This window comes from Mycobacterium dioxanotrophicus (genome assembly GCF_002157835.1).
Classification (GTDB): Bacteria; Actinomycetota; Actinomycetes; order Mycobacteriales; family Mycobacteriaceae; genus Mycobacterium; species Mycobacterium dioxanotrophicus.
Genome location: NZ_CP020809.1, coordinates 288,358 through 345,132, shown reverse-complemented (window position 1 = coordinate 345,132; position 56,775 = coordinate 288,358). Strand labels below are relative to the sequence as shown.

55 protein-coding genes (1 of these 55 only partly in view) are annotated in these 56,775 nt (G+C 67.1%); 35 read left to right on the top strand and 20 right to left on the bottom strand.

Annotated features, from left to right (window positions below; all coding sequences use genetic code 11):
- The first annotated feature begins 63 nt into the window (after positions 1-63).
- The 4 genes from BTO20_RS01540 (at position 64) to BTO20_RS01525 (ending at position 4,919) form a co-directional block, all read left to right on the top strand.
- Positions 64-1,218, top strand: coding sequence for an esterase family protein (locus BTO20_RS01540; RefSeq protein WP_087072792.1), 1,155 nt, complete (start codon positions 64-66; stop codon positions 1,216-1,218).
- A 21-nt stretch (positions 1,219-1,239) separates the two neighbouring features.
- Positions 1,240-2,727: an FAD-binding oxidoreductase gene (locus BTO20_RS01535; protein ID WP_087072790.1), complete on the top strand. Its 1,488-nt coding sequence runs from the start codon at positions 1,240-1,242 to the stop codon at positions 2,725-2,727.
- Between the two features lie 30 nt (positions 2,728-2,757).
- Positions 2,758-3,663 (top strand): fumarylacetoacetate hydrolase family protein, encoded by a 906-nt coding sequence (locus BTO20_RS01530; protein WP_087072788.1) that lies wholly within the window; start codon positions 2,758-2,760, stop codon positions 3,661-3,663.
- A 146-nt stretch (positions 3,664-3,809) separates the two neighbouring features.
- Positions 3,810-4,919, top strand: a complete 1,110-nt coding sequence (locus BTO20_RS01525; RefSeq protein ID WP_232491009.1) for a GGDEF domain-containing protein — start codon at positions 3,810-3,812, stop codon at positions 4,917-4,919.
- Between the two features lie 3 nt (positions 4,920-4,922).
- Here the strand turns inward: BTO20_RS01525 and hrpA are convergent, their stop codons facing one another.
- The gene (hrpA, locus tag BTO20_RS01520) at positions 4,923-8,807 is read right to left on the bottom strand and encodes an ATP-dependent RNA helicase HrpA (protein WP_198344219.1); all 3,885 of its coding nucleotides are present in this window, start codon (positions 8,805-8,807) and stop codon (positions 4,923-4,925) included.
- A 138-nt stretch (positions 8,808-8,945) separates the two neighbouring features.
- Here hrpA and BTO20_RS01515 point away from each other — a divergent pair, with 138 nt between their 5' ends.
- The 3 genes from BTO20_RS01515 (at position 8,946) to BTO20_RS01505 (ending at position 12,294) form a co-directional block, all read left to right on the top strand.
- A complete protein-coding gene (locus tag BTO20_RS01515) occupies positions 8,946-10,775 on the top strand; it encodes an acyl-CoA dehydrogenase (protein WP_087072784.1) in 1,830 nt (609 codons plus the stop codon).
- A 23-nt stretch (positions 10,776-10,798) separates the two neighbouring features.
- A complete protein-coding gene (locus BTO20_RS01510) occupies positions 10,799-11,503 on the top strand; it encodes a fumarylacetoacetate hydrolase family protein (protein ID WP_087072782.1) in 705 nt (234 codons plus the stop codon).
- 65 nt (positions 11,504-11,568) lie between these two features.
- Positions 11,569-12,294 carry a type 1 glutamine amidotransferase gene (locus BTO20_RS01505; RefSeq protein WP_087072780.1) on the top strand — a complete coding sequence of 242 codons (726 nt, stop codon included), beginning with the start codon at positions 11,569-11,571 and terminating at the stop codon, positions 12,292-12,294.
- A 5-nt stretch (positions 12,295-12,299) separates the two neighbouring features.
- Here BTO20_RS01505 and BTO20_RS01500 read toward each other — a convergent pair whose 3' ends face one another.
- Positions 12,300-13,145, bottom strand: coding sequence for a helix-turn-helix domain-containing protein (locus BTO20_RS01500; RefSeq protein WP_087072778.1), 846 nt, complete (start codon positions 13,143-13,145; stop codon positions 12,300-12,302).
- 85 nt (positions 13,146-13,230) lie between these two features.
- Between BTO20_RS01500 and BTO20_RS01495 the strand changes: the two genes are divergently transcribed.
- Positions 13,231-14,283: a zinc-binding dehydrogenase gene (locus BTO20_RS01495; RefSeq protein ID WP_087072776.1), complete on the top strand. Its 1,053-nt coding sequence runs from the start codon at positions 13,231-13,233 to the stop codon at positions 14,281-14,283.
- Positions 14,280-14,702: a nuclear transport factor 2 family protein gene (locus BTO20_RS01490; protein ID WP_087072774.1), complete on the top strand. Its 423-nt coding sequence runs from the start codon at positions 14,280-14,282 to the stop codon at positions 14,700-14,702. The genes BTO20_RS01495 and BTO20_RS01490 overlap by 4 nt, the downstream gene beginning before the upstream one ends.
- A gap of 3 nt (positions 14,703-14,705) precedes the next feature.
- On the opposite strand, the gene BTO20_RS01485 is transcribed toward BTO20_RS01490, so the two are convergent.
- Positions 14,706-15,614: a mycobacterial-type methylenetetrahydrofolate reductase gene (locus BTO20_RS01485; RefSeq protein WP_087072772.1), complete on the bottom strand. Its 909-nt coding sequence runs from the start codon at positions 15,612-15,614 to the stop codon at positions 14,706-14,708.
- Positions 15,615-15,771: 157 nt separating this feature from the next.
- On the opposite strand from BTO20_RS01485, the gene BTO20_RS01480 reads away from it, so the two are divergent.
- The 3 genes from BTO20_RS01480 to BTO20_RS01470 all read left to right on the top strand — a co-directional run bounded on the left by BTO20_RS01480 (position 15,772) and on the right by BTO20_RS01470 (position 17,763).
- Complete coding sequence (locus BTO20_RS01480) at positions 15,772-16,533, top strand: alpha/beta hydrolase family protein (RefSeq protein ID WP_087072770.1); 762 nt, start codon at positions 15,772-15,774, stop codon at positions 16,531-16,533.
- Positions 16,534-16,586: 53 nt separating this feature from the next.
- Positions 16,587-17,039 (top strand): 6,7-dimethyl-8-ribityllumazine synthase, encoded by a 453-nt coding sequence (locus tag BTO20_RS01475; RefSeq protein ID WP_087072768.1) that lies wholly within the window; start codon positions 16,587-16,589, stop codon positions 17,037-17,039.
- Positions 17,040-17,142: 103 nt separating this feature from the next.
- Complete coding sequence (locus BTO20_RS01470; RefSeq protein WP_232491008.1) at positions 17,143-17,763, top strand: TetR/AcrR family transcriptional regulator; 621 nt, start codon at positions 17,143-17,145, stop codon at positions 17,761-17,763.
- A 6-nt stretch (positions 17,764-17,769) separates the two neighbouring features.
- On the opposite strand, the gene BTO20_RS01465 is transcribed toward BTO20_RS01470, so the two are convergent.
- The 10 genes from BTO20_RS01465 to BTO20_RS01425 form a co-directional block, all read right to left on the bottom strand.
- The gene (locus BTO20_RS01465) at positions 17,770-18,927 is read right to left on the bottom strand and encodes an acyl-CoA dehydrogenase family protein (protein ID WP_087072764.1); all 1,158 of its coding nucleotides are present in this window, start codon (positions 18,925-18,927) and stop codon (positions 17,770-17,772) included.
- Positions 18,928-18,971: 44 nt separating this feature from the next.
- A complete protein-coding gene (locus tag BTO20_RS01460; protein WP_408632147.1) occupies positions 18,972-19,529 on the bottom strand; it encodes a hypothetical protein in 558 nt (185 codons plus the stop codon).
- An 81-nt stretch (positions 19,530-19,610) separates the two neighbouring features.
- Positions 19,611-20,243, bottom strand: a complete 633-nt coding sequence (locus BTO20_RS01455) for a cutinase family protein (protein ID WP_087081439.1) — start codon at positions 20,241-20,243, stop codon at positions 19,611-19,613.
- A gap of 76 nt (positions 20,244-20,319) precedes the next feature.
- Positions 20,320-20,733 carry a hypothetical protein gene (locus tag BTO20_RS01450; protein ID WP_087072760.1) on the bottom strand — a complete coding sequence of 138 codons (414 nt, stop codon included), beginning with the start codon at positions 20,731-20,733 and terminating at the stop codon, positions 20,320-20,322.
- 21 nt (positions 20,734-20,754) lie between these two features.
- Positions 20,755-21,360 (bottom strand): hypothetical protein, encoded by a 606-nt coding sequence (locus BTO20_RS01445; RefSeq protein WP_408632223.1) that lies wholly within the window; start codon positions 21,358-21,360, stop codon positions 20,755-20,757.
- A gap of 86 nt (positions 21,361-21,446) precedes the next feature.
- The gene (locus BTO20_RS41040) at positions 21,447-21,575 is read right to left on the bottom strand and encodes a hypothetical protein (RefSeq protein WP_269770319.1); all 129 of its coding nucleotides are present in this window, start codon (positions 21,573-21,575) and stop codon (positions 21,447-21,449) included.
- On the bottom strand, positions 21,572-22,369 hold the full coding sequence (locus BTO20_RS01440) for a CbbQ/NirQ/NorQ/GpvN family protein (RefSeq protein ID WP_087072755.1): 798 nt from the start codon (positions 22,367-22,369) through the stop codon (positions 21,572-21,574). The genes BTO20_RS41040 and BTO20_RS01440 overlap by 4 nt, the downstream gene beginning before the upstream one ends.
- Before the next feature lie 21 nt (positions 22,370-22,390).
- Positions 22,391-23,923, bottom strand: a complete 1,533-nt coding sequence (locus BTO20_RS01435) for a nitric oxide reductase activation protein NorD (RefSeq protein WP_087072753.1) — start codon at positions 23,921-23,923, stop codon at positions 22,391-22,393.
- Positions 23,924-24,083: 160 nt separating this feature from the next.
- Positions 24,084-24,806: a hypothetical protein gene (locus BTO20_RS01430; RefSeq protein ID WP_408632146.1), complete on the bottom strand. Its 723-nt coding sequence runs from the start codon at positions 24,804-24,806 to the stop codon at positions 24,084-24,086.
- An 85-nt stretch (positions 24,807-24,891) separates the two neighbouring features.
- Complete coding sequence (locus BTO20_RS01425; RefSeq protein WP_087072751.1) at positions 24,892-25,485, bottom strand: TetR family transcriptional regulator; 594 nt, start codon at positions 25,483-25,485, stop codon at positions 24,892-24,894.
- A 107-nt stretch (positions 25,486-25,592) separates the two neighbouring features.
- Between BTO20_RS01425 and BTO20_RS01420 the strand changes: the two genes are divergently transcribed.
- From BTO20_RS01420 to BTO20_RS01405, 4 genes are all read left to right on the top strand, one after another.
- Positions 25,593-28,394, top strand: coding sequence for an FAD-binding and (Fe-S)-binding domain-containing protein (locus BTO20_RS01420; RefSeq protein WP_408632145.1), 2,802 nt, complete (start codon positions 25,593-25,595; stop codon positions 28,392-28,394).
- A gap of 148 nt (positions 28,395-28,542) precedes the next feature.
- Positions 28,543-29,613 (top strand): LLM class flavin-dependent oxidoreductase, encoded by a 1,071-nt coding sequence (locus BTO20_RS01415; RefSeq protein ID WP_087072746.1) that lies wholly within the window; start codon positions 28,543-28,545, stop codon positions 29,611-29,613.
- Complete coding sequence (locus BTO20_RS01410) at positions 29,610-30,374, top strand: DUF1684 domain-containing protein (RefSeq protein WP_087072744.1); 765 nt, start codon at positions 29,610-29,612, stop codon at positions 30,372-30,374. The genes BTO20_RS01415 and BTO20_RS01410 overlap by 4 nt, the downstream gene beginning before the upstream one ends.
- A gap of 170 nt (positions 30,375-30,544) precedes the next feature.
- The gene (locus BTO20_RS01405; protein WP_087072742.1) at positions 30,545-31,162 is read left to right on the top strand and encodes a cutinase family protein; all 618 of its coding nucleotides are present in this window, start codon (positions 30,545-30,547) and stop codon (positions 31,160-31,162) included.
- Between the two features lie 2 nt (positions 31,163-31,164).
- Here the strand turns inward: BTO20_RS01405 and BTO20_RS01400 are convergent, their stop codons facing one another.
- Entirely contained in the window at positions 31,165-32,661 is a 1,497-nt protein-coding gene (locus tag BTO20_RS01400; protein ID WP_087072740.1) for a potassium/proton antiporter, read from the bottom strand.
- Between the two features lie 80 nt (positions 32,662-32,741).
- Here BTO20_RS01400 and BTO20_RS01395 point away from each other — a divergent pair, with 80 nt between their 5' ends.
- The 4 genes from BTO20_RS01395 (at position 32,742) to BTO20_RS01380 (ending at position 37,637) form a co-directional block, all read left to right on the top strand.
- Positions 32,742-33,431, top strand: coding sequence for a potassium channel family protein (locus tag BTO20_RS01395; protein ID WP_198344441.1), 690 nt, complete (start codon positions 32,742-32,744; stop codon positions 33,429-33,431).
- A 76-nt stretch (positions 33,432-33,507) separates the two neighbouring features.
- Positions 33,508-36,042 (top strand): DEAD/DEAH box helicase, encoded by a 2,535-nt coding sequence (locus BTO20_RS01390; protein WP_087072738.1) that lies wholly within the window; start codon positions 33,508-33,510, stop codon positions 36,040-36,042.
- A 128-nt stretch (positions 36,043-36,170) separates the two neighbouring features.
- Complete coding sequence (locus tag BTO20_RS01385) at positions 36,171-36,902, top strand: cutinase family protein (protein ID WP_087072736.1); 732 nt, start codon at positions 36,171-36,173, stop codon at positions 36,900-36,902.
- Between the two features lie 117 nt (positions 36,903-37,019).
- A complete protein-coding gene (locus tag BTO20_RS01380) occupies positions 37,020-37,637 on the top strand; it encodes a TetR/AcrR family transcriptional regulator (protein ID WP_087072734.1) in 618 nt (205 codons plus the stop codon).
- A 9-nt stretch (positions 37,638-37,646) separates the two neighbouring features.
- Here BTO20_RS01380 and BTO20_RS01375 read toward each other — a convergent pair whose 3' ends face one another.
- Both BTO20_RS01375 and BTO20_RS01370 read right to left on the bottom strand, forming a co-directional pair.
- Positions 37,647-38,654, bottom strand: coding sequence for an LLM class flavin-dependent oxidoreductase (locus BTO20_RS01375; RefSeq protein ID WP_087072732.1), 1,008 nt, complete (start codon positions 38,652-38,654; stop codon positions 37,647-37,649).
- 24 nt (positions 38,655-38,678) lie between these two features.
- Entirely contained in the window at positions 38,679-39,479 is an 801-nt protein-coding gene (locus BTO20_RS01370; protein WP_087072730.1) for an enoyl-CoA hydratase/isomerase family protein, read from the bottom strand.
- A gap of 157 nt (positions 39,480-39,636) precedes the next feature.
- Between BTO20_RS01370 and BTO20_RS01365 the strand changes: the two genes are divergently transcribed.
- Positions 39,637-40,377, top strand: coding sequence for an SDR family NAD(P)-dependent oxidoreductase (locus tag BTO20_RS01365; protein WP_087072728.1), 741 nt, complete (start codon positions 39,637-39,639; stop codon positions 40,375-40,377).
- Between the two features lie 10 nt (positions 40,378-40,387).
- Here BTO20_RS01365 and BTO20_RS01360 read toward each other — a convergent pair whose 3' ends face one another.
- Positions 40,388-40,681: a hypothetical protein gene (locus tag BTO20_RS01360; protein ID WP_157680111.1), complete on the bottom strand. Its 294-nt coding sequence runs from the start codon at positions 40,679-40,681 to the stop codon at positions 40,388-40,390.
- Positions 40,682-40,894: 213 nt separating this feature from the next.
- Here BTO20_RS01360 and BTO20_RS01355 point away from each other — a divergent pair, with 213 nt between their 5' ends.
- The 4 genes from BTO20_RS01355 to BTO20_RS01340 all read left to right on the top strand — a co-directional run bounded on the left by BTO20_RS01355 (position 40,895) and on the right by BTO20_RS01340 (position 44,375).
- Positions 40,895-41,335, top strand: coding sequence for a nitroreductase family deazaflavin-dependent oxidoreductase (locus tag BTO20_RS01355; protein WP_087072726.1), 441 nt, complete (start codon positions 40,895-40,897; stop codon positions 41,333-41,335).
- Positions 41,336-41,564: 229 nt separating this feature from the next.
- Positions 41,565-42,818 carry an amidohydrolase gene (locus BTO20_RS01350; RefSeq protein ID WP_087072724.1) on the top strand — a complete coding sequence of 418 codons (1,254 nt, stop codon included), beginning with the start codon at positions 41,565-41,567 and terminating at the stop codon, positions 42,816-42,818.
- Between the two features lie 111 nt (positions 42,819-42,929).
- Positions 42,930-43,538, top strand: a complete 609-nt coding sequence (locus BTO20_RS01345) for a UbiX family flavin prenyltransferase (RefSeq protein ID WP_198344216.1) — start codon at positions 42,930-42,932, stop codon at positions 43,536-43,538.
- A gap of 93 nt (positions 43,539-43,631) precedes the next feature.
- Positions 43,632-44,375 (top strand): class I SAM-dependent methyltransferase, encoded by a 744-nt coding sequence (locus tag BTO20_RS01340; protein WP_087081432.1) that lies wholly within the window; start codon positions 43,632-43,634, stop codon positions 44,373-44,375.
- Between the two features lie 11 nt (positions 44,376-44,386).
- On the opposite strand, the gene BTO20_RS01335 is transcribed toward BTO20_RS01340, so the two are convergent.
- The 3 genes from BTO20_RS01335 to BTO20_RS01325 form a co-directional block, all read right to left on the bottom strand.
- Positions 44,387-44,935, bottom strand: a complete 549-nt coding sequence (locus tag BTO20_RS01335) for an NADPH-dependent FMN reductase (protein ID WP_087072720.1) — start codon at positions 44,933-44,935, stop codon at positions 44,387-44,389.
- Positions 44,936-45,011: 76 nt separating this feature from the next.
- Complete coding sequence (locus BTO20_RS01330; protein WP_087072718.1) at positions 45,012-45,401, bottom strand: hypothetical protein; 390 nt, start codon at positions 45,399-45,401, stop codon at positions 45,012-45,014.
- Between the two features lie 10 nt (positions 45,402-45,411).
- Entirely contained in the window at positions 45,412-47,043 is a 1,632-nt protein-coding gene (locus BTO20_RS01325; RefSeq protein ID WP_232491314.1) for a metallophosphoesterase, read from the bottom strand.
- Positions 47,044-47,332: 289 nt separating this feature from the next.
- Here BTO20_RS01325 and BTO20_RS01320 point away from each other — a divergent pair, with 289 nt between their 5' ends.
- The 10 genes in view from BTO20_RS01320 to BTO20_RS01275 are tightly spaced (at most 55 nt apart) and all read left to right on the top strand, a layout consistent with a single transcriptional unit that may run on beyond the window.
- A complete protein-coding gene (locus BTO20_RS01320) occupies positions 47,333-48,589 on the top strand; it encodes a flavin-containing monooxygenase (RefSeq protein WP_087072714.1) in 1,257 nt (418 codons plus the stop codon).
- Positions 48,590-48,610: 21 nt separating this feature from the next.
- Complete coding sequence (locus tag BTO20_RS01315; RefSeq protein WP_198344215.1) at positions 48,611-49,048, top strand: RidA family protein; 438 nt, start codon at positions 48,611-48,613, stop codon at positions 49,046-49,048.
- Positions 49,045-49,719 (top strand): DUF1028 domain-containing protein, encoded by a 675-nt coding sequence (locus BTO20_RS01310; protein WP_087072710.1) that lies wholly within the window; start codon positions 49,045-49,047, stop codon positions 49,717-49,719. Before BTO20_RS01315 ends, BTO20_RS01310 begins: the two co-directional genes overlap by 4 nt.
- Positions 49,716-50,873 carry a M20 family metallopeptidase gene (locus BTO20_RS01305; protein WP_087072708.1) on the top strand — a complete coding sequence of 386 codons (1,158 nt, stop codon included), beginning with the start codon at positions 49,716-49,718 and terminating at the stop codon, positions 50,871-50,873. The genes BTO20_RS01310 and BTO20_RS01305 overlap by 4 nt, the downstream gene beginning before the upstream one ends.
- Before the next feature lie 3 nt (positions 50,874-50,876).
- Complete coding sequence (locus BTO20_RS01300; protein WP_087072706.1) at positions 50,877-52,298, top strand: aspartate ammonia-lyase; 1,422 nt, start codon at positions 50,877-50,879, stop codon at positions 52,296-52,298.
- 55 nt (positions 52,299-52,353) lie between these two features.
- Complete coding sequence (locus BTO20_RS01295; RefSeq protein WP_087072704.1) at positions 52,354-53,691, top strand: NAD(P)/FAD-dependent oxidoreductase; 1,338 nt, start codon at positions 52,354-52,356, stop codon at positions 53,689-53,691.
- Positions 53,688-54,404: a DUF1365 domain-containing protein gene (locus BTO20_RS01290; RefSeq protein ID WP_087072702.1), complete on the top strand. Its 717-nt coding sequence runs from the start codon at positions 53,688-53,690 to the stop codon at positions 54,402-54,404. Before BTO20_RS01295 ends, BTO20_RS01290 begins: the two co-directional genes overlap by 4 nt.
- Positions 54,404-55,696: an SAM-dependent methyltransferase gene (locus tag BTO20_RS01285; RefSeq protein ID WP_087072700.1), complete on the top strand. Its 1,293-nt coding sequence runs from the start codon at positions 54,404-54,406 to the stop codon at positions 55,694-55,696. The genes BTO20_RS01290 and BTO20_RS01285 overlap by 1 nt, the downstream gene beginning before the upstream one ends.
- A 45-nt stretch (positions 55,697-55,741) precedes the next feature.
- The gene (gene sigK, locus BTO20_RS01280) at positions 55,742-56,374 is read left to right on the top strand and encodes an ECF RNA polymerase sigma factor SigK (protein WP_083167084.1); all 633 of its coding nucleotides are present in this window, start codon (positions 55,742-55,744) and stop codon (positions 56,372-56,374) included.
- A protein-coding gene (locus BTO20_RS01275; RefSeq protein ID WP_083167082.1) for an anti-sigma factor crosses the window boundary here: on the top strand, positions 56,367-56,775 show its 5' portion. 332 nt of this gene lie beyond the right edge of the window; only the first 409 of its 741 coding nucleotides appear in the window; the start codon lies at positions 56,367-56,369; the stop codon falls past the right edge of the window. The genes sigK and BTO20_RS01275 overlap by 8 nt, the downstream gene beginning before the upstream one ends.

Below are 56,775 nucleotides of genomic sequence, written 5' to 3'. Positions count from 1 at the left end.
CCGCGCGGGGATCACAGGCTGCATTGTTAGCTTGCCGATGTGACGGGGAGGTATTTGGGCCGAATGGTACGGCGGCTGGCGGCCACCGCAAGCGCGACGTTGTTGGTGTCGGCACTGCTGAGTGTGGCCGTGGCGCAGCCTGCGTCGGCCTACTCACGCAAGGGCCTGCCGGTCGAACAACTCGAGGTCCCGTCGCCGTCGATGGGACGCAACATCAAGGTCTCGTTCCAGCCCGGCGGCGGTCCGGCCAGTGCCGGCGGCACGCCCGCGCTGTATCTGTTGGACGGCCTGCGCGCCCAGGACGACGAGAGCGGCTGGGACATCAACACCGCGGCGTTCGAGTGGTATTACGAATCGGGTCTGGCCGTCGTGATGCCGGTGGGCGGGCAGTCCAGCTTCTACACCGACTGGTACCGACCCGCGGCGGGAAACTCGGGCACCACCACCTACAAATGGGAAACGTTCCTCACCCAGGAGCTCCCGGCCTGGCTGGCCGCCAACCGCGGCATCCGGCCGACCGCCAACGCCGTCGTCGGGCTCTCGATGTCCGGCGGTGCGGCGCTGACACTGGCCATCTGGCACCCGGCGCAGTTCATCTTCGCCGGCGCCCTGTCCGGTTTCCTGAACCCGTCGCAGGGATTGTGGCCCACCATGATCGGCTTCGCGATGAAGGATGCCGGCGGCTACAACTCCACCGACATGTGGGGTACCGCCAATGATCCGGCTTGGCGACGCAACGACCCGATGGTCAACGTCGGGCAGCTGGTCGCCAACAACACCGCGGTGTGGGTGTATTGCGGCAACGGCATCTCCTCTGACCTCGACTCGGCCGGGGGCGGCTTCGGCCAGATGTACAGCGCGCAGTTCCTGGAGAACATCACCGTGGATTCCAACAAGGAGTTCCAGAAGCGCTACCAGGCCGCCGGAGGCCACAACGCGATCTTCAACTTCCCGCCCAACGGCACCCACAGCTGGGGCTACTGGGGCGCTCAGTTGCAGCAGATGAAGCCCGACCTGCTGCGGGTGCTCGGTGTCGGCGTCCCGCCTCCGGCACCGGCTCCAGCGCCCGATGCTGCGCAGGTACCGGGTGCGGCACCCGTCCCCGGTGCGGCTCAGGTGCCCGGTGCGGCTCAGGTGCCCGGTGCGGTGGCGCAGGTACCTCAGGCCGCTCAGGTGCCGGCAGCGGTGGCGCCCGTACCCGCGGCGTATCCCCGGTAACCGGCTCCCACCGGCCCGGGCATGACACCCGAGATCTCGCGCCAGCATTTCCTGCGGGGCGCGCTGGGTCTCGCGACTGCCGCGGCGCTGGGAGCGTGCCGTGACGGGAGCCCATCCGCGCCCGGCGGCTCCACGACGACCGCCGGAACCACGACAACAGCGGGCCCGCCGGATTGGAGCGCTCTGGCGGGCACGCTCGACGGACACGTCATCCTGCCGGCCGACCCGCAGTTCGGTTCTGCCAAAGGCGTTTTCAACACCCGATTCGCCGATTCCGCTCCGGTGGCGGTGGTCGCCGCAGGCTCGCCGGGCGACGTGTCGAAAGCGGTCGCCTTCGCCGCTGCCCACACCATCAAGATTGCGCCCCGTAGCGGTGGGCACTCGTACATCGGCGCCTCGGCAACGTCGGGTGCGATGGTCATCGACCTGCGCGGGCTCCCCCGCACCATCGACTACGACGCCGGCTCAGGTCTGGTCACGGTCGCGGCCGCCGTCGATCTCGACGCGGTGCAGAGCGCGCTCGCCGAGCACGGCCAGTCCATACCGACCGGCAGCTGCCCAAGCGTGGGGGTCGCGGGTCTGACGCTGGGTGGCGGGCTCGGAGCGGACGCCCGGCGTTACGGACTGACGTGCGACAGCCTGGTGTCGGCGACCGTTGTCGTTCCCGGCGGCGACACCATCACCGCGTCATCCGATGAGCACGATGACCTGTTGTGGGCGCTGCGCGGCGGTGGCGGCGGGTGCGGCGTCGTCACCTCGTTCACGTTCCGCACCTTCGCCACCGTCGAACGTGACGTCGTCACGCTTGTGTTCCCCGAAACTGCTGCGGCACAAGTGATCTACGGATGGCACGAGTGGCTGGGCACGGCGCAGCGGGAGACCTGGGGCATGCTCAACCTCACCTCCGGTCCGGGCCCCGAGCTGCAGTGCACCATCGTGTTGGCGACTGCGGCCCACACCGGCGACCAAGCGGCCTCGGCCCTGGCGGCCTCGATCGGCATGGCACCGGTGAGCACCAGAACCCAGACCCTCGGGCATCTGGACTTGGTTCACTATTTCGAAGGTGGCAGCGACGCTACCCGGCCTCGATCCTTCGTCGCGGGTTCGGACGTCATCGCGGAAATGACCCACCCCGCTGCAGAATCCATCGTCGCCGCAATGTCGGCCTGGCCGAAAGACGCGGGTGCCGCTACCGCCGTCATCGAATCCCTCGACGGCGCGATCACCGACACGGCACCCGACGCCACCGCATTTCCGTGGCGGCGGCAAGCCGCGTGTGTGCAGTGGTACACGGAACCGCCGTCACCCGCCGCGGTCGAATCCGCCGCCGGCTGGCTGCGCGACGCCCACCAAGCGGTGCAGGCGGCCTCAGTCGGCGGATACGTCAACTACGTCGAAGCCGGTATGCCCGCGGCGCGCTACTTCGAACACAACCTGGATCGGCTCAACACCATTCGTTCGCACTACGACCCCTCCGGCCTGATCTACTCTGCGTTGGGCGCGCAATGACCAGGCACCCGCCGAGACCGACGGAGCACGATGAAACTACGACGGATCCGTACCGAGACCGGGCTGCAGCTCGAAGCTGCTGATGCCGAAGGCAATTGGACCGCGCAGGCGGACTGTACCGCGCTCGGCGGCAGGGTGTTCGACGCCGCGTGGGAACAGGCCGCCGCCGAACGCCAGCTGCGGCACAGCCGGCATCTGCTGCCGTTTCAACCGCTGTCGTTCCGCGACTTCATGCTCTACGAGCAGCACAACATCGACGCGGCCCGCGGTCTGATCCAGCGGTTCCACCCCGGCCTGCACCGCGTCACCGCGCTCTACGAGCGGGTGACCGGCCGCCCGGTGCCGCAGTTCAGACCCAAGCCGCTGTTCTACCGGCAGCCGATCTACTACATGTCCAATGCACAGACCTTCGTGCCGAGCGGTACGCCGATGCCCATGCCGAGCTATTCGCGGGCGCTGGACTTCGAGCTCGAGCTCGGATTCGTACTGGCCGCACCGCTGCTCGATGCGACTCCGGCCGAGGCCACGGCCGCGATCGGGGCATTCGTGGTGCTCAACGACTTCAGCGCCCGCGATGTGCAACGAGCGGAGATGGCGAGCGGGCTCGGGCCGCAGAAGTCCAAGCACTTCGCCAGTTCGATGTCGGACACCGCTGTCACCGCCGACGAGATCCTGCCCCGTATCGACGCGATCACCGGATCGGTCGCGATCAACGGGTCTGCGATCGGCACCGTCTGCAGCGCCGGGATGCAGCACACGCTCGGCGAGGTCCTCGCGCACGCGTCGCGCAGCGAGCAACTCCTGCCGGGCGAGCTTTTCGGCACGGGGACGTTACCCGGGGGCAGCGGCATGGAGACCGGGAACTGGCTACGTGAAGGCGACACCCTCACACTGAGGCTCGACGGCATCGGCGAGATCGAGCACGTCATCGGCTAGCGTCACGACGGCGTAGCCAACGACGCCCGCCGATCGACTCAGCCACGATAAACACCCAAAAGGACGGTAGCTGGCGAACCTCGTGTATCGCCAGCTACGGTACTTGAAATGTCGTACATTCCGCACATGCGGAGGTGTGAGGAATCATGGCTCGTGGGGTGATCGGGGCGCCGCAACAGCTTCATCAGTTCGACTGGCTCAGCACGTACATCCAGGACCGGGGTCTGCGGCGCCGTTGGCAGTGGGTGACCGCGCTGTACACCGCGGTGCTCGCCGCGCTTCCGCTGTTGATGCTCTGGAGCCCGAACGGTCCCGATCATCCGCTCTCCAGGGCTATCGCGGTGGGTACCGCGGCAGTCGGATTTCTCGGTGCGTTGGTGTGGCTCGTGCACTGGCCGACCAGAGGACAGTCGTCGCTGTTCCTGCTGGCGGCAAGCGGGATGACGGGTCTGGGCTGCGCGACGCTGTCCAATCCGTACTCGGCACTGATGGGGTGTGTGGTCTTCGCGGTGCTCGGCGGATTCATCGCGTACTTCCACACCCTGCGCTATGTCATCGGCAATTTCGCGGTGTGCGCGCTGTGCGCGGCCGTCTTCGCGTTTCGGCTCATCAAAGACACCGGCGACATCGCCCTGGCCGTCGCCGCCACGCTGACGGTCGCGGCGCTCAACGTCGGTGTGCCGTTCGGGATCCGGTCGCTGGTGCACACGCTGCGTTCGGATCTCACTGTGTCCGATCATGATCCACTCACCGGACTGCACACCCGACGCGCCTTCTACCGCACCGTGCAGGGCTTGGTGCGCCAGCAGGCCGCAGGGGCGCATCTGGTGGTCCTCGTGATCGACCTGGACAACTTCAAACTGCTCAACGACACATGGGGACATGCGCGCGGGGACCGCGCGCTGGCCCGGGTCGGCGCTGCGCTGCGGGACAACTGCCCGTCGGCATCGGTGATCGGGCGGCTGGGGGGCGAGGAGTTCGTCGTCGCCGACCTTCATCGCACACCGCGACCCAACGAACTCGCCGAGCGAATCTGCCGCGCGATCGCGGCCATCCCCTTCCCGACCACTGCCAGTGTCGGTAGCGCCAGCGCTCCGCTCGACGCCGCCGCAGCGGCGCGCGCACCGCAATTCCTCGACGACGTCATCGACGCCGCCGACCTGGCGATGTACGCGGCCAAACACGCGGGCGGCAACCAGGTTTGCCACTACGTCGATCTGCAACCCGCGGCCGCGGCCGAACCAGACGGGTCGTGACGATCAGTTCTGGATCGCGTTGATCGCCTTGTAGATCCGCTGCTCGCTGACCGGGCGCGGCGTGCCGAGCTGTTGAGCCCACAGGCTCACCCGGAATTCCTCGATCTGCCAGGCGATCTCCTCCACCTTCGGATCAGCCGCGCGGGCCGCCGAAAGTGCTTGGACCACATCGTCGTAGGCATCCTCGACGGCGTGAACCCGGGCCATGCGCTCCCGATCGGCCGCTACACCCTGGGGTAGCCGCTCGAGCCTGCGGGCGATCGCGGTGACGTAGCGGGCCAGGTCGGCCAACCGTGTGGCACCCGCAGCAGTCACAAAACCCTTGGGCAACAACCGATCCAGTTGGGCCCTGATATCGGCGACCGCGTCGGCTTGCTGCGGCGTCGGCTTGTCCGGCAGGGCCACCTGCACCTCGTGAGCTGCGGTCAGCACGGCCTGCACCCGGTTGACCACCGCGGTGGTGGTCGGTCCGAGTTCCTTGGCCGCTTGCTGCACCAGCGCGGTGAACTCGGCCTTCGTCCACACTGCCCGCTTGAGCAGAACACCGGCCGCCGCGTCGGCGCAGTCGTCGAGCAGGGCGGCGAGCGTGCCGTCGGGATTGGCGTTGAGGGTAAGGCGCACGCGGGGACTCAGCCCGCGTTCGATCGCCTTGACCGGCGACGGCACCGTGAGCCGCAACAGTCTGCGCAACCCAGGCCGCATCGCCGCGGCTTGCTCGGCCTGAGTCGCAAAGACCCGGATATCCACGGCGTTACCGGTATCCACGAATGCCGGATACCCGCGAACAGTGTGGCCTGCCGAGGCTGTCTCGACAGTGCGGGGCAGCTCGTCGAGGTCCTCGGGCCAGCCTCGCAGACCGGTCCGTTCCAGGTCACCTCCGACGGCGTCGGCCACCGCCTGGGCGACCGGCACGGCCAATTGCTCGCGCAGCGCATCGATGTCCTTGCCGCGCGCCACCTCTTTGCCGTCGGCGGTTTCCACGGCGAACGTCATCCGCAGATGGTCGGGGACCTTGCTCAGGTCGAACGCGTCGATCGGTACCAAAATGCCGCTGCGCCTGCGTAGTTCACGCTGCACCTCGTCCAAAAGGGACGCCGCGGAAGCGTCGATGTCGCCGAGGATGGCGCGGGCGGTGTCCGGGGCGGGCACGAAGTTGCGTCGCAGATCCTTGGGCAGGGATTTGATCAACGCTGTGACCAGTTCTTCCCGCAAAGCCGGTACCTGCCAGGCGAAGCCGTCTCCGCCGAGCCGGGCCAGCACTCCCACCGGCACGTGCACGGTGACGCCGTCGTCGGCGGCTCCAGGCTCGAACCGATAGGTCAGCGGGAGCTGCAGATCGCCCGCCTGCCAGGTGTCGGGATTGTCCGCCCCGTCCTCGGACCGCAACAGATCGTCGCGACTGAATGTGAGCAGATCCGGTGTGCGGTGCCGTTGCTTCTTCCACCACGCGTCGAAATGACGCGCCGACACGATGTCAGCTGGGATCCGCGCGTCGTACAGCGCGTAGATGTCGTCGTCGCCGACCAGTAGGTCACGCCGACGGGCCCGTTCCTCGATCTCCTCGAGTTCCGCACGCAGCCGGGCATTGTCGCGGAAAAAGTGGTGTCGGGTCTGCCAATCGCCTTCCACCAGCGCGTGCCGGATGAACAACTCACGGGCGAGGTCGGGTTCGATCGAGGAGTATCCGACCTTGCGGCGCGGAACGAGCGGCAGCCCATAGAGCGTTACCCGCTCGAAGGCCATCACCTCGCCCCGCCGGGCCTCCCAGTGCGGCTCACTGTAATTGCGGTGCACGAGATGTCCCGCGACCCGCTCGATGGCCTCCGGTTCGGCCCTCGCGGCGATCCGGCCGAACAGCCGGCTGGTCTCCACCAGGTCGGCCACCACGATCCAGCGTGGCGGCCTCTTGGTCAGCACGGAACCGGGAGCCAGCACGAACTTCGAATTGCGGGCGCCCGCGTAGTCCCTGGTCTCGCCCTCGCGCAACCCGACATGGGACAGCAGGCCCGCGGTCAGCGCGGCGTGGATGCTCGCAGGCTCGGCCGGCTCGTCGCTCTCCCTGATCCCGATGTCGCGCGCAATACTGCGCAGCTGCCCCACCAGGTCCTGCCATTCCCTGATCCGCAGGTAGTGCAGGAACTCATCCCGGCACATCCGCCGGAACGCGTTGCCGGAGCGCTCGTTTCGCTGCTCGCGCAGGTAGTTCCACAGATTGAGGTAGGAGATGAAATCGGAGTGGTCGTCGGCGAACCGGGCGTGCTTCTGCCGGGCGGCGTCTTCCTTGTCGGCCGGACGCTCGCGCGGGTCGGGGATCGACAGCGCGGCGGCCAGCACCAGTACCTCGCGCACACAGCCCTCGGTGTCGGCCTGCAGAATCATCCGGCCGACCCGCGGGTCGAGTGGCAGCCGGGCCAGGCGGCGTCCGACGTCGGTCAGTGCCCCCACCGAATCGAACGCGCCGAGCTCCTGCAGCAGTTGCACACCGTCGCGGATGCTGCGCTGATCGGGCGGATCGAGGAACGGGAACTGCTCGATATCGCCGAGTCCCAGCGCCGCCATCTGCAGGATGACCGCGCCCAGATTGGTGCGCAGGATCTCCGGATCGGTGTAGCGGGGCCGGGATTCGAAGTCCTCCTCGGAGTACAACCGGATGCAGATACCGGGTGCGGTACGACCCGATCGACCGGCCCGCTGCGCCGCCGACGCCTGCGAGATGGGTTCGATGGGCAAGCGCTGCACCTTGGTCCGGCGGCTGTAGCGGGAGATGCGCGCAGTCCCGGGGTCGACGACGTAGCGGATGCCCGGAACCGTGAGCGAGGTCTCGGCGACGTTGGTGGCCAGCACGATTCGCCGTCCGGTGTGACTGGGCTGGAACACCTTCTGCTGATCGGCGGTGGGCAGCCGCGCGTACAGCGGCAACACCTCGGTGTTGCGCAGATCCTTCAGAGCCTCAGCGGTATCCCGGATTTCGCGCTCACCGGACAGGAACACCAGCACGTCGCCGGGTGGTTCGGATTCCAGCTCGCGCACAGCGTCGACGATGGCCTCTGTCGGGTCCCTGATCTCGGTGCGCACGATCTCGTGATCGGGGTCGTCAGGATCATCGTCATCGTCGGACACCACCGGCACTTCCAGTGGCCGGTAGCGGATCTCGACGGGGTACGTGCGGCCGGACACCTCGACGATGGGAGCGTTGTTGAAGTGGCGTGAAAACCGCTCCGGCTCGATCGTCGCCGAGGTGACGATCACCTTGAGATCGGGGCGCCGCGGCAGCAACTCACGCAGATACCCGAGCAGGAAGTCGATGTTGAGGCTGCGCTCGTGGGCCTCGTCGAGGATCAGCGTGTCGTAGCGCAGCAGACGCCGGTCGCGTTGGATCTCGGCGAGCAGGATGCCGTCGGTCATCAATTTGACCAGGGTGGAATCACTGGCCTGATCGGTGAACCGCACGGTGTAGCCGACCGCCTCGCCCAGCGGGGTACCCAGCTCGTCGGCGACGCGCTGGGCGACCGTCCGCGCCGCCAGCCGACGGGGCTGGGTGTGGCCGATGGTGCCGCGGATACCGCGCCCCAGTTCCAGGCAGATCTTGGGGAGCTGGGTGGTTTTACCCGAACCCGTGGCGCCGGCGACGATCACCACCTGGTTCTCGCTGATGGCCTTGGCGATCTCGTCGCGTCGCGCAGTGACCGGCAGATCCGGGTAGGTGATGGTCGGGACGGCGGCCTGCCGGGTGAGCACAAGAGCCTCGGCCGCGGCGAGCTGTTCGACGAGATTCGCGGGCACATTGCCGCCCCGCAGATTCTTCAGCCGGCGGCCGAGCCGGGCGGCGTCACGGATGGTCAGGTCGTCGAGACGGGAACGCAGCTCAGCGACTGACGGTTGGGACACTCGACCAAGGATAGGTGTATGACCAAGTGTGATACAGGTCATAGCGTCTACTGAGCTGGCAACCTCCGGTTCCGTAGCCGTAGGTTGCCGCAACCTACGCTTGCGTACCCGAACTGGCGTCGGCGACGCTTGCCGATCGTGGGTCATTACATCGCCAACGTCCGGGACATCGAGTTCAACCTGTTCGAGGTGCTCAAGCTCGGGGAGGTCTTCGATTCGGGGTCCTACGGAGATCTCGACAGCGACACCGTGCGCACCATGCTGGACGAGGTCGCGCGCCTGGCCGAAGGCGCGGTCGCGGAGTCCTTCGCCGAGGCCGACCGCAATCCGCCGCAGTTCGACCCCACCACCCACGAAATCTCCGTTCCGGGACCGCTCGCCAAGACCGTGCAGGCGGTCAAGGATGCCGAATGGTGGCGCATCGGCCTTGCCGAGAACGCCGGCGGCGTCCCCGCACCCGCGGCACTGGTGTGGGCTGTCCAGGAAATGATCATGTGCGCCAACCCGTCTGCCATGTTCTTCTTCGGCCTGGGACCGGCGATGGCACACACCTTGGCCGAGGTGGGCACCGAGGAGCAGCAACGCTGGGCGCGCATGAGCATGGACCGCGGTTGGGCAGGCACCATGGTGCTGACCGAACCGGACGCCGGCTCCGATGTGGGCGCGGGCCGTACCAAGGCGATCGCCCAACCCGACGGAACGTGGCACATCGAGGGGGTGAAGCGGTTCATCTCCGGAGGCGACGTCGGCGACACCGCCGAAAACGTGTTCCACCTCGTCCTGGCCCGCCCGGAGGGAGCGGGGCCCGGCACCAAGGGTTTGAGCCTGTTCTATGTGCCGAAGTATCTGTTCGACCCGGACACCCTGGAACTGGGCGCGCGCAACGGCGTATATGTCACGGGCGTCGAGCACAAGATGGGCATCAAGTCTTCTCCCACATGCGAACTCACCTTCGGCGCCGACGACGTGCCTGCGGTCGGGTACCTCGTCGGCGACGTCCACAACGGCATCGCACAGATGTTCCGCGTCATCGAGAACGCCCGCATGACGGTCGGGGTGAAATCGGCGGGCACGCTGTCGACGGGTTACCTCAATGCGCTGGCCTACGCGCGTGAACGCCTGCAGGGCTCCGACATGCTCGCGATGGCCGACAAGACCGCGCCCCGCGTGGCCATCATCGAACACCCCGATGTGCGGCGCAGCCTGCTCACCCAGAAGGCCTACGCCGAGGGCCTGCGCGGCGTGTATCTGTACACCGCTGCGCACCAGAATTCCGATGTGGCACTGCATGTTTCGGGTGCCGACGCCGAGCTGGCGCATCGCGTCAACGATCTGTTGCTGCCGATCGTCAAGGGCGTCGGCTCCGAACGCGCCTACGAGGTGCTCACCGAATCCCTGCAGACCCTCGGCGGTTCGGGCTTCCTGCAGGATTATCCGATCGAGCAGTACATCCGCGACGCGAAGATCGACTCGCTCTACGAGGGCACCACGGCCATCCAGGCGCTGGATTTCTTCTTCCGCAAGATCGTGCGCGATCAGGGCAGTGCGCTCGCGCACGTCGCCGCGCAGATCTCGGCGACCATCAACGCCGAAAGCACTGAGCTGCAGCCCGAGATCGCCCGGCTCGCCACCGCCCTCACCGACGTGCAGGCCATGGCCGCCACGCTGACCGGCTACCTGATGTCCGCGCAGGAACAGCCCGAACAGTTGTACAAGGTCGGGCTGGGATCGGTCCGGTTCCTGCTCGCCGTCGGCGATCTGCTGATCGGATGGCGACTGCTGCACGGCGCGCAGATCGCTGTGGCGGCGCTGGCAACGTCGAGCGAGCGCGACCGGCCGTTCTATCAAGGCAAGGTCGCGGCCGCGAAGTTCTTCGCGCACAACATGTTGCCGCTGCTCACCTCGGTCCGCGAGATCATCGACTCGATCGACGGCGACGTCATGGAGCTGGACAACGCGGCGTTCTGAGGGCGCTGCGCGAGGATGGTCCCATGGCCGACTACGTGATTCCTCCGCCCTGTCAGGCGTCGGTTCCGGTGAGCAACGGACCCGCACGCTTTCCGATCCGGAGAGTGTTCTGCGTCGGTCGGAACTACGCCGCGCATGCGCGCGAGATGGGCAAGGACCCCGATCGTGAGCCGCCGTTCTTCTTCATGAAGCCGGCCGACGCGGTCGTCGACGCCGCGGGCACCATTGCGTACCCGTCGTTGACCTCGGCGTTGCACCACGAGATCGAGCTCGTGGTGGCGTTGGGGTCGGGCGGGCGCGACGTCGCCCCCGGCGACGCGTTGAACCTGGTGTGGGGCTACGGCGTCGGCGTCGACCTGACCCGCCGTGACCTGCAGGACGAAGCCAAGCGGCTGAGCCGGCCGTGGGACTGGTCCAAGGGTTTCGACGCGTCGGCCCCGTGCACACCGATCCACCCCGTCGCCGAAGTCGGCCACCCGGAGGCCGGCGAGATCTGGCTGCGGGTCAACGGCGATCTCAAACAGCGTGGCGATCTCGCGGAGTTGATCTGGTCGGTCCCTGAGGTCATCAGCGCCATATCGACCGCGGTGGATCTCGCGGCCGGTGATCTCATCTTCAGCGGCACACCCGCCGGAGTCGGCCCCATGCAGCCTGGCGATGTGGTGTCCGGCGGCGCCGCCGGTGTCGCGGAATTCACGTTCACGGTCGGCCCGCCAGTCAGTCCGTGACGCGCGTGACCCGCCGTCACAGACCCGGTTCCCCTTCACGATCGGTGCGGGAAATACCATGAGGCGTGGCATCGAAAGTACTGTTCATCCGCAACGACCCCGCCGAACCCGGGACGACGCTGGGTGAGGCCTTCGCGGAAAACGGATTCGACGTAGACACCTTCGCCGTGGTCCCGCGCGATCAGCTGGAAAACCCGGCCATCGAGGTGGACTTCCCCGACCTGACCCGGTACGACGTGGTGGTCACGATGGGTGGGCGCTGGGGCGTGTACGACGACGCCCTGCGCGCGACCTGGGTTGGCGCTCAGATGGCCGCACTCCGGGAAGCTGCCGACGCCGGCGTGGGTCTGCTCGGCGTGTGCTTCGGCGGCCAATTGCTCGCCCAGACCTTCGGTGGGTCCGTCGGCCAGACGGATGCACCCGAGGTCGGCTGGTATGACATCAGCACAGACGATCCGCAGCTGATCCCGCCCGGCCCGTGGTTCCAGTGGCATTTCGATCGCTGGACGACACCACCGGGCGCAGTCGAAATCGCCCGCAACGGCAACGCGCCGCAGGCGTTCGTGCTGGGCCGCACGCTGGGCCTGCAGTTCCACCCCGAACTCGAGCCGGCGCTGCTGGAGGTCTGGATGAGTGAAGACGAGCAGGGCGCAGCCGCCGCTGCGGTCGGCCTGACCCACGATGACTTACGTTCGCGGACAAAAGAACTCGCCGACGATTCCGCCGCACGCATGCGCGCGCTGGTTCGCGGTTACCTGTCCCGGGTGCTCCGCGCCGCGCCGCAGTCCTAGAGAACTCACGTTCCCAGCTGATCCGCCGCCCTCTTGACCTGCCGTCCGGCGCTGCCGACCTGACGAACGGTCAATGGCCGCAACGGGTGTACCCCGAGAATGAGGGCGACCCGGTGACGGGCGTCGAACACCGGCGCGGCGATGGTGGCCACCGGTCGCGGGGTGTTCGCGGTGTCGTCCGTCGGCTGTAGGCCCATGGTGATGAACTCGGCGAGCAGTTGGTCGGTGATGCCCCGTACGTGGTCGGGTAGGCCTTCACTCGGGAGGGTCCCCATGACTTGTGCGGCCCGGGTCAGATCCGGTGTCGTCCAGTCGACGTCGAAACCCCGGTCCCGCGTCTGAGCCAGTACCTGCTCGAGTCGCTCCCCGATGGCGCCTGGCGCCCGCTCGACCCAGGCGCGTCGGCCGTCGGTCGTGTCCCACGCCGCGAACGCCACTCCGAACGGCGGCGCGTAGCGGATGCGGTCCCCCGGCACGCCCGCCGGGTGCTCGCCACCGTGGAAAGCCGTGATCACCAGTTCGTCGTCGACGCGCTCGACGACGGACGCGGCATATCCCAATTGCCGCGAAAGCTCGTGTGCGGCAATGCGAGCGGCGTGTGCCAGCGGTCGCACAGCATCGGTACGGGCGGCCACCACAGCCAGGCCCGGCCCCAGCGCGAAGGCCTTGTCCGCCGGATCGCGGATCAACCAGCCGCGATCACACAGCGTCGTGAGAATCGCGTGGGCGGTGGCCTGCGTCAGATCCAGGGCCCTGACGATGTCGGAGAACCGCAACCGCTCATTGCCCGGCCGGGCCAGCAACTCCACCACATCGAGTACCCGGGCCGTCGGAGCCGATGCCGCACGCACTCTTGACGCCCCTTCCACCTGTTCCTACAGTCGAGCTTGTTATTTCGAGATGCTATCTCGATTATTCGAGAACTGGTAGGTGTGAATGCGTGCAGCCGTCCTGCGGGCTGGTCAACTCGCCGTCCGGGAGATCCCCGACCCTGTTCCCGGCCCAGGCGAACTCCTCCTGAAAATCAGCAGCACCGCGATCTGCGCCTCGGACGTGCACTTCATGGATCACCCGGACCTCGGGCGCACCGATCCGACCGGCCGTTCGCTCTACGACGCCGACCGCGACGTCGTCCTGGGCCACGAGTTCGTGGGTGAAGTCATCGGGCACGGACCCGGATGCACCGACCAGTTCCCCGTCGGCGCCCGCGTGACCTCCATCCCGATCCGGCTCGTCAACGGCGGCGCGGACGGCGCCCACATCATCGGGCAACACCCCGAATCCCAAGGCAGCTTCGCCGAATTGGTCGTGGTGTCGGAGTCGATCGCGCGTCGCGCCGACGGAGCCGCATCCGACGATGCCGTCGCATTGACCGACGCGTTCGCGGTCGGTGAATTCTATGTGCGCAGTGCACGTCTCGAGCCGGGCGAGATCCCGATCGTCATCGGTGCCGGGGCCATCGGACTGTCCGCGGTGGCAGCTCTGGCCCGCCGCGGTATCGAGCCCGTCATCGTCTCGGATTTCTCGGCAGACCGTCGAGAACTCGCCCGCACCAGTTTTGGTGCGCACATCGCGGTCGACCCGGCACAGCGTTCACCGCTCGACGTCTGGCGCGAGGTCCGCGCAGAGCGCAACCTGTGGGGGCCTGCGGTGGTGTTCGAGTGCGTCGGAGCGCCCGGCCTCATCGGACAACTCGTCTCGCAGGCCGAGATGGGGACCCGAATCTACTGCGCCGGCGGCTGGTACACCGGTGACACCCTCGACATCACCACCGCGACCCGCCAAGGCGTCACGCTGCAATTCGGCGGCGGGCCGTGGCCGCAGGACTGGTACGGCACGCTGGAGGCCATCGCCGCGGGTGACCTCGACCCCACACCGAGCATCGGCATGGTCGTCGGGCTCGACGACGTCCCCGATGCGATCGACCTGGCCCGCCGATCAGCCGGTCCGCCCCGAATCATCGTTCGTCCGAACGGAGTTCACCGATGACCGACCGGGAGGACATCACCGAGGTTCTGGTGCGGTACGCCACCGGGATCGATCGCCGCGACTGGCAGCTCTTCCGCACGGTGTTCACCACCGACTGCGCACTGGACTACGGCGACATCGGATCGTGGTCGGGAGTCGACGAGGTCACGACGTTCATGGAACAGGCCCACGCCATGGCCGGGCACACCATGCACCGGCTGAGCAACCACGCCATCACGATCGACGGTGACACCGCGTCGGCGCGCACCTACGTCGACGGCCTGATCCTGGGCCCCGCCAACGCCTCCGGCGTCAACGCCGTCGGCTTCTATGACGACGAACTGGTCCGCACCGCCGAGGGCTGGAAGATCGCACGCCGTCGGTTCACCGCGGTACGGGTCGTGGGGCTGGCGTTCGGCGCCTCCGACGGGGTGGGCTGAACCTCAGACCTGACCGGGCGACCAGTAGGCGAGCATCTCGGCGAACGTCGAGAACGCGGGCTTGGACACGCCGTAGGCCGCCTCGAAGTGGATGCTCAGCGGGAAGCCGAGGTCGGCGACCCCGTCGATCACCCGCTTGTACAGATCCAGCATCAGCTTGCGCTTCTCTTCCGGGTCACGCTCGGCCAGCTGGCTGACGAACTCCTGCTCGGCAGCCACGGCCTCGTTGCCGGGATCCTGGATCAGCCAGTTGATCAGGCCGACCTTGGTCTCCATCTTCGGCACGAAACCGAACGACAGCAGGATCTCGGGCCGGTGGTCGGTGGTCTTGGCGAACTCTTTGAGGAATCCGACGATGGTGTCGGAGTACAGCAGCTGCGTCATGCCGTACGTCGCGCCACGCTCGCACTTGAAGTTGAACCGGCCCTGCTCGCCGTCGCGGGTCGGGATCAGGATGGCGCCTCGGTTGGGAACCAGCTGCTCGTAGATCGACAGCGCATCAGTGGGCGCGACACCCTCACCCTCGCCGTCCTTCATGGTGCGGGGAACGCCGACGAACGCGATGCCGTCGAAACCGGCCCCGCTCAGATCCGTCAGTCGCCGGCCCAGTGCCGCCTCGTCGAGGAACGACGTCACCTGAGTGCACAGCCCACGCATCCCGGGCAGTTCGGGCCGCAGGATGTTCCAGTAGTCCAGGACATCCATCCGGGGCTTCATCTCGATCGGACGATCGTCGTCCTCATCGATCATGCCCGGGATCATCACGTGGCCGATCCGGCCGTTGATACCCGTCTCCGCCGCCAGCGCGAGCACTTTGCGCGCTTCGTCTACGGGGTACTGCACGCCGCGTTCCAGGTTCGGCGGGACGAGTTCCAGCGCGATGGTGTTCAGGGGCACGAACTTGCTCCACATCTCATTGCGTTCAGTCGCAGCATGCCGGGCAGCACTGACCAGCAGCGGCCGACGACCTCCAGCCTACGTTTCGGCGCTGCCGCGGTGACGGGCCGGTCACCTCGCCGGCTGCGAAAGTGACGGGGCGCACAGAGTACCGGCGTGATAGACCTCCTGCATGGCTGAACGTGTCTCCTTCTCCAGCTCGACGGGTCCCAAGCTGGCGGGCGTCATCGATCTGCCCGATGGTCCCATTCGCGGCTGGGGCGTGTTCTCACACGGCTTCACTCTCGGCAAAGACTCTCCGGCCGCATCGCGAATCTGTAAGCAGCTCGCAAGCGACGGCATCGGCATGCTGCGCTACGACGCCCTGGGCCTCGGCGGTTCCGAGGGCGACTGGGGTGACGGCTCGTTCACGCACAAGGTGGACGACATCGTCGAGGCGTGCCGGTTCATGTCCGACCGCGGCACGCCCGCCGAGATTCTCATCGGCCATTCGTTCGGCGGCGCTGCGGTGCTGGCCGCGGCGCGGCAGGCCCCGGGAATCCGCGCGGTGGTCACCGTGGGCGCACCGATCGACCCGGTGCACGTCGAGCATCAGTACGACGCCGTGCTCGAATGCGTCTTCGCAGAAGGCAGCGCGCAATGGATGGCCGGCGGCAAGACCCTGACGCTCAAACGGGCATTCGTCGAAGACGTCCGCGCCGCCCACCTGCACGACAAGATCAAGGCCCTCAAGCTGCCACTGCTGATCCTGCATTCGCCCACCGACAACACCGTGGGCATCAAGAACGCCAGCGACATCTTCCGCACCGCGCGGCATCCACGCAGCTTCGTGTCGCTGGAAGGCTCCGAGCATCTGCTCACCGGTCCGGGCCAGGCCAAACGCGCGGGACGCATCATCGGCGCGTGGGCCGACGCGTACCTCGGTGGTGGATAGGGGCTGAGGTAGCGTCTCGGCATGACCGACAAGCCCTTGCACGAGGAGCCGTAATGACTGACTCAGCCACCCAGATCGCATTTGTGCAGGCCACCTGGCACCGCAACATCGTCGACCGGGCGCGCGAGGGCTTCACCGACCGGATCCGCACCGCCGGTTTCACCGCTGACAACCTCGAGTTCTTCGAGGTTCCCGGCGCGTTCGAGATCCCGTTGACGGCAAAGCGGCTGGCGAGCAGCGGGCGTTACCGCGCGGTGGTGGCCGCGGCGCTGGTGGTCGACGGCGGTATCTATCGGCACGAATTCGTCGCGACAGCCGTCATCGACGGGCTGATGCGAGTGCAGCTCGACACCGACGTCCCGGTGTTCTCGGTGGTGCTGACGCCGCATCACTTCCACGAGCACGACGAACACGTCCGGTACTTCACCGAGCACTTCGTGAAGAAGGGCGCCGAAGCCGCCGACGCGGTCACCGCGACCCTGGAGCTGCACAAGACGCTGGGATAACGGCCGAACAGCTGGTAACCCCTCGAAACCGGTTGATCGGCCGACCGCCGATCAACCCTAACATGAATCCCATTCACGTTTGGGCGTGTGGGACCATGCGTAGGTGGTCACCCAAAACGGGTTACGTCGCCGACAACCAGTGCAGGAGCGCAGCAAACGGCGCGTCGAACGCATCATGGCCGCTGCCATGGATCTGCTGGAGGCAGAGGGGGCTGACGCGGTGACCACCCGCGCCATCGCCGAACGTGCTGACGTACCCGTCGCGACGGTCTACCAGTTCTTCCCGAACCGGGACGCCATCCTTTCCGAGATCCTCCTGGAGTATCTCGACCGACGCGATGCCGACGGCGCAGCCATCCTGGGCACGCTGACACCGGGCAGCCTCGGCGAGGTCGTCCACGCGCTCTTCGACTTCCACTACGAACACATGCGCACCCACCCGCAACTGGTCACGCTGCACTACAACAGCCTGGCGCGCGGCCTGCTCGCAGACCCGCGCCTGCGCCGCGCAGAGTTCGCCAGCGCCCTTCATACGTCGCTACTGGCGTGGCGGTTACTGCGTCCCGGCACCGACCCGTTGATCACTGCGGTGGCCGTGGAGATGGGTAACCGCCTGCTCGAAGTCGCCCACCGGGCCGGACCGGACGGCGATCGCGCCGTGCTGGCCGAAGGCGCCCGCGCACTCACGGCCTACCTACAGCTCTACGCGGTCTCCGACGACTGAGCCGGCTCAGATCGGGTTCCGGGCGATGAGTTGGGCCGCGATCACATTGCGCTGGATCTCATTGGTGCCCTCCCCCACGATCATCAGCGGGGCGTCGCGGAAGTAACGCTCGACGTCGTATTCCTTGGAGTAGCCGTAGCCGCCGTGCACCCGGATCGCGTCGAGCGCGATCTGCATGGCAGTCTCCGAGGCGAACAGTTTCGCCATCCCGGCCTCCATGTCCGCACGCTCGCCCGCGTCGAGTTTCTCGGCGGCGTCGAGAGTCAGTAGCCGGGCCGCGCGCTGCTTGGTCGCCATGTCGGCCAACAGGTTTCCGACCGACTGGTGTTTCCAGATGGGCTTGCCGAACGATTCCCGTTCCTGTGCATACCGGACGGCGTCATCGAGCGCGGCCTGACCGACACCGAGGGCGCGCGCGGCGACCTGGATCCTGCCCACCTCCAGGCCGCGCATCATGTGCGCCCAGCCCTTGTTGGGCACGCCGCCCAGGACCGCGTCATTGCCCACCCGGCGCCCATCGAAGGCCAACTCGCACGCCTCGACACCGCGGTACCCGAGCTTGGGTAGCTTCTTCGAAACCACAAGTCCGGCACCGGGTTCGGTGAGTATTACGCTCATCCCGCGGTGGGCCGGGGTGGCGTCGCGGTCGGTGATGCACAGCAGACCGAACAGCCCCGAGTGCGCGGCATTGGAGATCCAGGTCTTGGAGCCGTTGATGCTCCACTCGTCACCGTCGGCGGTGGCCGTGGTCCGCATGGCCTGCAGGTCGCTGCCACCGCCGGGTTCGGTGAGCGCCATGGTCGCCCGGATCGACCCGTCGGCCATCCCCGGCAGATACTTCTGCTTCTGAGCGTCGGTGCCGAAGGTCCTGATCAGATAGCTGATCACCGAATGGCCGCCGATGGCGCCGGCCAGGCTCATCCAACCACGCGCGAGTTCCTCGGTGACGCGGGCGAAGCACGCGGTGCTGACGTCGACGCCGCCGTACTCGGCCGGTGCGAGCAGCCCGAAGAAGCCGAGCCGCTTCATCTCCTCGATGAATTCCTCGGGGTAGATGTCGTCTTGCTCGTAGTCGCGCACCCGCGGCCTGACGCGCTCATCGACGAACTCTGACACCAGTTCGACCATCTGCTGTTCATCGGCGGTCAGCGTTCCGGCAGGCATGCGCTGGATTATGCCCGCGCGTTCGGTACCGAACGCGGGTGCCGCTACCGTTTGGCGCCCACCTCGGCGGGCAACGGCGGCGGTAGCGGTGTGGACGGTGTCGCCGACTCGAGCGGTTGCGGAACGTTCTGCGCCGTCGGCGCGTTCTGCGGCGCCGGAGTGCCCTGAGCCGTCCCCTGCGGTGCCGAGGCACCCGGCCGGTGGAAATCGACCATGGTTTCCTCGCGGATGGTTGTGCTTCCCTGACTGACCACCAACGACTTTGCCGTCACCAGATAGGTGAAACCGCTGGACTCGACCCGGAAGCCGTCACCGGATGGGGTGGCCGGCGCGACGAGTTTGGCGCCGTCGCGTACCCGCACACCGCGGTACTCGAAAGTGTTGCCGGTCTTGCAGATCGCGACGCGGGAGGCGTCGGTACTGCCGTAGAGCACCGTCGCGTCGACGGTGCCGCACCGCGCGGTGGAGTCGACGAACCCTTGGGCGTCGGTGACCGGCCCCGCGGACGCGGGCACGGGCGCCGCCGCCAGCAGCGCCGAACACAACGCACCGGCGGCTGCCAGCTGAGGCAACCGACGCACTGACAACAAAGAACGCACCATCGCCATCCACGACACCACGCGCGACCGTGATGCGGGAGAGCCGAGTCCGAGTTAGCACCCGATCGTTAGCTCCCCGAAACGTCAGAGCCGGCCTGCGACGAAACTGGCCGCCCGCTCGTTGTACGGCGGCAGTTCGTAGTTGCTGTGCGCCGCGCGGTCCCGTCCGCCCTGGACACAGATCGGGTCGCCCGGGCTGCACTGGTCGATGGCCCGGCCTGCGAACAACCCGGTGCTAGACAGCGGTGTGCCGAAGCGCTGACCGGGATTGCCGAACACCGCGACCGCGCGGATCGCGTCCGCGCTCGGCGGGGGCAGCGGCGGCGCCGACCCGAACGTGCCGATTCTGCTGCCGATCGGCGGCACGCCTGCCAGCATCGACACGACCGCCGCGCCCTGGGAGAAGCCGCCCAGCACCAGCTGCGTGCCCGGACATTGCTCTGTCATCCATGCGATGTGCGCGGCCGCGTCGTTGGCGCCGTCGGCCGTGGTGAGGAAGTTGATGCCGGCCGGATAGTTCACGCCGTAGGTACTCACCGAGCGTCCGCCCAGTTGTGGCACCAGGGTGTCGACGAACGCCTGCCCGACCCGTCCGATACCGGGCGGTTCACCTGTGCCTCGCGCGAACACCACGTCGACGTCGGCGCACGGGTCGGCGGCGGCCGGGTGGGCCGAGACCACCACGGGCGTCGCGATCAGCGCGGCCGCCAGCGCCATCCGCAGAATCAGCTGCGTCAGCCCCCGGTGACTCATGCGCCGATAAAAGCACACCGGACCCACCCATCGCGGTCGTTCACGGGTGGGGCTGCTGCTTAGCAGCTTGCCGGGCCTGACGCTCCTCGTAGCGCCGCACCAGTTCGCGGAACCCGAGCCGGTCGTACTTCGGCGTCGGCTGGATACCCCACACGTCGCGCGCGGTGTCCTTACCCGCGGCACCTTCGGGAGGACCGAACATCGGGTAGGGATGCCTGCACTCCAAGGTGTCGTCGGAGTAACGGACTTTGAGTAGCTCGCTGCAGATCTGGGTGAGGCTCAGCGTCGGGTAGCCGTAGTAGACCGCCATGAACGGCAGCGTGAAGGCACCCTCGATGACCAGTGCGACCAGACATACCAATACGGCCCGCTTGATCCACTTGTGCATCCGCGCGTAGTACGGCGTGGTGCCCGGTGGCAGGTCCTTGGCCGGCTCCTGCTGGGTTTCTGACATTGCGTGCTCCTCGGAAAATGTTCAGTCGGAGAAGATTTCGCGGTTGACGGTGTGCAGGTACGGGATGGCGAGGAACGGCGTGATGTAGAAGATGTCGTAGAGCCACCAGCCGACCACGGGAAACACCACGCCCGCGTAGCGGACATCGGCGTACATGGTCATGTTGAACACGTAGCCGATCCAGATGACCACGCCCATCCAGCAGGTCACCACCATCCACTGCTGACCCCACCGCTTCATCTGCAGAAAGCCGACGGCCGCCGCGACCCGCATCGAGAAGACGGTCAGGATCAACCCTGCCACCCAGGCCTTTTCACCCGGCGCGGCCGACCCTCCGACCCACAGCTCGTTGTAATGCCAGAAGTAGCCGGCATCGAACATGTTGCCCCAGCCGATCATCAGGACCCGATTGATCAACGTGTGGTTGGCCACCAGGTCCAGCGCCCAGCCCAGGCTGTTGAGCGCACCGTCGATCAGCACCAGATAACCGATGAGCGTGACGATCATGGGGCGCACCGACAGCCCGGCCCGCTGCGCCTCCCGCTGCAACCACACTCCGCGCATGAAGATGGGGAATCCGATGAGGCCCGGTATCCACATGCCCATCAGCAGCGCACCGACGATCATCCATTTGTCGGCACGGCGTTGGGCAGCTCGCGACTGCTCGTCGTGATCCTCCAGGCTGACGGACCCGGAGTGGGCCACCGCCCGACTCACAACTCCCACCATCCGCGTGCGAACGACATGTACAGCTGGATGCAGAACATGGCCAGCAGGTAGCCATAGACGACGGCCTGCAGGACTATCAACGCGCGCTTGCGCTTTCGTTCTTGCTCGTTCATCGGGACGTCCTTTCGCCGGGTACGGGCAGGCCGGCGGCCACAACCTCGCGCAAGCCGTCAGTGATGGCGCCGTCGGAACTCAGCGGCGCCAGCACACAGGCCTCGACTGCTTCCAATTCGGTTGCGCCCACGGCGATGAGCTGTGCTGCGGTGACCAGCACCCGTGTCGACGGGGGCTCGAAGTGAAATGCCGCGTCTGCAGTCCTGATGGCAGTCGCGCACGTCACCAGTCGCTCGGCGACACGCGCGTCGACGCCGGTCTCGGCGACGATCACCGCGGCTTCCCGGGCGGCCGACAGGTACCCCATCGACAGGGTGACAAAGCGTTGCCGGAACGACGGTTTGAGCTCCTTGAGCGAGCTGCGGTATGCCGGATTGTACGAACACACCAGCATGAACGTCCCCGGAGCGCGCACGACTTCGCCTGCCCGGTCGAGGTACAGCGCACGCCGGTGGTCGGTCAGCGAGTGCAGGACCGCCAGCGAGTCGTGGCGGGCTTCGACCACCTCATCGAGGTAGCAGATGGCGCCGTCTTTGACGGCCCGGGTCAGCGGGCCGTCGGTCCACACCACGTCGCCGCGGGTAACCATGAAGCGGCCCAACAGATCTGAGCTGGTGAGGTCGTCGTGGCAGCTGATGGTGACCACGGGGCGGCGCAGCAGGGCGGCCATGTGCTCGACGAAACGGGTCTTGCCGCATCCCGTCGGTCCCGTCAGCATGACCGGCAGAGCGCGGGTGTACGCCTGCTCGAAGAGCTGCACTTCGTTGGCGTTGGCGTAGTAGGTGGGCGTCATGTCTTCCTTGTCTCCCGGGTATCAGGCCGAGACGAGTTCGCGGTGTACGTGTGCCAGGACCCGGGGTAGGTCCTCCACACGCCGGATGCGTTGGGAGCGCCGTGATCCGAACACTTCCGGTAGCGGATCGACGCGCGTCGGCCCCACGCCGACGTAGTACACAGACACACCGGCCTCGTTGGCCTCCTCGACTGCGTGGGCGGCATCGGCCCATGCGTAGCGCCCTTCATAGCCTTCGTCGGAGATCAGGCCGTCACCGATCACCATGAGCAGCCGGCGTTCGGCGGGCTGCTCCAGCAGCCGTCTGGTCAGATGCCGCAGCGGCGCACCCAGGCGCGTGTAGCCACCGGTGACCAGACCCGCGGTACTGGGCGCGACGCTGCGCGGCTCGGGAAAGTCTTTGAGGCAGCGGACTTCCACGCGGTGGCGCGTGTTGCCGGTGAACACGAAGAGCCCGTGGCGTTCCCGCGCCTGACTCATGGCCCGGGACAAGGCATCTGCACAGGCCAGTTCCAGCCGGAAGATCCGGCCACCGTGCACGCCCAGTGATGAGCTGCCGTCGAGCAGCACTGCGGTGGCGACATCACGGCTGCTGGGTAGCAGTTCGCGGAACACCCGCGGCTCGGTGGCCTCCCCGGTTCTCATGTCGATGTGGTGGCGCACGTAGGAATCCACGTCCAGATCGGACCCGTCTTCCCGACGGTTGATCATCGCGCGGTGCGTGGGTTCCTGGAACCACCGGCGCAGCTCCGCTGATATCACCGGATGACGTTGCGGTCCTTGCGCTTTGCCATATTCGACCACGGCGACATGATCGCGCAGGAAACTCTGCGTCCACGCATTCCACTCGGGGTACGGGATGCCGGGGCGATGGTGCGGCGTGATGTCGAGGTCGTTGTCCTGCGGACGGCTCGGCGGGGGAAGGTTCGGGTTGCGGACGCCGCCGTCACCTCCGACCGGGACCGAATACGGTCGGGGCAACCGCTTCTGGGTGGTGGTCCAGGGCAGGCGACCGAACCTGCGCCGCAGGGAGTCGGTGAGCCCGGCCGGCGCGGTGTGCGACGTGGGTAACCGACCCAGCAGCGGGTCGACGACGAGGCCGTGCGGGCTGCGGGCCAGTGCGACGGCCCGGTTGAGCATTTCGGCGGGCTGCGTATCGGGATCGCCGATCACGAGCCCCGGTAGCAGGCACCGGATTTCGGGTATCAGGCCGGGCCAGGCACCTGCGATCCAGCCCATTGCGACACTGCCTTCCACCAGGGCGAGTGCGTGCAGTTCGCGCGTGGAGAGCTCGTTGAGCCGGTAGTCGAGCAACCGATCCTTCGACGGTGCGCATTGCAGCGCCACGCCGCAGGTCAACGTTCTGCGGGTCCAGCCCGCCGCCGGCGCCGGGTAGGGTACGTGGATCACCGTGAGCCCAGTGTTCATTCCGAAGGCACGCTGCTCACCCGTCACCAGGCGCACACCCGCACGCCGGCCACCGCTCAATGCCACCGCGGTAACCCCGCAACTGCGTTCCAGGGCGATGGCGTGCCGGTCGGTGAGCTCACTCATCTGCTCGGGCCGCTCAGAACGTGCCGATGTTGGAGAACATCCAGTACCAGAACCAGATGATCAAACCGGTGCCGCCCCACGCCGCGATGTAGCGGCAGATCTCCCACAACACCCACTCTTTGTAATTCACTGACTGACTTGAGTCAATAAAAGTCTAGAGTCAGTCGGAGAAGATTTCGCGGTTGACGGTGTGCAGGTACGGGATGGCCAGGAACGGCGTGATGTAGAAGATGTCGTAGAGCCACCACCCCACAACCGGGAAGATCACGCCCGCGTAGCGGACATCGGCGTACATGGTCATGTTGAACACGTAGCCGATCCAGATGACCACGCCCATCCAGCAGGTCACCACCATCCACTGCTGACCCCACCGCTTCATCTGCAGAAAGCCGATGGCCGCCGCAATCCGCATGGTGAACACGGTGAGGATCAGGCCTACCTCCCAGCCCTTCTCACCGGGGCCCGCGGCACCGCCCACCCACAGCTCGTTGAAGTGCCAGAAGTACCCCGCGTCGAACATGTATCCCCAGCCGTTCAACAGAACTCGGGCCAGCAACGTGTGATTGCCGACCAGGTCCAGCGACCACCCGACTGCGTTGATCGCGGCGTCGATGATGACGAGGTAGCCGATCAGCGTGACGATCATCGGCCGGACTGAGAGGCCGTCGCGCTGCGCCTGGCGCTGCAACCAGACCCCGCGAAGGAACAGGGGTAATCCGAAGACGCCCAGGGCTGCACTGCCGATCAGCAGCGACCCGCAGATGAGCCATTTGTCCGCCCGCTGCTGCGCCAGCCGGGACAGCTGGTCGTGCTCGTCCAGCGACAGCGCGCCGGCGGGAGGCTTGACCGCACCACGGCGCAGGTTGGAGATCGGCAGATACAAGATTCCTCCTCGTGCCGCGATTCGCTGACTGACTATAGTCAACGAATTGCGATACGGGCAGGCCCGCGAACCGGTCAGCTGGGTGTCACGGCAGCAGGCTGCGCAGAGTCCGGTGCACGTAGTCGTCGAGCAGCGCGTCGCGGGTCGACCATTCGTTGGTGGTGATCAGCAGCGCGTACAAGCCCAACAGAAAGAACACTGCGCTGTTCAGCGCGTTGACGGCCTCATCCACCTCGCCGTCGCGCTGTGCACGTTCGATCTCCGTTGCCACCCCGACGATGACCGGATGATCCCGACCATCCTCGGCCGCCGGCCTGGTCTGGGAAAAATGCAGCGCCAGAAAGTCTTTGAACAGCACATCGCCCAACCGGCGTTCCAGGCTCATCACCAGCCGCACCGCCTCGCGCAGCGCGTCGGCGAGGTCGTGAGGCTTCTTCAGGAACTGCGCGAACTGCTTGGCAATACGCTCTTCTTCTCGCTGTTCGAGTTCGAGCAGCACGTGTTCCTTGGTCGGGAAGTGGAAGAAGAAAGTGCCGTGCGCGACGCCGGCAGCGGCCACGATGGCGCCCACGTCGGCAGCAGTCATACCGGTGCGTTTGAACTCGGCGATCGCCGCACCCATCAACCGTTCCCGCGTTTGCAACCGTTTTGCTTCGCGTGCCGACAACCCGTCCGCCACGGCGACGACACTATCGCCCGGCCCGGCGCTGCGGTCACCAACGACATTCCCCGCAGGCAGGTGCCGATACCCGATAGAGAGCGGGCGACTTCGGTAGCGTGCGACCCGTGATCGATGCAGCCAGCCTGGCCTCCCTCCTGGGCCGCGCCGGCGTGCGCGATGTCGCCGCCGACAACACCACCCGGGCGCTGTACACCTCGGATGCGTCGCTGTACCGGGTGCTGCCCCTTGTCGTGGTGCGACCGCACGATGACGCCGAGGTCGAGGCGGTGTTGACCGTCTGCCGCGGCGAGGGCGTTCCGCTGACCTCTCGAGGCGGCGGAACGTCGATCGCAGGGAACGCCATCGGCACCGGAGTGGTTCTCGACTTCAGCCGGCACATGAACCAGCTGCTCGACATCGATGCCGAGTCCCGCAGCGCAGTGGTGCAACCCGGGGTCATTCAGGCGGACCTGCAGAGCCGCGCCGCCGCCCTCGGCCTGCGGTACGGCCCGGACCCGTCGTCGTTCACGCGCGCCACCATCGGCGGCATGATCGGCAACAATGCCTGCGGATCGCGCGCGCTGGGTTACGGGCGCACCTCCGACAACCTGCTGCGGGTCCGTGGCTATACGGGGTCCGGCATGCGACTGGACACCGCCGTCACCGGCGAGGACCCGACCATGGCGGCGCTGCGTGAGGTCACCGCCGCGCATCTGGGCACCATCCGCACCGAGCTCGGGACGTTCGGGCGTCAGGTTTCGGGCTACGCACTCGAACACCTCGCTCCCGAGCGTGGTTTCGATGTCGCTCGAATGATGACCGGCTCGGAGGGTACCCTTGCGGTGCTCACCGAGGCCACGGTAGGGCTGGTGGTCGATCCGGTCCACGCGGTACTGGTGGTGCTCGGGTACGACGACATCGCCACGGCCGGTGACGCGGCGCCCGGCGTGCTGGCCTTCTCCCCCACGGCGTGCGAAGGCATCGACTCCCGGATCGTGAACGTGGTGACCGAGCGGCGCGGACCGGGCGCCGTCCCGCCGCTGCCTCGCGGCAACGCATGGCTATTCGTCGAGATCGCCGGTGACGATCTCGACGAGGTGCTCAGCCGTGCCGACCGCGTCTCCGTCGGGTGCGGTGCCGTGGCGGCCCGCGTCGTCACCGATGCCGCCCAGAAGGCGGCGCTGTGGCGGATCCGTGCCGACGGGGCCGGGTTGTCATCGCGGAGTCCAGCCGGCAGACCCGCCCATGCGGGCTGGGAGGACGCCGCGGTGCCGCCGCACGAGCTCGGCTCTTATCTGCGCGAATTCGATTCTCTGATGACCGATTTCGGTGTCACCGGGCTGCCGTACGGGCATTTCGGCGACGGTTGCCTGCACATCCGGATCGACTGGCCGCTCGACCGTCCCGGCGGTGTCGCCGGTTTCCGCGAATTCCTCATGGCGGCAACGCGTCTCGTCGTCGGCTACCACGGTTCACTGTCGGGGGAACACGGCGACGGCCGGGCCCGCAGCGAACTGCTGGCCATGATGTACTCGCCCGCCGCACTCGCGGCCTTCGCGGCGGTCAAACACGTCTTCGACCCGGACAACGTGTTGAACCCCGGGGTGATCGTCGACCCCCGTCCGCTCGACGCGGATCTGCGGGTCCCCGCGGCACCTGCGTTGCGGCGCGATCTCGCCTTCGCCTATCGGCATGACGGCGGGGACTTCAGCCAGGCCGTGCACCGCTGCACCGGGGTGGGCAAGTGCCGTGCCGACAACCGGACGTCCGGCGGCGTGATGTGCCCGTCGTACCTCGCGACGCGCGACGAGAAGGATTCGACCCGCGGCCGCGCCCGAGCGCTGCAGGAGATGATCAACGGCACCGCGGTGACTGGCGGCTGGCGGGCGCGGGAGGTGCACGAGGCCCTCGATCTGTGCTTGTCCTGCAAGGGGTGCACCTCGGACTGCCCGACCGGGGTGGACATGCCGATGTTCAAATCCGAAGTGCTGCACCAGAGTTACCGGCGCCGACTGCGTCCACCCGCGCACTACTCGCTCGGCTGGCTGCCGCGCTGGGCCCGGCTGGCCAGCAGGGCTCCGGGACTGGTCAACTCGGCGGCGCGGCTGCCCGGCGTGGACCGGCTGGCACTGCGCAGCGCAGGCATCGACCCCCGTCGCGCGATTCCGCCGTTTGCCCGTCAGACGTTCCGGGACTGGTTCGACCGCACGCACACCCCACCGGTGAGCGGTGACCCGGTGCTGCTGTTCGTCGACACGTTCACCAATTACTTCACCCCGGAGGTCGGCCAGGCCGCCGTGGCCGTGCTGGAGGCCGCCGGCCTGCGGGTGCGGCTGACCCAGCGTCAGCAGTGCTGCGCTTTGACGTGGATCAGTACCGGGCAGCTCGACGCCGCCAGACGCGTCCTGGGCCGCACGGTCGACGAGCTGACCGAGACCGCCCGCGCCGGTGTGCCGATCGTCGGCCTCGAACCGTCCTGCACGGCCGTACTGCGTTCGGACGCCGCCGAACTGGTCGGCGAGAAAGCCACGCCCGTCGCGACCGCAACCCGCACGCTCGCCGAGCTGCTCACCGAAAGATCCTGGCGGCCACCGCAACTCGATGGCACGACGGTCGTGGCCCAGCCGCATTGTCACCATCATGCGGTGATGACGTGGGATGCCGACGCCGCGCTGCTGGGCCGAGCCGGCGCGGCCGTCCGGGAGTTGGGCGGATGTTGTGGCCTGGCGGGCAATTTCGGGGTGGAGCACGGCCACTACGAAGTATCCGTCGCGATTGCCGAACAGCAGTTGCTGCCGGCCGTGCGCGAGGCGGCACCCGGCACGGTGGTGCTGGCCGACGGATATTCGTGTCGGACTCAATTGAACGATCTGGCCCACACCCGCGGACTGCACCTCGCCGAACTGCTGGCCGCGCGGCTGGAATGAAATCGCGAACACATCGGTTTGTATAGGTCGTCGCAACGGACTCAGCGCGACTGTAAACCTTGGCATCGCGCGTCGCCGCAACCATCCTGTTGCCGGCGAACCGATGAAGGAGGCGAGGTATGGCCCGTCGTCCCACGGCCGGGTGCCGATGAAATTCCTGTTGCTCACGCTCATCGCGCATCAGCCCGATCCGGTCACGGGCGAGAAGAAAAGCCCTGCCGTGCGGCTGCGTGAAGTCGTCGATGCCGCGGTGCTCGCCGAGGAACTGGGGTTCGACGGGTTCGCCGTCGGGGAACGCCACGAGGACCCGTTCATCTCGTCCTCACCACCGGTGGTGCTGAGCAACATTGCCGCCCGCACGTCGCGCATCGGGCTGTTCACCGCGGTGACGACGCTGAGCCTGCTCGACCCGGTACGCGCGTTCGAGGATTACTCGACGCTGGACAACCTGTCCGACGGCAGGCTCGAACTGATCATCGGCAAGGGCAACGGCGCAGCTCAAGCTGAGCTGTTCCACGTGACCGCCGCCGACCAATGGGACCGCAATCGCGAAGGCTACGAACTGTTCCGCCTGTTGTGGGGCAGCGAAGACGTGACGTGGTCGGGCCGGTTTCGCCCGCCGCTGTCGCACGCAAAGGCGCTGCCCCGTCCTCTGCAGGAGCGCATTCGAATCTGGCACGGCAGCGCGACAAGTCGCGATTCGGTGGATCTCGCCGCCCGCCACGGCGATCCGCTCTTCTCCGCCAACGTGACACATCCAATCGAGCCGTACGCCGAATTGGTGCGGTACTACCGGCAGCGCTGGGAGTGCTACGGGCACCGGCCTGAGGATGCGCTCGTCGGCGCGGGCACGGCCGGATTCCAGGTCTCGCCGACGACGCAGCAGGCGATCGCCGAATTCCGGCCGGTCTTCGAAAAAAGACTGGCGCTTGCCCGTCGTACCGGGCTGCCCGTGGTCTTCGAGACCATCGAGGATTTCGTCGCCCGCAGCTCGGCTCTGGTCGGCAGTCCTCAGCAGGTGGTCGACAAGGTCGGCCGCTACCACGAACAGCTCGGTCACGAGGTGATACACCTCAGCGCGGACGCCGACGGCGGGTCAGCCGTGCAGAAACGGCGCAGCTTCGAGTTGTTCCAGAGCGAGGTGGCCCCGGTGCTGCGGGCCCTCATCCCGAGCAGACCCCTTGCCGCGCAATCCCTTCAGAAAGAGGTGACGTCATGACCAGCACCGACACGTCCGCGAGAACATTCGAAGCCGACTGGAACGAATGGCACCGCGAGCGCGAACGCTACTACGGCGACCCACTCGGTTGGGTGAGCCTTACCGGCTTGTATTGGCTCACCGACGAATTCGAGGCCGTCGCCGACCTTCCGGGCCGTTGGCGGGCGGACGAGGCCGCGGTGTACGTCGAGGGGGTCGACGGTACCGAGCGGCTCGAACCGGCCGAGGGCGCGCCCGGACTCCTCGTCGCCGACGGCGACAGGCGCATCGAGGTGATCAGGCGGACCGGATCGGTTGCGCTTCGGGTGCACGACCCGAAGTCGCCCCATCTGCTGAGCTACCACGGCATCCCCACCTATCCACCGAACGAGAGCTGGCGTGTCACCGGCACGTTCACGCCGTATCCGGAACAGGTCACGGTCACGACAGGCGCCGTCGTGGAAGGCCTCGAACACCACCACGCGGCGGTCGGTGTCCTCGACTTCGAGTTGGCAGGCACCGCCCATCGACTCGTGGCGTTCACGGGCCGCAACGGCGGCCTGCAGGTGCTGTTCACCGACGCCACCAGCGGCGTGACGACCTATCCCGCCGCCAGGTCCCTGGCGCTCGCCGCGCCGGATGACGACGGGACGGTGACCCTCGACTTCAATCGCGCCGCCAACCTGCCGTGCTCATTCACCGACTACGCGACCTGCCCCGTGGCACCCGCCGAGAACAGGCTCGCCGTCGCGATCGAGGCCGGTGAGAAGAAGCCGCGCTGACCTCGGCCTGTTGACAGAGTGGTAAAAGTGGTTGTTGGGAAAGGATCTGCAAAGGGCCGATCCGGTACACGTCGAGGAGAATCATGCCTGTCGGCACGACGCCTCGATGTCGCGGACGTGAGGAGCAGATCAGGCCCCGTCCCGGCACCCACGTAGCCGTCGCCGCCGCGATGCTGGCCACCTCGGCGTGCACGGTCATGCCCGCGGTCGCCTCTGCGGCGCCCAAATGCTCCGACGTCGAGGTGATCTTCGCGCGCGGCACTGACGAGCCCTCGGGGATCGGCGCGGTCGGCCAGTCCTTCGTGGACACGTTGCGTCCGATGATCAAGGGCTCGACGGTCAGTACCTACGCCGTCCAGTACCCCGCATCGTGGGATTTTCTCAAGGCCGCGGCCGGGGCCACCGACATGAGCAAGCATGCCCAGGCCACGGCGTCTCAGTGCCCGAAGACGAAGATCGTGCTCGGCGGCTACTCGCAGGGCGCGGCCGTCGTCGACGTCGTCGCCACCTCTCCGGTCGCCGGCCTCGGATATAACGCGCCGTTACCGGCGGCCGTCATCCCGCGGATCGCGTCGATCGTCGTCTTCGGCAACCCGTCGGCGCGGCTCGGCCAGCCCCTGACGCGCATGAGCCCGGACTTCGGCGCACGAACCGCCGACCTGTGCAACACCAACGACCCCATCTGTTCGCTCGGCCGGGACTTCGACGCGCACGTCCGCTACCAACAATCCGGGCTGATCCAGCTCGGCGCGCAGTGGGCGGCACGGCATATCAACGTGCGCACCTGATCTCAGTCCAGAAGCCCATATTCGTCGAACCAGTAGGCCAGCTTGCCGCGGCGGCTGACCGCCCGCAGCCGCGCTTCGGTGGAGGGCCGGACTTTGCTGGTCGTGACGATGAGGAGCTCGTCGCCAACCTCGATGCGGGTGTCGGGCAACGGGACGAAGGTGTGTCCGTCCCGCACGATCAGCGTGATCACCGCGGGGTACGGCAGGCGCAGTTCGAGGATCGTGACGTTGTGCAGACGCGACGACGGCTGGACCGTCATGGTGAGCAGTTCCGCGTCGAGGACATCCAGCGGCGCCGCTTCGACCTGGATCTCCCGCGTGGACTCGGCGGTCACCAGGCCCAGCCGATTAGCGACGAAGTGCAGGCTCGGGGCTTGGACCAGGGTGAAGATCACCACCAGCACGAACACGATGTTGAGCAGGCGGTGGCTGTCGGGCACGCCCACCACGATCGGGAAGGTGGCCAGCACGATCGGGACAGCGCCGCGCAGCCCGGCCCATGACAGGAACAGCTGCTCCCGCAGCGGGATGCGAAACCCGATCAGCGCACCCATCACCGACAGCGGGCGGGCGACCAACAGCAGCACCAGGCCGATGATGATCGCCGGGATCACATCGTCGGCCAGTTCATGCGGGTTGACGAGCAGCCCGAGCAATACGAACAGGCCGATCTGCGCCAGCCAGCCGACCCCTTCGGCGAACGACCGGGTCGCCGACCGGTGAGGCAACCCCGAATTCGCGAGCACGACCGCGGCCAGATAGGCCGCGATGAACCCGCTCGCATGTGCGCTACCGCCCGCCGCGAACGCGACGAGCCCCAACCCGAATGTCGCGATCGGGTACAGCCCGGAAGCCGGTAGGGCGATGCGCCGCAACGCGATCGCGCCGAGAAGTCCGACCGCCAGGCCGAGCGCGACACCCACCACCAGCTCGTAGGCTATTTCGGCGAGTGCACCCTCCGGTTCGAGGACGAAGGGCACCACGCTGAACATCAGCACCAGGATGACCGCGGGTGCATCGTTGAACCCGGATTCCGCCTCGAGCAGACCCGCGAGGCGCCGCGGTAGTGGCAGCACACGCAGAACCGAGAACACCGCAGCCGCATCGGTAGAGGCCACGATCGCCCCGAGCAGCAGAGACAGCTGCCAATCCATGCGCAGCAGCACATGGGCGCCCACGGCCGTGACCACCGTGCTGATCAGCACCCCCACCGTCGCCAGCGACGCCGCGGGCGCCAGCACCTTGCGGATGTCGGCGTAGCGCGTGGTCAAACCGCCCTCGACGAGAATCACCGCGAGCGCGGCTGTGCAGACATTCCTGGCGAGTTCGACGTTGTCGAAGTGCAGCCCGATGCCGTCCTCGCCGAGAACGACGCCGACCAACAGGAACAACAGCAGACTGGGAAACCCCACGCGCGTCGCGACGCGCGTGCCGATGATGCTTGCGAGCAGCACAAGGCCTCCGATCAACAAGGCCAGGTACAACTGTTGCAAGCTCATCAACGTGAAAGTAAATCAGTACCGAACCCTGCGGTGAGGGCCGGTATATGCGCAAAAATAGCCGGGTGGCGGAACGGAAGATGCGAATCGCGATCGCCGGCGCGGGCAACGTCGGGCGATCGGTTGCGCGAGAGTTGCTCGGTTACGGCCACAAGGTCTTGCTCATCGAACGGGAGCGACGCAAGTTCGAGCCGGAGACGGCCGCGGACGCGGACTGGTTGCTGGCCGATGCGTGCGAGATCACCACGCTCGAGGAAGCCGGAGTCCAGACCTGCGACGTCCTGATCGCCGCGACGGGCGACGACAAGGCCAATCTCGTCATCGGGTTGCTCGCCAAAACTGAATTCGGTGTTCCCCGGGTGGTCGCCCGCATCAACGACGTCAGCAACCAATGGCTGTTCGGCCCCAGTTGGGGCATCGACGTTGCCGTCTCGACGCCGGGTGCACTGGTCGCGGGCATCGAGGGAGCCATCGACATCGGCCACCTGGTGCGGCTCATGGGCCTGCGAGGCGGCCGGGCCGAGCTGACCAAACTGACCCTGCCCGAAGCCAACCCGCTCGTCGGCCGGCGCGTCGACCAGTTGGACCTTCCGTCGAACACCGCCTTGGTGAGCCTGGTCCGCAGTTCGCAGGTCATCCTGCCGCAGCCCGACGACGTGCTCGAGGCCGGTGACGAAATGCTGTTCATCGCCAACCGTGCCGCCGAGGGATCACTGCTGGCGGCCGTTCACGGCGGCCAGTTCCTCCACGACATGCTCGACGACGCCTGACGGACCTGCCGCACGGTGCCGACCCGTGGTCAGGCACGCTTGTCACCACGATGCCCACACCCACTGCACCGACGCCATGACCATTGCGCTCCTCGACGACCCCGGCGACCTGTCCGCGCTGCGCGCCAGAAGCGCTGATCCCGACGCGCTGTTCACCGACTTCGCCGCCTGGGCCGAGGCCAATGGCACCACGCTGTACCCGGCGCAGGAAGAGGCGCTGATCGAGTTGGTGAGCGGGGCCAACGTGGTGCTGGCCACCCCGACCGGGTCCGGCAAGTCGCTGGTCGCCACCGGTGCGCTCTACGCGACACTGGCTGCCGGTGCCAGGAGCTACTACACGGCGCCGATCAAGGCCCTCGTCAGTGAAAAGTTCTTCGCCCTCTGCGACGTGTTCGGCGCGGTGAACGTCGGCATGCTCACCGGCGATGCGGCGGTCAACTCGGAGGCGCCGATCATCGCGTGCACGGCGGAGGTGCTCGCCAACATCGCGCTGCGGGAAGGCGCGCAGGCCGACATCGGCCTGGTGGTGATGGACGAGTTCCACTTCTACGGCGACCCTGACCGCGGCTGGGCATGGCAGGTGCCACTGCTGGAACTGCCACGCGCCCAGTTCTTGTTGATGTCGGCCACGCTCGGCGATGTCACGTTCCTGCGCGAGGACCTCACCCGCCGCACCGGGCGTCCGACAGCTCTGGTGGCGGGTGCCGAACGACCGGTGCCGCTGTTCTACTCGTACGCGACGACACCGATGCACGAGACGATCCAGGATCTGCTCGACACCAAGCAGGCCCCGGTCTACGTCGTGCATTTCACCCAGGCCTCGGCGCTCGAACGCGCGCAGGCACTGATGAGTGTCAACGTGAGCACCAAGGAGGAGAAGGCCGCCATCGCCGAGGCCATCGGCGGGTTTCGTTTCACGTCGGCATTCGGGGCCACGCTCTCGCGGCTGGTCCGGCACGGCATCGGGGTGCACCACGCCGGGATGCTGCCGAAGTACCGGCGGCTGGTGGAGCAGCTCGCACAGGCCGGCCTGCTGAAGGTCATCTGCGGCACCGACACTCTCGGCGTCGGCATCAACGTGCCGATCCGCACCGTGGTGTTCTCGGCGTTGTCGAAGTACGACGGCACGCGCACCCGGCTGCTCAGCGCCCGGGAGTTCCACCAGATCGCGGGCCGGGCGGGGCGCGCCGGCTACGACACCGTGGGCACCGTCGTGGTACAGGCGCCCGATCATGAGGTGGAAAATCTCAAGCAGTTCGCGAAGGTAGCCAACGATCCGAAGAAGCGCCGAAAACTGGTGCGCCGGAAGGTCCCCGAGGGCATGGTGCCGTGGAGCGAGGCCACCATGAACCGGTTGGTCGCCGCTGCGCCGGAAGCGCTGACGAGCAACATGCGGGTGTCGACGGCGATGATCCTCGACGTCGTCGACCGTCCCGGTGATCCGTTTGTGGCGATGCGCCGGTTGCTCACCGACAACCATGAGCCGCGCAAACGGCAGCTTCGGCTGATCCGCGAGGCCGTCGGCATCGCCCGCTCGCTGTTGCAGGCCGGGGTGCTCGAACGGCTCGGCGAGCCCGACCCCGACGGTCGCCGGTACCGGCTCACGGTCGACCTGCCGCCCGACTTCGCGCTGAACCAGCCGTTGTCGACCTTCGCGCTCGCCGCGATCGACCTGCTCGATCCCGCGTCGGAAACCTATGCGCTGGATGTGGTTTCGGTGATGGAAGCGACGCTGGAGGATCCGCGCCAGATCCTGGCCGCACAGTTGAACAAGGCCAGGGGCGAGGCCGTCGCGCAGATGAAGGCCGACGGCATCGAGTACGACGAACGCATCGAACTGCTCGACGACATCAGCTATCCCAAGCCGCTCGAAGAACTGCTCAACCACGCCTTCGACGTCTATTTGCGTACCAACCCGTGGGCCGCGGACGGCCGGCTGTCCCCCAAGTCGATCGTGCGCGAGATGTGGGAACGCGCGATGACCTTCCGGGAGTTCGTCAGCGGCTATGGGCTGACGCGTTCGGAGGGCGCGGTGCTGCGCTATCTGTCCGACGCGTTCAAAGCCCTGCGTTCCGGTGTCCCCGCCGCCGCCCGTACCGACGAGGTCGTCGACATCGTCGAGTGGCTCGGCGAGCTTGTCCGACAGGTCGATTCGAGCCTGCTCGACGAGTGGGAGCAGCTCACCGACCCCGACCAGCCTCATGACATGCCCGTCGCGACACCGACCCGGCCGCGCCCGCTGACCGGTAACGAACGTGCCTTCACCGCGATGGTCCGCAACGCGCTGTTCCGTCGGGTCGAGTTGTTCGCCAGGCGACGCTGGGACGAGCTCGGCGAGCTCGACGGCGACGCGGGCTGGCCCGCGTCGCGCTGGGAAGAGGTCGGCCTGGAGTACTTCGCCGAACATTCAGACCTCGGCACCGGTCCCGATGCGCGCGGCCCCGCGATGCTGATCTTCGACCGGCAGCCCGGTGTGTGGCGGGTACGGCAGATCCTCGATGACCCGGCGGGCGACCGGGACTGGGGATTCGACGTCGAGGTGGATCTCGAAGAATCCGACGAAGCGGGCACGGCGGTCCTGCGCCTGGTGGACGCCGGCCGAATGGACTGAGCGGTCCGTGTTCCAGGTCACATCGCCGATCCGATTCGGGTGGGAGAATGCTGGGTATCTGCTTGGCGTGAATTGTGGGGCCAACGGCGCTTCCGCGAGTTTGCGTGTCGAGGGTTGGGGGTTGTCGCATGAACCGAATTCATCGTTGGTTGGTTGTCGCTGCCGTTGCACCGTTCGTGGCGGCGGGGTCGCTCGCCGTAGCGGCCCAGGCATCCGCCGAGTCGTGTCCTGACGTGCAGGTGGTGTTCGCCAGGGGCACGTTCGAACCTCCGGGTGTCGGGCGCGTCGGTGAGGCGTTCGTCGATTCCCTGCGAGCGAAGATCCCGGGCAAGTCCGTCGATGTCTATGCCGTCAACTATCCGGCGTCTCTTGACTTCGCGACTGCGGCCGACGGTGTCGTCGACGCCAGCAACAAGGTCCGCGATACCGCCAACGTGTGCCCGAACACCAAGATGGTGCTCGGCGGCTACTCGCAAGGCGCCGCCGTCGCGGCGTACATCACCGCGGATGCCGTCCCGGCGGGATTCGCGCTGCCGCCGGGCCTCACCGGGCCGATGCCGGCATCGGTCGTCGACCACGTCGCCACGGTCGCGCTCTTCGGCAAGCCGTCGAGCGGGTTCCTGCAGATGATCTACACCGGCGCACCGCCGATCAAGGTCGGTGCCCAGTACGCACCCAAGACCCTCGACCTGTGCATCCCCGAGGATCCGGTGTGCTCGCCGACCGGCGGCGACAACGGCGCACACAACCAGTACGCCGACAACGGGATGACCGACCAGGCGGCCGCCTACGCTGCCGCCCACCTCGGGGTCGGCGCTTCCACGGCCGGTGTTCAGGCCACGCACCCCCAAGGCGGATAACCCTCTCGGGATTCGGGTCGGCTGTTCGGCCGCTCGGTCGGTTTACCGAACAGGCGGGGCACTTTCGCTAGGATGGCGTCGACCAACCACGCGGAGTGCCGAGGGAGCGATGGCCGTATGGGCGCTGAGCCAGTGACGGGGTCCAGCCGCGTGGCCCGGCGTCGCGACCGCCGTAAGGCCGAGATCGTCAGGACCGCCACCCGGATCCTGACGGAGTCCGGTTATCAGGGGATGAGCCTGGAAGGGGTTGCGGAGCAGACCGACATCGCCAAAGCGACGCTGTACCACTATTTCTCGTCGAAGGATGAGCTCGTCGCCGCGGCCCTGGAGTCGCTCACGCAGGAAGTTCTCCAGCGCCTGGCCGCACGCGAAGAGGCTCTCGGTGACGTGCCTGCGCGGGACCACCTCGCAGCGCTCATCGATGAGCAGATCCTCATCCTCACCGAAACCGCTCCCGAGGTGGCAACGGTGTTCTCGTGGCCACGCAGCTGGCCAAAGGTTTTCGAGGAACCGATGAAGGACATGCGCCGCAGGCACGACGCGGTGTTCCGCAAGGTCGCCGCGCAGGGCATCGCGAGCGGCGAATTCACCTGTCCCAATGTCAATGTCGCGTTGCAATGTTTGCACGGGATCCTCAACCAGTCCTCGGTCTGGATACGGCCGGGAACCCACGAGGATGATCGGGCCGAGTTGCGCGCGGCGATCGTGGACCGCGCGTTGCGCATCTTCGACTGAGGTGGCGACCTAAACCCGTGCCGCGGCGGCGATCTCGATGAGTAGATGCTCGTTGGCGTGGATCCGTTGCGACTCGACACCGAAGTGGGGCGGATAGAGCAGCGCCCAGTCGACGACATCGGCATAACGGCGCAACTGGTCGACGATGTCCTCGGGGCTCCCGTACACCGCGCGGTCGTCGACCATCGCCTGGCCGGCCGCGACGATGCCGTCGATGTCGTTGCGGGCCAGGGATTCCCGGCTGGCGACACGTTCGGCCTGGTGCTGCCCGCCAGGGAAGAGCGCGTCGTAGCCCTTCGGCGTGGAGTAGAAGCCGACCTGGGCCGCGGCGTCACGGCGGGCCGACGCCCGGTCGGAGCTCGCCGCCGCGACGATCTGGGTGGTGATTCGCAAGTCTGCCGAACTGCGCCCGGCCTCCGCAGCGGCCGCCGCCAACAGGGGCAGTGCCCCGTCACGCAGATTGTCGGCCGAGGCGATGGTGTGCCCGACGAAGCCATCTGCGCTTCGTCCGACGGCGCGGATCATGTGTTCGCCGACCGCGGCCGCCAGGATCGGCACGCTGTCGGGCAGTTCGGGCCGGTCGTAGTGCGCCATGGTGACGGCATCGAACCGGCCGGCATACCGGAACGGCCCGCTGCGGTGCGCGATCAGGCTGCGCACCAGCTCGATGCGGTCCCGGACCTGCGGGGCAGGATGCTGCAGGGCGGCGCCGTACCAGTCCTGGTTCATCCGGCGGGTGCTGCTGCCCACGCCGAGCACGAACCGGCCGTCGGCGATCGCCTGGATATCGGCGGCCGCCGAGGCCAGCGCCAACGGCGACCGGGCGAACAACGGGGTGACGCTGGTTCCGACGATCGCGTTCTCGGTCGCGGCCGCGAACGCCGACGCGCGGGCGAGGCTGCTGCGGTTGTAGTAGTCGATCGTCCACAGTGAATGCACGCCGGCGCGATCTGCGGCTTTCACGACTTTCAGTGCGTCGGCTGGGTTTTCGTCCATCACGACGAGACCGATCTGCATGGCTTACCTCCTCGGCGCTCTGACTCAGGACTCGGCGGAGGGGAACCGGGGAGCCCGCTTCTCCCGCAGCGCTGTGTATCCCTCGACCACGTCGGGTCCGAGGAAGGTGAGCATCTCGTAGGCCGCCGATTGATCGAAGACCGGACCGGCTTGCCGCAGCCAGTTGTTCAGCGACCGCTTGGTCAGCCGGATGGCTTGCTGGGCGCCCGCCGCGAGTCCGTCCGCGATCCTTAAAGCCTCATCCAGAACCTGTTCTCGGGGAAGGGCTTTGGCGACCAGGCCGATGCGTTCGGCGTCGACGCCGGTGATCATCTCACCCGTCATCAAGTAGTACTTGGCCTTGGCCATCCCGGCCAGCAGAGGCCAGATGATGGCCGCGTGGTCGCCGGCGGCGACACCGAGTTTGACATGCCCGTCGCCGATGCGGGCGTCCTCGGCGACGATGGCGATATCGGCGAGCAACGCCGCTACCGCGCCGGCGCCGACCGCCACGCCGTTGATGGCCGAGACGATCGGCTTGTCGCAGTTGATCATGTTGTAGACCAGGTCGCTCATCTCGCCGAGCATGTGCGAAACCCGGTCGTAGTCACCGGCCATCCGCTCCACCATGGCCAGGTCACCGCCCGCGCTGAAAGCCCTGCCTGCACCGGTGATCACAGCGACGCGGGTCTCCTTGTCACTGGAGACGTCGCGCCAGATGGCGGCCAGTTCGGCGTGCATCTCCTCATCGGCCGCGTTGTATTTCTCCGGCCGGTCGATGGTGATGAGCAAGACCCCGTTGTCCCGCCGGCTCAGTGTCAGTTGCCGGTAGTCGTTGAGGTTCATGTCTTCTCCGTCTCATGTGGGGTCGACGCATCCTGACTCACCCAAAGCTAGGACAGTTCGACCCATTAGGTCAATATTCGACCGAGCGGTTGACTTTTCTCCGGTCGGCGTCCGATAGTGGTCTTCGGGCAGCACCCGCAGGCCACAGGAGGCAACCATGCGACTCGACGACAAGACCGCGGTCGTGACGGGGGCGGCTTCGGGAATCGGCCGGGCCATCGCCGTCGGGCTCAGCGCCGCAGGCGCGACGGTCGTCGCCGTCGACCGTGATCCACAGGGCCTGTCCGACACGGTCGCCACCATCGGCACAACGGCCACGGCCCATGTGGTCGATCTCGCCGACGCGGCCGCCATCACTGCCCTGCGGGACACCGTCGTGGCGACGCACGGCATCCCGCAGGTCATCGTCAACGCCGCAGGCTTCGACCGCGTCGAACCCTTCATGTCCAACGACGATGCCCTCTGGGAATCGCTCGTCGCAGTGAATTTCCTCGGCCCGGTGCGGCTCACCCGGGCATTTCTCGAACCGATCCTCGCAGCGGACGCGACAGCCAAAATCGTCAACATCGCCAGTGACGCCGGGCGCGTGGGGTCCCTGGGCGAGACCGTCTACGCCGGGACCAAAGGTGGGCTCATCGCTTTCACCAAGTCCCTGGCCCGCGAGATGGCGCGACACCACATCAACGTCAACTGTGTGTGCCCCGGTCCGACCGACACACCACTGTTCGCGTCACTGCCGGAGAAGGTCCGTGACGGCCTGATCCGCGCCATCCCGTTCCGACGCTTGGCGACCCCGGCGGAGATCGCCGACGCCGTGCTGTTCTTCGCGTCCGACCACTCGAACTACATCACCGGCCAGGTACTCAGCGTCAGCGGCGGCCTCACCATGGCCGGCTGACGCAGGCGATTCAGTGATTGCGGTGCACACCGGGCGGTTCGGTCGGCGCCGGGGGCGCCAGCACCGTCGGGGTGAACAGGTTGCCGCCGCCGGGGGTGATGCTCTTCTCGGTCGGTGATGCGGGGGCTCCCGTGGGTAGCGGCGCAGGCGTGGTCGTCGTGGTCGTGGTCGTCGTGGTTGTCGTCGTCGTGGGACCGGAGGGCGCTTGTTTCCCGCCGCACGCCGCGGTGAACATGCCCAACACCACAAGCACACCGCCGCCGGCGACGATCACACGGCGACGATTCTGGTGACGATGTTCCATCGCCATCTCCCATCTGCACGAAGCCCCCCGATGTGACCGTACGCGCACGCCGGGCATCCGGTCGGTTATCGAAATAGCCTGTGATACCTGGTAATTCGCTGTATGCGAGCTGAACGACGCGCGAGACGTCGATAAGGCACGCGTCCGCACGGCGCAACACCTAGGCTCGGTTCAGACGGCTTCGGACGCCCTACATCAGAATGAGAACACGCGATGAACACCAATACGCTCAAGGACAGCGGCGCCAAGCTGATGAATCTCGCCCACCGGTTCGTCCTCACGGTCAGCGGGAAACGGTTGCTGGCCCAACCTTTTGGCATGCCGCTGGTCGAGCTCCACACCGTCGGGCGCAAGTCCGGCCAGCCCCGGTCCTGCTACCTGACAACGCCCGTGCACGACACCAAACGCGTGATACTCGTGGCGTCGAAGGGCGGTGACGACCGCGACCCTGACTGGTATCGGAACCTGCAGGCGCACCCCGACGCCGAGTTGGTGCTCGACGGGCAGCGTCTGAAGGTGCACGCCCGCACCGCCAGTCCCGACGAGAAGGCCGAGCTGTGGCCCAACATCGTCGCGTCGTACAAGGGCTACGCGAACTATCAGAAGCGGACGACTCGTGACATTCCCGTCGTGATCTGCGACGTGAAGGACTGAACCGATCGTGCCCATGAAGGTTTCCCGCTGTGCCCTCATCGACGCGGGCCAACCGCGGCCCGTCGACCGGCGCAGCCAGGTGCTCGACATGATCTGGCAGATCATCGGCGTAGCGACACACTGAAACTGGTTACTCTGCACGGCTTTTCGGTAGCTGATTGGCTCGATTCACGCTATCGGCGCACAGCTTGGGGCCTACGATGATCCGGCACCGACCGGGAGGGACGACATGACGATCGATTTGCCGAAGGACTGGGCCGACCGGCTGGGCGCGGGGCTCGCCGATTTCTATCGCGACTTGCATGCGCACCCAGAGCTGTCCTTCCAGGAGCACCGCACGGCGCAGAAGGTTCAGCAGGCGATCGCCCCACTCGGCCTCGAGGTGACCGCAGGCGTCGGCGGCACCGGTGTCGTGGCCGTCCTGCGCAACGGTCCCGGCCCGGTCGTCTGGCTGCGCGCGGATTTCGATGCCCTGCCGGTGCAGGAACAGACGGGCCTGCCGTACGCGAGCACGGCCCGGGCGACCAACCCGGACGGCAAGGACGTCCCGGTCATGCACGCGTGCGGGCACGATATGCACACCACCGCGCTGGTCGGCACGCTGCAGTTGCTGACCGAGACCAAGAAGCACTGGTCAGGCACCGTGGTCGCGGTGTTCCAGCCCGCCGAGGAGATCGGCGGCGGAGCGTCGGCGATGATCGCCGACGGCATCCTGGACCGCTTCCCCACCCCCGATGTCGTCCTCGGCCAGCACGTCGGGCCGATCCCGGCGGGGTTCATCGCCTATAAGACCGGGGTGGCCATGGCCGCTGCCGACTCTCTCAAGCTGCAGCTGTTCGGCCATGGCGGGCACGGCTCCCAACCCGAATCGACCGTCGATCCCGTGGTGATGGCCGCCAACGTCGTGCAGCGGCTACAGACGATCGTGTCGCGGGAGCTCTCGCCGTTCGACCCGGCCGTCGTCACGGTCGGCTACCTGCACGCCGGCGCGAAAGACAACATCATTCCCGATGACGCCGAACTCGGGATCAACGTCCGCACCTTCGACGAAAACGTGCGCAGCAAGACTCTGGCCTCCATCAGCCGCATCGCCCAGGCCGAGGCGACCGCGTCCGGAGCCACCAAGGAGCCCGCCGTGACCACCACGCACAGCTTCCCCGTGACGGTCGTCGACGACCCCGTCATGCAGCAGCTAGCCGCGGTGTTCCGAGACCACTTCGGCGCCGAGCGGGTCATCGAGAATCCCCAGCCGTTGGCCGGAAGCGAGGATGTCGGCCACTTCGGCACCGCCGCGGGCGCGCCGACGGCGTTCTGGTTCTGGGGCGGCTATCCGCAGGAGACCTACGACGAGTCGGCACGCACCGGGCGGCCGGTACCGACCAACCACTCCCCGTTGTTCGCACCCGTCCTCGAGCCCACGCTGTCCACGGGAGTCGAGGCCCTCACCATCGCCGCGCTCTCGCGCCTGAACACGACGCGGTAACCGCCACCGCGATCCCGCCAGATCGGCAATCCATCTGGAAACATGGGCACGACGTTCGCCTCCGGCGGATACGTGTGACAAAACAGCCCTGCTTCGGGAGGTACGCGGACGGTGAAACTCGTCGTCGCTATGACCGGGGCGACCGGGGCACCGATCGGCGTCCGGCTCCTCAAGGCGCTGCGCGAACTGCAGGTCGAAACCCACCTCGTGATCAGCAGGTGGGCCCGCACCACCCTCGCCCAGGAAACCGGCCTGACGGTCAAGGCGGTCGAGGCGATGGCCGACACGGTCTACAAGCCCGACGATCAGGGCGCAGCCATTGCCAGCGGGTCCTATCGGGTCGACGGCATGGTCGTCGCCCCCTGCAGCATGAAGACCCTCGCGGCGCTGCGCACCGGCTACGGCGACGGGCTCCTCGGACGCGCCGGGGACGTCACGCTCAAAGAGCGTCGCCGGCTGGTTCTGATCGCGCGGGAAGCGCCCCTGTCGGCGGTACACCTGGAGAACATGCTGGAGCTGACGCGCATGGGCGCCACCATCTTTCCGCCCGTGCCCGCCTTCTACAACAACCCCCGGACCATCGACGACGTCGTGGATTACATCGTGGCGCGGGTGCTCGATCAGTTCGGCCTCGACATGCCGCATGCCGGAAGATGGGTCGGCCAGATACCACCGAGGGACCGGCTCACCATCGCCGACCGAGCGGAGGATGCCGAGTGACCTCGGACCGAATTCAGCTGGTACGCAGTGCATGTCGGCCTCGCACCCGCCGCGGCCCGATCCCAGCCGGTGTCGGCCTCTTACAGTGAGGACATGGAAGAACTCCACGCTGACCGCAGGCGGGCCGAATCTTTCGGCGCGGCGTCCGACGACTATGACCGGTACCGGCCACGTTATCCGCGGGCGCTGATCGCTGATCTGATCACCGCTGCGGGGCTCGCGACGCTGGATGTCGGGGCGGGCACCGGGATCGCGTCGGTGCAGTTGATCCGTGCCGGCGCAACAGTTCTCGCGGTGGAACCCGACTCCCGGATGGCCGGCGTCGCCGCGGGCAAGGGGGTCACTGTTGAGATCGCGACGTTCGAGGACTGGCAGCCCGGCTCCCGAACGTTCGATCTGGTGGTGTTCGCCCAGTCGTTTCACTGGGTCCAGCCGCGACCCGCACTGGCCAAGGTGCGGGGCATCCTCAATCCCGGTGGGCGGCTGGCGTTGTTGTCGAACCGGATCGTGCCGAAGGCGCCGACGTGGGCCGACCTCGACGACATCTACTCCGACTATCTCGGTGACGAGCGCAGCTCGATCGTCGACGCCACCCGGTTGGCCGAGGTGACCGCACTCATCGAAGACGGTGGCTTCACGGTGGACAACCGCAACGTGGTCGAGCAGTTGCACTACACCACCGAGGATTGGCTCAATCTGGTGTTCACCTATTCCAACCATCTGACGCTGCCCGCGGCGGCACGAGATGAGTTGCGCGGTCGCCTCGCCGAGCGGATCGGTCCCCACGGCGTCGACGCGGTCAACGACGCGCTGGCCGTCATCTGTACCCCCGGGTGAGGGCGGTCAGCTCACGCAATGACCTTGCCGGTCAAGGCAATCAGTTGGTCGAACAGGACGCCCAATTCGCTGTCGCGTCGCTCCAGCGGCGCGAACCCGTCGGCACCGAAGTCCTGGAATAGGGACAGTGCCACCTGGGCGCGGACATCGAGCATCTGAAAGTTGGCGACGATCTGGCGCCAGTGCTCTACGGCGCGGACTCCGCCGTCGGCGCCGTAGGACACGAACGCGATCGTCTTGTGGAACCACTCGGAGCCCAGGCTGTCGACGGCGTTCTTGAGTGCTCCCGGGACCCCGTGGTTGTACTCCGGGGTGACGAAGATGAATCCGTCACACGTGTCGATCGCCTGGCTCCAGCGCGTGACGTTCGGTGAATCGTATTGCTTCTGCGCCGTCGCGGGTACGGTCCCCGAGGTCAGCAAGGGGACGTCGAACTCCTTGAGATCCAGAACCTCGAACTCCGCATCGGCGCGCTGCGCGGCGCCTTTGGCGACCCAGTCGCCGACCGCCTTGCCGTTACGGCCCTCACGGATCGACCCGATGACGATACCGATCTTCATGAATTCTCCCTTCTAGTTGCAACGGGCTCGATCCGTCGGACCAGCACCTCGGTGACGATCAGCAATCCCAGCCGCATCACGTTGAGCCGATGCCAGCGGGCGATGAGATGCGCTTGCACCTCCGGGGCGATTTCTCCTTTGAGGAGCGGGATGTTGATACCCGGATGAGATAGGTGCTCAAACCGAGCGCGCCGGCCAGCGACGCGCCCGCGGCGACGACGGTCCGGTGATCGGCACCGCCCTGCCATCCTCGGTGCAACACCACCGACGTTCCACCCATGGCTGCCGGCGTGATGGGTGCGTAATAGGGCGCGGGGCTGCCGGTGCCGATGATCCCCGGGCGGCGGTGAGTGGCGCCGGCGATGAGTTGAGGCACGCCGACGACCGCCTCGTAGGCATTACCGAAAAACCAGGCTGCCCGACCGAATCGGGCGATGCCGCTTGCCGATGGTGCCAGTTTGGTCATATGCCCGAGGCTACGACGGCTGTCGCCGGTAGGTGAGCTTGTCCAGTTCATTGCCGTATTCGTCGACCGCGACGACATCCATCTCACTGACGAACGTCCCGGGCCGCACATCGACGCGGATGAAGGCGTAGTTGCGGAACCGCACCCGTGACCACGCGACGCCCTCAGGCTGCTTGTCTCCGTTGGCATCCCAAACGTAGCTGTTGGGCACGAAGGTGTCGGCTATCACGTGCCCGCGATAGCTCTCCGATTCGCCTGGCTGAAAGTTGTAGCGCGGCCGCCCGCCCGAACCCACCGTGTAATACACCGTGCCGTCGGTGTCGGGATAGACGACGGCGTTGTCTTCGGCGGCCCGCGTCGGGCGGCCGCCACGAATCGGATCGGTCCGCTCGAAGACGTGGTTGTGGCCCTGTAGCACCAGGTCCACCCGATGGCGGTCGAACAAGTCGACCCAGGCCGCGCGGACGCCGCCGTCACTGGCGTGCGAATCCGTCGTCGAATACGCACAGTGATGGAAGAAGCAGACGATGAAGTCGATGTCGGGATCGGCCCGGTGCGCGGCCAACGTGCGTTCCACCCAGCTGTTCTGGGCCCCACCCGAGTACCCGGTGTTCGCCTTGATCTCGTAGCTGACGTCGTTGGCGTCCAAGGAGAGCACCGCGACGTTGCCGTAGACGAACGAGTACACCGACGGGCAGGTCTTGGGGCCGTTGCCCGGGAAGTCGAGCCGGGCCAGATGCCCGGCGTACCCGTGCGCCGGGTAGCTCGCTTCCATGTCGTGATTGCCGGTGGCGAACATCCACGGCGTCGTCGCGGCGCTGCGCTCGATCGACCCGAAGTAGACGTCCCACACGAACGGATTGAACTTGTCGAATCCCGACGGCGGATTGCCCCCGCCCGAGGGCACGAACGTTCCCGGCTTACCCGCACCCGAGGGGTCGGCGTAGGCGATATCCCCGGCCAGCACATGGAAATCCGGGCGTGACGCGACGATTTGGTTCAACACGTTGGTGGTATGTCCGACGGTCGGGTCGTTGTCCGGCTTGTAGTACTGGTCGTCGTAATCGCCGGGCTTCAATCCCGGCGGCAGCGCCGGGGTGTCATCGGTCCCCTGATCGCCCAACATGGTGAATCTGAACGGGACCTGTGCGTCGCGTGCGCTGGGCATCGCCGTCGACGCGGACAACACGTCGCTGACGAAACCGTCTTCGGTGCGCCACTGATAAAAATGCGGTGCTCGTCCCGGCAACCCGTCGACCGGCACATGGGCGTAGAACTGCTCGGCCGCGAGCACACCCCCACGACTGTCGGGAATCTGCGTGACCAGGTTGCGGACCTCGGCCTCGGCCGTCGCGCCCAGCGCCGGCGTGGGGCCGTGATCGACGAAGACTTTCAGCCCGCCCGGGCTGCGCGACAGCTGTGCGGCGAACCGCAGTTGGCTCGCCGCGTCGGAACCGTAGCCCACGCGGCGGTTGGCCACCGTCAGCGGTGCGTCGGCGGCGTAGGCGCGGTGACCGAACGGAGATACCCCGAGACCGGCGACTGCCGCCAATGCTGCCGAGCCTCGCAGAAAGTTCCGTCGCGACACCCGGTGCCTGCGAAGATAGTCCTGATGCCAGTCGTACTGCTCGGCCATCGTCATGCTGGCGGCCACCGCCGTCGGGATCCCGGTATCGGGAGTCTCGCCGGGTGCTGTCAAACGTCTCGTGCCCACATCTGAAGATGGTGGTCCAAACCGTGCCCCGGCGCTGTGCGCCACGTCGAACGCATGGTGACGGGCCGGTGAACCGTTACCCCCGCACGGATCGCGCCGCCCGGCCGCGGATCGGTTTTTCAGATGAATTAGATCGAATATATGCGCTGTACAGATACAGCGCGCGGCTGAATCATGGTTTCCAACGAGCGATTCTGTCCGAGCAGTGGAGGTTGGGATGTCGAGCCAAGAGACCGAGGTTCTCGTCGTCGGCGCGGGTCAAGCCGGTATCGCGATGAGCGAGCACCTCGGTTTGCAGGGCGTTCCGCACCTCGTCGTCGAGCGCGATCGGGTCGCCGAGCGCTGGCGGTCGTGGCGGTGGGACTCACTGGTGGCCAACGGGCCCGCCTGGCATGACCGCTTTCCGGGCCAGGAGTTCAATATCGACCCCGACGGGTTCGCCGGCAAGGAACAGGTCGCCGACTATCTCGTCTCCTACGCCGAGAAGATCGACGCGCCCATCCGCACCGGCGTCGAGGTGACATCGGTCCGCAAGAACGACGGCCGGCCGGGCTTCACCGCCCAGACCTCCGACGGCACCATCGAGGCCCGCTACGTCGTGGCGGCAACCGGCGCGTTCCAGAAGCCCGTCATCCCGCCAGTCGTTCCGCAAAGCGTGGGTATCCACCAGCTTCATTCGAGCGCTTATCACAATCCGCAGCAGCTGCCCGACGGCGCCGTACTGGTCGTCGGCGCCGGATCGTCAGGTGTGCAGATCGCCGACGAACTGCAGCAGTCGGGCCGGCAGGTCTACCTCGCCGTCGGTCCGCACGACCGGCCGCCCCGCAGCTACCGCAACCGCGACTTCTGCTGGTGGCTCGGCGTTCTCGGCAAGTGGGACATGGCCGCACCGCCACGCGGAGCCGAGCATGTCACCATCGCCGTCAGCGGCGCGCACGGCGGGCACACCGTCGATTTCCGGTCGCTGGCCGCCAGCGGGATCACGCTGCTCGGCATGGCCGGCGCGTTCGACAACGGTGTCATGCGCTTCGCCCCCGATCTGCGGAACAACATCGAGGCCGGCGACGCGAACTACCTGTCGATGCTCGACGAGGCCGACGCCTACGTCGCCCGCAACGGTCTCGATCTGCCCGAGGAGCCGCAGGCCCGCATCCTCGGCCCCAACCCGGGCTGCGTGACCCATCCCATCCTCGTGCTGGATTTCGCCGCCGCCGGGATCACGTCGATCATCTGGGCCGTCGGCTTCGCGTTCGACTACGGCTGGCTGCAGGTCGACGCGTTCGACGAAAACGGCAAACCGAAACACCAGCGCGGCGTGTCGACGGAGCCCGGCGTGTACTTCCTCGGACTTCCTTGGCAGTCCCGACGCGGTTCGAGCTTCATCTGGGGCGTCTGGCACGACGCCAAATATCTCGCCGACCAGATCGCGATCCAGCGCAGCTACCTGGCCTACAAAGCCGCCAACCAGACCTGAAGAGGAAAGAGGACAGTGGTCATGACCGACATCGCAACACCGACCCACACCCGGATCCGGCCCTTCAACACCAAGGACACCTATCCCGAACAGAACCTCGACAACGACCTGTGCCAGGCCGTCGTCGCCGGCGGGGTGGTCTACCTGCGCGGGCAGATCGGCCAGGACCTCGAGACACGGGAATCAGTGGGTATCGGCGACGTCGAAGCGCAGACCGAGAAGGCGATGAGCAACATCGCGATGCTCCTCGATGAGGCAGGCAGCTCGCTGCGCGACATCGTCAAGGTCACCGTGTACCTCACCGACATCCGGTATCGAGAGACCGTGTACCGGGTCATGGGACGCTGGCTCAAGGGCGTCTTCCCGGTGTCGACGGGCCTGGTGGTCGAGGCCCTCGCCCGCCCCGAGTGGCTCGTCGAGATCGACGCCACCGCGGTGATCTCTGGGGAGGCGAAATGACGTTCTCCCTTGTCGCCCGTGACTCCGGCACCGGCGCCTTCGGCATCGTGATCTCGTCGTCGAGCCCCGCGGTCGCATCGCGCTGCGCCCACGCCCGGGCCGGGGTTGGGGTGGTCGCGTCGCAGAATGTCACCAACCCGGCCCTCGGGACGCTCGTGCTCGATGCGCTCGCCGGGGAACTCGATGCCGAGGCCGCACTCAAAGCCGTACTGGCACAAGAGAAGTTCCCCGACTACCGGCAGCTGACCGTCGTCGACGCCAATGGCAGCACCGCCGTGCACTCCGGGCCCAACAGCCTCGGCGTGCACACCCACCTCGAAGGCGAAGCGGCAGTGGCGGCGGGCAATCTGCTCGCCGACGAGTCGGTGATCGCCGAACTGCTGGGCGGCTATGCCGGCAGCACCGCCAAGGCGTTCGAGGACAGGCTGCTCGACGGGCTGCGCGCGGCACTCGCCGCCGGCGGCGAGGCCGGCCCCGTGCACTCCGCCGGAATGCTTGTGGTGGAAGATGTTCCGTGGCCCGTGACCGACCTTCGGGTCGACCACTCCGACGATCCCATCGGTGAGCTGGCCGCGTTGTGGGCGCTGTGGCAGCCGCAGAAAAATGACTACCGCGTGCGTGGCGTCGACCCGACCCGGGCACCGTCCTACGGAGTTCCGGGGGACCAGTGACCACCGTCGACGCCGCCGTCGCCACCGGGGTCAGCGCGGCCCACGCGGGGCTGATCGAGCTGTCCCGCGACCTCTACGATCATCCCGAGATCGCCTGGGAAGAGGTGTGGTCGGCCCCGCGTGTCGCCGGTCCCTTGGCGGACAACGGGTTTGACGTCACCGAGAAGTACTGCGGCCTGGACACCGCGTTCGCGGCGCGGATCGGCAGCGGCGACCTGCGCATCGCGCTGTGCGCCGAGTACGACGCGCTGCCCGGGCTCGGTCACGCGTGCGGGCACAACCTGATCTCCGCGATCACCGTCGGCGCTGCGCTCGCGCTGGGGCCCGTCGTCGACGATCTGGGCTTGACCCTGTCGGTGATCGGCACCCCGGCCGAAGAGGGCGGCGGCGGCAAGATCGAACTGCTGGAGCGCAACGGCTTCGACGGTTTGCACGCCGCCGCGATGGTCCATCCCGGCCCGGTCGACGTGGCGCGGGCCCAGCCATTTGCCGTGTCGCACAGCCACATCGCCTACCACGGCAAGTCGTCGCACGCTGCCGCCTACCCGGAACGCGGTATCAACGCGGCCGACGCATTCACCATCGCCCAGGTCGCGATAGGGCTGCTGCGTCAACAACTACCGTCGTCGGTACGGGTGCACGGCATGATGACCCGGGGTGGTGAGGCCCCGAACGCGATCGCCGAACGCACCGAGGGCCGGTGGTACGTGCGCGCCGAAACGCTCGCGCAGTTGGCCGAGATCGAGCCCAAGGTGATGCGCTGCTTCGAAGCCGGTGCCCTGGCGTCGGGTGCCGAGCTCACGGTGACCCCGGAATCCAAGCCGTATGCGGAGTTCCGGACCGACGATGAGCTGCTCGCCTGCTACGAGCGCCGCGCGACCGCCGCGGGCCGGCGCTTCGCGACCGGGCCCGACACGATGATGGCGCGGGCGTCCACCGACATGGGCAACGTGTCGCAGACGCTGCCCGCCATCCATCCGTATATCGGTATTGACTCACTGCCCGCGGTCAACCATCAACCAGAGTTCGCCGCTGCCACCATCACTCCGGCTGCCGAAGCGGCCATCGCGCAAGGCGCGCTCGCCCTGGCGGGCACTGTTATCGATGCCGCCGGCCAAACCGCCATCCGTCACCGGCTGCTCGTTGGAAGATGAACCATGCCCACCCCGACCCGCACTGAGCACGACCTACTCGGCGACAAGGATGTCCCCGCCGACGTCTACTACGGCGTGCACACCGCCCGCGCGCTGGAGAACTTCCCCATCAGCGGCGTGCCGATCTCGCAAAACCCTGATCTGGTGGTGGCTCTGGCTGCGGTGAAACAGGCTGCGGCCGAGGCGAATCTACAGCTCGGGCAGCTCGACGACGGAATCGCCCAGGCCATCATCGCGGCGTGCATCGAGATCCGCGGTGGGGCCCTGCACGACCAGTTCGTCGTGGACCAGATCCAGGGCGGCGCCGGAACGTCGACAAACATGAACGCCAACGAGGTGATCGCCAACCGCGCGCTGGAAATCCTCGGTCACCAGCGGGGCGAGTATCGCCACCTTCATCCGCTCGAGCACGTCAACCTCGGGCAGAGCACCAACGACGTCTACCCCACCGCGGTCAAAGTCGCCCTCGGGATGGCTGCGCGGTCCCTCGAACAGGCATTGCGCGGGCTCGCCGAGCGCTGCACCGCCAAATCGATCGAATTCGCCGACATGCTCAAGCTCGGTCGCACTCAGTTGCAGGACGCCGTGCCGATGACGCTCGGCCAGGAGTTCGGCGCGTACGCCATCACCATCGGTGAAGACGCCGACCGGCTCGAAGAGGCCTTGGCGCTCATCGCCGAGATCAACCTGGGTGGCACAGCCATAGGTACCGGCCTCAATACCCATCCGCAGTACGCCGCGCTGGTCTGTGAGCGGCTGCGCGTGCTCACCGGCTTGCCGCTGAGCACTGCCGGGAACCTGGTCGAGGCGACCTCCGACGTCGGGGCCTTCGTGCAGCTCTCCGGTGTAACCAAGCGGGCCGCGGTGAAGCTGTCGAAGATCTGCAACGATCTGCGGCTGCTGTCCTCAGGCCCGCGGGCCGGGCTGGGCGAGATCAACCTGCCTGCCGTGCAAGCCGGTTCGAGCATCATGCCGGGCAAGGTCAACCCGGTGATCCCGGAAGTCGTCAATCAGGTCGCGTTCGAGGTCATCGGCAACGACCTCACGGTCACCATGGCCGCCGAGGCCGGGCAGTTGCAGCTCAACGCCTTCGAGCCCATCATCGCCCGGGCCCTGCTGTCCTCGCTCAACCACCTCACGGCCGCCGTCGACGTCCTCGGCACGCGGTGCATCCAGGGCATCACCGCCAATGCCGAGCACATGCGTGACACCGTGCTGCGGTCGGCCAGCATCGCCACAGCGCTCAATCCTGTGCTCGGCTACGAGGCGGCCACCGCGCTCGTCGCCGAGGCCATCGCCACCGGCGCGTCGATCCCTGAGCTGGTGCGACGCTCGGCGCTGCTCGACGAGGAGACCTTGGCTCGCATCCTCAGCCCCGAGAACCTCTGCCGGCCAAACGATCCCAAGGCCGCCGAGGCGCTCTGAGCATTGTCCGCGGCACCACACCCATCCAGGTGCCGCGCAGCGACGAACCTCTGGTGTGAATCGACAAGAGGAGACATCGCTCGTCCGGCGGATCGCTGTCATCGGCAGTGGTGTGTCCGGCTTGACCGCCGCGTGGGTCCTGGCCCGAGACGCCGAGGTCACGCTGTTCGAGGCGCAACCGCGCTGTGGTGGACACGCGCACACCCATCGGCTGCCGACCGGCCGCGATGAAGCATCCACGGTTGCGGTCGACTCGGGATTCATCGTCTTCAACGACCGCACCTACCCGACTCTGCTGAAGCTGTTCGATGAGCTCGGCGTGCAATCTCAGGAATCGGACATGTCGATGTCCGTCCGGTGTGACGGCTGCGGTCTGCAGTACGCCGGGGCCAAAGGACCCAGCGGGTTGTTGGCGCAACCGTCCGCGGTGGTTCGGCTGCGCTATCAGCGGATGCTCGCGGAGGTGACGCGCTTTCACCGACTGGCCCGCACCGAACTCGCACTGGACGACGGCAGCTGCCGCACCCTCGGCGAATTCCTGACCTCTGCGCGGTTTTCCCGCTATTTCACAGCACATTTCATGGTGCCGTTGGTCGCCGCGGTGTGGTCGTGTCCCCCGAACATCGCACTCGACTACCCGCTCGGATACCTGTTGCGGTTCCTTGATCACCACGGGATGCTGACGGTATTCGGATCGCCGACATGGCGCACCGTGACCGGCGGCTCAGCTCGGTACGTGGACGCGATCACCGCGCGGCTGCACACCGTCCGCACTGGCGTTCCGGTGCGCAGCGTGGCTCGCACCGCGACAGGGGTGGTGGTCCGCGACGACGCGGGCCGGGTCGACCAGTTCGATGCAGCCGTCATCGCGACCCATCCAGACCAGGCCCTGGCCGTTCTCGACGGGCCCACCGCAGCCGAGACGGAGATTCTCGGTGCGTTGACCTATTCCGTGAACCACACTGTGCTGCATACCGATACGTCGGTGTTGCCGACGCGCCACCGGGCCCGAGCGTCATGGAACTATCGGCTGCCGGACTGCGCCTCATCCTCGGACCGGGTTCTGGTCAGCTACGACCTCAGCCGACTGCAGCGCCTCGACGCGACGGATCGACGGTTCCTGGTGACCCTCGGCGACGGCGGCAGAGTCGATCCCGATGCAGTGCACGCCGCCATGGTGTACGAACACCCGCAGTACACACCGAATTTCGTTGCCGCACAACGACGCCTGCCCGAGTTGGGCGATCACCGGATCGCATTCGCAGGCGCGTATCACGGATGGGGCTTCCACGAGGACGGTGCCCGCTCGGGCGTCCTTGCCGCGCAGCGGCTCCAGGGCAGCTGGTCCGGTCCTGGGCCACAGCTTCGCCACCCGGTCGGGAGCGCGGTGTGACGTTGCCGCGGATCGTTCGAACTCGCATCCGGCACGTCCGCCGCCGGCCGATCCATCACGAATTCGGCTACCACAGTTACAGCTGGCTGGTCGACCTCGACGAGCTGCCTCAGCTGCCGGGGCTGTTGCGGCCGTTCGCCCAGTTCAGGTCCGCTGACCACGCCGGGGAGCCGCAGTGCGGACTGCGCGCCAACATCGATGCATACCTGGCAGAGCATGGAATTTCCGTGCCCGGGGGCCGGGTTCTGATGCTCGCCAACGCGCGTGTTCTCGGCTTCGTGTTCAACCCGCTCACGCTGTATTGGTGCCATGACCGCGCCGGGGCAGTGGCCTGCGTCGTGGCCGAGGTGCACAACACCTACGGAGGTCGACACCGGTACCTGGTGCGCACCGATCCGCACGGTAATGCCATTGTGGCCAAGGATTTCTACGTTTCTCCGTTCAACGCGGTGACGGGCAACTACCACCTGCACGTTCCGGAACCGGACCGGCAGCTCCATGTTGCCGTCCACTTGCGTGACCCCGCCGGCTCCACCGTTTTCAGCGCCACGATGACCGGTGCGGTGCATGCCGCCGACACCGCCACCGTGCTGCGGGCATTGGTGGCTGTTCCGTTGGCTCCGCTGTTGGTGGCGCTGCGTATCCGGTGGCAGGGCGTGCGCCTCTGGGCGCGCGGCCTGCCCGTTGTCACTCGACCTCAGGAGAGGATCTGATGGCACTCGACCAGACCCGAATCATCCCCGCCCGGCAAGAGGGTCCGACGCGCTGGCGTGAGCTCTCCAGGGTCCCCCGTGGCCCACGCGCCCGGTTCGGCGCGTCCATCGCAGAAGCATTGTTCCGAAGCGCCACCCGCGATCTGCCCATCCGGGTGGACTACTCGGACACAGCATCCGTCGCGGACGCCGCTTCGCCGCGGATGGTGTTGCACCGCCCCGATCATTTCTTCGCCCGGCTGGCCGCGGGCGGTCTGATCGGTTTCGGGGAGTCCTACATGGCCGGTGACTGGTCATCCCCAGATCTCACGGAGGTTCTGACGGTATTGGCCGGTCGCATCGATACTCTCGTGCCGGCGCCACTGCACCGCTTGCGCCGTGTGTTCCTGCCGCGGGTGCCTCACAGTCAATACGGCGCACGCGGCGATGCCCGCGCGAACATCGCCCATCATTACGACCTGTCCAACGAGTTCTTCAGCCTGTTCCTCGACGACTCCATGACGTACTCGTCAGCGTTGTTCACGGGCGCCGACGCCACACCAACATGGCAGGACCTCGGCGAGGCGCAACAGCGCAAGATCGACCGCCTGCTCGATGGAGCCGCTGTCGCAGCAGGCACGCGACTTCTCGAAATCGGCACGGGCTGGGGAGAATTGGCGATCCGGGCCGCACAGCGGGGTGCCCGGGTTCACACGATCACGCTGTCACGTGAACAGCAGCTGCTGGCTCGCAATCGCATCGCCGCCGCCGGCCTGTCGAGCGAGGTCACCGTTGCGTTGTGCGACTACCGCGACGTGCGGGGCACCTACGACGCGATCGTCTCGGTCGAGATGATCGAGGCCGTCGGTCACCGCTACCTACCGACCTACCTGTACACCCTCGACCGGCTGCTCGCTGACGACGGCCGAATCGCATTGCAGGCCATCACAATGCCTGATCACCGGATGCGCGCGACCCGCAATACCTATACGTGGATTCACAAGTACATCTTTCCCGGCGGATTCCTGCCATCGGTGGGTCTGCTCGAACAGATCGTCGCAAGCCGCACCGGGCTTCGGGTTGTCGATCGGTATTCGTTCGGTTCGCATTACGCACACACGTTGCGACTGTGGCTGCAACGGTTCACCTCTCGCACGAGCAGCGCCGAAGCGCTGGGTTTCGACGAGATCTTTCGGCGCATGTGGGGGTTTTACCTCGCGTACTCCCAAGCCGGCTTCGCCTCGGGGTACCTCGACGTCCACCAATTCGTGCTTGACCGCGCATCCGGTGATGGTCACCATGACGCTGGATAAGGGCACGATCCCCCTCGACGGCCCGGTCTGTGCAAAAATCCCGGCATGGACCTCCCCCGCGGTCGTGACCGCGGTACGGGTGACCGCGCGGCAGAGTCGACGTCCGGCGCGCGCGCCGCCGACGCAACTGAGCTGGCCCGCCGACTCGGCGCGATCGCAGCCGGAGATCGCGATGCCTTCACCGAGTTCTACGACATGACCTGCGCACGGGTTTTCGGTCTGTCCTCCCGGATCCTCCGCAATCCGGCACTGGCCGAGGAGGTCTCCCAAGAGGTTTACCTGCAGGTGTGGACGTCGGCGGCGCGCGAGTACGACCCGGCGCTCGCCAGCCCGATCGGCTGGCTGCTGACTCTGACCCAGCGCCGCAGCGTCGACCGGGTGCGCTCCGAACAGTCGGCCAGCGATCGCAACCACGCGTACGGTGCCAGCCAGTTGGGGCGCGAGCACGACGTCGTCGCCGACGAGGTCGGTCAGAGGTTGGACGAGCAGCAAGTCGTTGACTGCCTCGACACGTTGACCGACACCCAGCGGGAGGCGATCGCGCTGGCCTATTACGGGGGCCACACCTACCGCGAGGTCGCCGAACTCCTCGGCTCCGGGCTCCCCGCCATCAAGACCCGCATCCGCGACGGGCTGATCCGGCTGAAGAACTGTCTGGGGGTGGGTTCCGATGGCTGACAACCACACCGACGACGAACTCCTCGACCTTGCCTACCCGTACGCGCTGGGTGCCGTGTCCGAAGCGGAGCGCGCCGAGATCGCCCACCGACTGGCCACCGCAGGCGCAGCCACGGCCGACGCGTTCGCGCGCATCGTTGCCGACACTCAGGAGACGATGGCGCTGGTCACTGCCGGCGACGCGCTCACGCCACCTGCTCGTCTGCGCGAGTCCTTACTGCGAGCTGTCCAGGAACAACCACAGCGTGGCGGCGGCGACGATCTGGCTCGACACCGTGCGCGCAGACGCCGGTTGGTCGCGCGGGTAGCGGTGGCAGCCGCCGCTGCCGTCGTGATCGCCGTCGCCGGCGTCGTCGTGCTGCGGTCCACCCACGAGCCCACCGGCGTGCCATCGGTCGCTC

Coding starts and splice junctions, on each gene's coding strand:
- BTO20_RS01540 (WP_087072792.1), top strand. CDS start 64: ATGGTACGGCGGCTGGCGGCCACCGCAAGCGCGACGTTGTTGGTGTCG.
- BTO20_RS01535 (WP_087072790.1), top strand. CDS start 1,240: ATGACACCCGAGATCTCGCGCCAGCATTTCCTGCGGGGCGCGCTGGGT.
- BTO20_RS01530 (WP_087072788.1), top strand. CDS start 2,758: ATGAAACTACGACGGATCCGTACCGAGACCGGGCTGCAGCTCGAAGCT.
- BTO20_RS01525 (WP_232491009.1), top strand. CDS start 3,810: ATGGCTCGTGGGGTGATCGGGGCGCCGCAACAGCTTCATCAGTTCGAC.
- BTO20_RS01510 (WP_087072782.1), top strand. CDS start 10,799: ATGGCCGACTACGTGATTCCTCCGCCCTGTCAGGCGTCGGTTCCGGTG.
- BTO20_RS01495 (WP_087072776.1), top strand. CDS start 13,231: ATGCGTGCAGCCGTCCTGCGGGCTGGTCAACTCGCCGTCCGGGAGATC.
- BTO20_RS01490 (WP_087072774.1), top strand. CDS start 14,280: ATGACCGACCGGGAGGACATCACCGAGGTTCTGGTGCGGTACGCCACC.
- BTO20_RS01485 (WP_087072772.1), bottom strand. CDS start 15,614: ATGTGGAGCAAGTTCGTGCCCCTGAACACCATCGCGCTGGAACTCGTC.
- BTO20_RS01480 (WP_087072770.1), top strand. CDS start 15,772: ATGGCTGAACGTGTCTCCTTCTCCAGCTCGACGGGTCCCAAGCTGGCG.
- BTO20_RS01475 (WP_087072768.1), top strand. CDS start 16,587: ATGACTGACTCAGCCACCCAGATCGCATTTGTGCAGGCCACCTGGCAC.
- BTO20_RS01465 (WP_087072764.1), bottom strand. CDS start 18,927: ATGCCTGCCGGAACGCTGACCGCCGATGAACAGCAGATGGTCGAACTG.
- BTO20_RS01460 (WP_408632147.1), bottom strand. CDS start 19,529: ATGGTGCGTTCTTTGTTGTCAGTGCGTCGGTTGCCTCAGCTGGCAGCC.
- BTO20_RS01455 (WP_087081439.1), bottom strand. CDS start 20,243: ATGGCGCTGGCGGCCGCGCTGATCGCGACGCCCGTGGTGGTCTCGGCC.
- BTO20_RS01450 (WP_087072760.1), bottom strand. CDS start 20,733: ATGTCAGAAACCCAGCAGGAGCCGGCCAAGGACCTGCCACCGGGCACC.
- BTO20_RS01445 (WP_408632223.1), bottom strand. CDS start 21,360: ATGATCGTCGGTGCGCTGCTGATGGGCATGTGGATACCGGGCCTCATC.
- BTO20_RS41040 (WP_269770319.1), bottom strand. CDS start 21,575: ATGAACGAGCAAGAACGAAAGCGCAAGCGCGCGTTGATAGTCCTGCAG.
- BTO20_RS01440 (WP_087072755.1), bottom strand. CDS start 22,369: ATGACGCCCACCTACTACGCCAACGCCAACGAAGTGCAGCTCTTCGAG.
- BTO20_RS01435 (WP_087072753.1), bottom strand. CDS start 23,923: ATGAGTGAGCTCACCGACCGGCACGCCATCGCCCTGGAACGCAGTTGC.
- BTO20_RS01415 (WP_087072746.1), top strand. CDS start 28,543: ATGAAATTCCTGTTGCTCACGCTCATCGCGCATCAGCCCGATCCGGTC.
- BTO20_RS01410 (WP_087072744.1), top strand. CDS start 29,610: ATGACCAGCACCGACACGTCCGCGAGAACATTCGAAGCCGACTGGAAC.
- BTO20_RS01405 (WP_087072742.1), top strand. CDS start 30,545: ATGCTGGCCACCTCGGCGTGCACGGTCATGCCCGCGGTCGCCTCTGCG.
- BTO20_RS01400 (WP_087072740.1), bottom strand. CDS start 32,661: ATGAGCTTGCAACAGTTGTACCTGGCCTTGTTGATCGGAGGCCTTGTG.
- BTO20_RS01395 (WP_198344441.1), top strand. CDS start 32,742: ATGCGAATCGCGATCGCCGGCGCGGGCAACGTCGGGCGATCGGTTGCG.
- BTO20_RS01390 (WP_087072738.1), top strand. CDS start 33,508: ATGACCATTGCGCTCCTCGACGACCCCGGCGACCTGTCCGCGCTGCGC.
- BTO20_RS01385 (WP_087072736.1), top strand. CDS start 36,171: ATGAACCGAATTCATCGTTGGTTGGTTGTCGCTGCCGTTGCACCGTTC.
- BTO20_RS01380 (WP_087072734.1), top strand. CDS start 37,020: ATGGGCGCTGAGCCAGTGACGGGGTCCAGCCGCGTGGCCCGGCGTCGC.
- BTO20_RS01375 (WP_087072732.1), bottom strand. CDS start 38,654: ATGCAGATCGGTCTCGTCGTGATGGACGAAAACCCAGCCGACGCACTG.
- BTO20_RS01370 (WP_087072730.1), bottom strand. CDS start 39,479: ATGAACCTCAACGACTACCGGCAACTGACACTGAGCCGGCGGGACAAC.
- BTO20_RS01365 (WP_087072728.1), top strand. CDS start 39,637: ATGCGACTCGACGACAAGACCGCGGTCGTGACGGGGGCGGCTTCGGGA.
- BTO20_RS01360 (WP_157680111.1), bottom strand. CDS start 40,681: ATGGAACATCGTCACCAGAATCGTCGCCGTGTGATCGTCGCCGGCGGC.
- BTO20_RS01355 (WP_087072726.1), top strand. CDS start 40,895: ATGAACACCAATACGCTCAAGGACAGCGGCGCCAAGCTGATGAATCTC.
- BTO20_RS01350 (WP_087072724.1), top strand. CDS start 41,565: ATGACGATCGATTTGCCGAAGGACTGGGCCGACCGGCTGGGCGCGGGG.
- BTO20_RS01340 (WP_087081432.1), top strand. CDS start 43,632: ATGGAAGAACTCCACGCTGACCGCAGGCGGGCCGAATCTTTCGGCGCG.
- BTO20_RS01335 (WP_087072720.1), bottom strand. CDS start 44,935: ATGAAGATCGGTATCGTCATCGGGTCGATCCGTGAGGGCCGTAACGGC.
- BTO20_RS01330 (WP_087072718.1), bottom strand. CDS start 45,401: ATGACCAAACTGGCACCATCGGCAAGCGGCATCGCCCGATTCGGTCGG.
- BTO20_RS01325 (WP_232491314.1), bottom strand. CDS start 47,043: ATGACGATGGCCGAGCAGTACGACTGGCATCAGGACTATCTTCGCAGG.
- BTO20_RS01320 (WP_087072714.1), top strand. CDS start 47,333: ATGTCGAGCCAAGAGACCGAGGTTCTCGTCGTCGGCGCGGGTCAAGCC.
- BTO20_RS01315 (WP_198344215.1), top strand. CDS start 48,611: ATGACCGACATCGCAACACCGACCCACACCCGGATCCGGCCCTTCAAC.
- BTO20_RS01310 (WP_087072710.1), top strand. CDS start 49,045: ATGACGTTCTCCCTTGTCGCCCGTGACTCCGGCACCGGCGCCTTCGGC.
- BTO20_RS01300 (WP_087072706.1), top strand. CDS start 50,877: ATGCCCACCCCGACCCGCACTGAGCACGACCTACTCGGCGACAAGGAT.
- BTO20_RS01285 (WP_087072700.1), top strand. CDS start 54,404: ATGGCACTCGACCAGACCCGAATCATCCCCGCCCGGCAAGAGGGTCCG.
- sigK (WP_083167084.1), top strand. CDS start 55,742: ATGGACCTCCCCCGCGGTCGTGACCGCGGTACGGGTGACCGCGCGGCA.